A 57,252-nucleotide genomic window follows, 5' to 3' on the forward strand; every position below is an offset into this window, starting at 1 on the left:
ACCAATGCCTATTGTACTCCAAACCGATGAAGTTACCCAAGGTGACGTTACTACCGAAGTAACCGCTACGGGTAGTGTACAACCGGTAGACGAGGTGGAAGTAGGTACCCAAGTATCGGGTTTGGTGAGCAAAATATATGTAGATTACAATAGCCAAGTAAAAAAAGGACAGCTCTTGGCAGAGCTCGATAAAACAAATCTACAAGAGAACGTTATCAATGCTACTGCCAACTACAATTCGGCACTTAACGAACTGAACTACTATCAGCAAAACTACGACCGCCAAAAGAAAATGTACGATGCCCAAGTAATTAGCAAATCCGATTACGAGCAGGCTACTTACCAGCTCACCAATGCCAAAGCAATGGTTACCCAACGCCTTACGACCCTCAATCAGGCGAAAACGAACTTAGGTTATGCGAATATCTATTCGCCTATCGATGGGATTATCCTTAGCAAAGAGGTAGAAGAAGGGCAAACAGTGGCTGCTTCTATAAGTGCGCCTACACTCTTCAAAATAGCTAAGAACATCAAGCGTATGCAGGTAGAGGTAAATGTAGACGAAGCCGATATAGGACAAGTGAAAGTAGGACAACGCGTGAGCTTTACCGTTGATGCTTACCCTCAAGAGGAATTTTCAGGACGCGTTACCCAAGTGCGCCTATCGCCCACCACCTCGTCCAACGTAGTAACTTACAAGGTGATAGTAGAGGCAGAAAACCCCGATGAAAAGCTAAAACCTGGGCTTACTGCTACCATTGCTATTTATACCAATGAACTAAAAGGCGTAACCATAGTGCCCGCTAAGGCTATCAACTTTACGCCCGATACCGATGTGCTAATGCAATATTACGCCCAAAAAGATATTACAGCCGAAGCTCCTAAAGTACAGCATGGCAAGGGTAAAAACAAATACGTGTGGGTAGTGAATGCCGATGGCAGTCTTGCTCAAAAAGCCGTAACCATAGGCAGCAATGATGGTATCAACGTGCAAGTAGTAAGCGGACTAACGGTTGGCGAAAAAGTAGCTACCAGCTTGCAGGGTAGCGCTCCGCAAATAGCAGGAGGCGATAAGAAAAGTGGAGAGAGCAGCAGTCCGTTTATGCCAAAACGCCCTAGTAGAAACAATTCAAAAGCTAAATAAATGAAAAAAGCCATTATAGACATACGCGATATGAAGCGCAACTTCCAGATGGGCAACGAAACGGTACACGCCCTGAAAGGCATCAACCTCACCATCCGCGAAGGCGAGTTTGTAACTATTATGGGACCGAGTGGGTCGGGCAAATCAACTTTGCTCAACATATTAGGCTGCTTAGACCGTCCCTCTTCTGGCGATTACATTTTGGACGGCATCTCGGTAAAAAATATGAGCAAGAATGATTTGGCGCATATACGCAACACCAAAATAGGTTTTATCTTTCAGTCGTACAACCTATTAGCCCGTACCTCAGCCATTGAGAATGTAGAGCTCCCACTGATGTATAACCCAAAAGTATCAGCCAAAGAACGCCGCGAGCGCGCTATCGAAGCTCTCATCAGTGTAGGCTTAGAAAGCCGACTGAACCACTTGCCTAGTGAGCTATCGGGGGGACAGCAACAACGGGTAGCGATTGCACGCTCGTTAGTAAATAACCCTGTTATCCTCCTTGCCGATGAGGCTACCGGTAACCTCGATACCAAAACCTCGTACGAGGTAATGGAGCTTTTCCAACGCCTCAACGACCAAGGTAGCACCATAGGTTTCGTAACCCACGAAGACGATATTGCCCAATTTAGCAAACGCACGGTAGTGCTGAAAGACGGACATATCATCAGCGATAAAGAAGTAACCGATAGGCTAAATGCGAAGGAACAGCTGGCACAATTACGAAATACAAATGACGAATGACGGTGCGAGCCTTTGGCATAATAGAAAAGAAATTAGTATCTTTGCCCAAAAAATTACTTTACAATGAAACACTTATACTTCTTATCAATAGTGTTATTCTCACTAAACGCTACGGCACAGCTAAAAGATTGCACCACTTGTGCCTCCCAAGTGATTAAGGAACAACAAATCAGCAAATTGAGCATAGATGAATTGCGCTTCCTCACTAACGACCTTTACGCTCGCAAAGGTTATAAGTTTAAAGACTATGAAATAAGCAATTACTTTAATGAAAAACCGTGGTATAAGCCTGTGAGTGACAATAGTAAGGTGAAACTCAACGCAGTGGAAGAGCAGAATGTGAAGCTATTTCAAGAACGTACGGCAATACTAAAAGCTGATAGAGAAAAACTATTAGAAGCATTGCAAAGTTTAAAAGCAGAAGCTCAAAAAGGTAATAGTCCTATTCCTAAAGACAACTATAATGAGCATTTTAGTAAAACCATTGCTAAAATAGATATAGATGATATTCATTGGATTAAAAATCAAGGGTATTATAGTATAAAAGTTGATAACTTTAAGGGGACTAACAAATATTCTATATCTATAGAAGGCAATGAGGTAGAGATTGTGTGGTTTGAAGATGGCTATTCTGAAAAAGTATCTGAAGATAAAATCAAAGAAGTATACGATATTGGTGAATACGAAGTTATAGAAAGCGCTACTTATTGGAAATTCAAATGGAAAAATCAAAAATTGGTATTTATAGAGTCTGTAATGGCAGGATAAAGAGAAAAAGTGCGAACAGTGTTCGCACAATTCAATATTGCAAAACTGAGATTTGAAAATCAGTGATTTCTAAATTATAAAATATTGATAATTAGGTATGACTGAACTTGAAAAAGCATTAAAAGATATTGATACTACCCCACATCCTAACGGACTCAGAGATGGAATAATTTACTATAATGAGGAGGGTGATTTCTGTGTGTATAACCACTATTCCGCTTGTGAGTGGCTTAAGCATTTGGCAGTGCATTATGGTGGGGTGACTATGGAAGAAGCTACTCGATTGGTAGAAAACTCAGACTGGATGCGTATGCCTGAATCTATTAATGAAGTAGCATTTATCACTCATCAAGAACAATATCATTGGGCGATGTTGCTTGTAAAAGGTGATATGTATTGGTTAAAAGGGTATCCTTCTGGTATTATTGATTTTAAAGAAGAATATATTGATTGGGAAGAACAAATAGCAAAACAATATCAGCTAAATGATTAATATATATATGGTGATTTAGAGTCTGCCGACTATGAAAGTGGCATACTTGATAACGCTATAAAACTTATTAGCAACAACAATCATTCCTATGCAAGCACAAGAAGTTAAAGAGAATTTTTCTCAGTATTTCATTAAAGCCTTTACAACAGACCAGCAAGTGATAGAGGCTACTATTACTTTTTATAGAGAAGATAGAGAAAATCCCACAATGGTAGATATGTTTTCTAAAGATGAAACATTCACCTATACAGGCGGAAAAGTAAAGATTTTTGTAATGACTTATCACGATACGCAAAATCATCATTACGAAATGGTTTCAGATGAGGTAAGGTCGCTATTCTATATCCTTCGCAAGCGTTTAGAACAGCAAGGTATAAAACTATTGATACAAGGGGCAAGGCGTCATTATTATATGATTCGGCATTTCAAACAGAATTTCCGAGCGGTAAGGTTAGTTTTAGGAAAAAGGTATGATTATAATACTGCTGAAATAATAAATATCTTTGACCCTGAAAACGATTTTTCACAAATAGCTACCGTTCAGGAGCAAGAAGAATACTTTAACCAATGGATTGAAAGTATTACAGGAGTAAAATACGATGAAAATAAGAGAGATAGTGAATAATAACAATTTGATAGACCTTATTACCGATAACCACAATACTCCTTTTTGGGAAATTACCTACTATTGGTATAGAACGTATCAGGCGATAGAGTAGATTTTTGTATTGTAGAGAATAATTAGAAATTTTATGAAACACTTACTTATTTTATTCTTTTTCCTCAGCACCAACGCTTTTGCGCAAGGTCCTTTAGGAGATTATGCCGTAGTAAAAGACAAAGACGGCTATGTAAACATTCGCGCCAAAGAAAATGTAAAAAGCAAAATTGTAGGTACTTTGCCTAACAATACACTTGTGTATGGTTTCTTTGATAAAGAATTTAACCCTACTAACTGGATTGAAGTTGATAAAGGGTATGTGCATCAAAGTCGCTTGAAAAAAATATTTGACTTTCGTACTATAGAAGGAAAAGTGCAAGGCAATAGTGTTATTTTTGATGATAAGGACGTAAAAGTGACCATTACCAAACAGAAGTTCGACAAAACCAAGCACAAGATTACTAAGAAAGGCCAGGGAAGTTATGAACAATTAATCATTGATGGTAAAGAAATAATATATGGATGGGACGGTTCACTAGCTCAAGACCATTACAAAAGTATTACTGTAACTATGAAAGGCAAAAATGTACCTATCCCTAAAAGTGCTTATGATGATTTGTATGAAATTTCCTATTTTAGCAGTTCCATATACTACGATGAGGAAGCGGAGGCACTTTATATTTATGCAGTTAATGGCGAAGCTGGTTTAGCTTACCAAGTGTGCTGGCAAATAGTAAAAGGCGAGTATAAAACCCGTATTATAGGGCAACCACTTTAATGATGTAACTAAAATTTACCAAAAATATGACACCAACAAATAATAAACTTAAAGTACAAGATGTTGAAATAAATATCAGAGTGATTAATGAAGCTGATTATATAAGTTTAACTGATATGACTATAAATCAGGAAGAGGGAAGTCGTTTGATAGAGAAATGGCTTACCAATAAGAATACTATTGAGTATTTAGGTGTATGGGAAGAGTTGAACAATCCTAATTTTAATTCCCCTGAATTCGGGGGAATTAAAAATGAAGCAGGGGTTAATCGCTTCTATATGTCGGTTAAACGATGGATTGAAAGGACTAATGCTATTGGTATTGTTTCAAAGGTTGGAAAATACGGAGGTACTTATGCTCATAAAGATATTGCTTTTCATTTTGCTATGTGGATTAGCCCTATTTTTCAGTTATACATAGTAAAAGAATATCAACGTCTAAAGGAGTTAGAGAGCAATCAATACAACTTAGAATGGAATGTAAAAAGGATTTTAAGTAAAGCTAACTATTATATCCATACCGATGCTGTTAAAACTTATATACTTCCTACTCTTTCTGAGCTAAAAGAGACTTTTGTTTATGCTGATGAAGCCGATTTGCTAAATCTTGCTATGTTTGGCTGTACTGCTAAACAATGGAAAGCAGCTAATCCTGAAAGAGTATTAAAGGGGGAAAATATAAGAGACATCGCTAGCATTAACGAATTAGCTATACTCAGCAATATAGAAAGTCTTAATGCTTCTCTGATTAAAAACAATGTTGCTAAAGAAGAACGTTTTAAAATTTTAGTAGAAACCATCAAAGAACAACGTGCTGTTTTAGACAAAGTAGATTATCTGAAATCTATTAAAAAACTTTCAAATGAAACTTATACAAGTATTCAAGGAAATAAACAACTTGATAAATAGTTTATAAAATGAATATACAAAACCTTTTTAAAATAGCGTGGCGTGCCCTTTTACTCAATAAAACAAGGGCTATGCTTACGATGCTGGGCATCATCATTGGGGTGGGCTCAGTGATAACAATGCTTGCCATTGGCGAGGGCTCTAAGAAGAGCATCAAGGAAAATATCTCTAAAATGGGTACTAATATGCTCAATATCCGTCCGGGGGCAGGTATGATGGGCGGGGTGCGTATGAGTATGAGCGATATGCAATCGCTGAAGATGACCGATTACGAAGCCCTCAAAAAAGAAGGTACTCTGCTGAAATATGTGTCGCCGGTGGTAAGTGGCAACGGACAAAGTATAGCAGGGGGCAACAACTGGCCTACCTCTATCTACGGCGTAAATACGGAATACTTGCCTATACGCGAGTGGAGTGTGGCTGAAGGGAGTATGTTTGGTGAAGATGAAATTACTAACTTTGCTAAAGTAGCCGTGATAGGGCAAACAGTGGCAAAGAACCTCTTTACTAATGGCGAAAACCCTATAGGGCAAACCATACGCTTTAAGAATATCCCTTTTAAAGTGATTGGTATCCTTACCAAAAAAGGAGAAAGCAACTTTGGTCAAGACCAAGACGATGTGATTATCGCTCCTTACACTACGGTACAAAAGCGTATTTTGGCACAAACATTCTTGCAGAGTATTGTGGCTTCGGTGATAGAAGAAAGCCAGTCGGAGAATGCGGTAAACCAAGTGAAGAAGATTTTGGAGCGCACGCATAACCTTTCGGCTGCGCAAGAGAATGATTTCAATGTGTTTTCGCAACAAGAGCTCATCAGTACATTTAGCTCTACCAGCGAGATGCTTACCGTGTTATTGGTAGCTATTGCTAGCATTTCGCTCATCGTGGGGGGTATAGGCATTATGAACATTATGTACGTATCGGTAAAAGAGCGTACTAAGGAAATAGGCTTGCGTATGGCTATTGGGGCTAAGGGTAAGGACATCTTGGCGCAGTTTCTTATCGAGTCGGTGCTTATTAGTATTACGGGGGGTGTTCTGGGGGTAATTATTGGCTTATTGGCAACGATAGGTGTATCGTTGTTTATAGGCTGGCCTGTAAGTATCACCTTGTATTCTATTGTAATATCCTTTTTGGTATGTACTATTACAGGGGTATTCTTTGGTTGGTATCCTGCCCGCAAAGCAGCCGAGTTAGAGCCTATTAGTGCATTGAGATACGAGTAACAATAATATATTAAAAGATGAATCAGAAAGAAGAGTTTTTGAAATACCAAGCACCTACTTCGCCTTATCCAAGGTTGTTGGAGGTAGAGCGCGCTGAGGGTAGCTATATTTACACTACCGATGGCAAAAAGTACTTAGATTTTGTAGCAGGAGTATCGGCTTGTACTTTAGGGCATTGCCACCCCAAAGTAGTAGAAGCTATACAAAAACAGTGTGCTACTTATATGCACGTAATGGTGTATGGTGAGTATGTGCAAAAGCCAGCAGTAGATTTTTGCCAGCTTCTTGCCCAGCAACTTCCTCCTTCGCTCAATACTACTTATTTGGTTAATTCGGGTACTGAAGCTATTGAAGGTTCGCTGAAGTTGGCTAAGCGCATTACAGGCAGAACACAACTAATAGCTGCTAAGAATGCTTATCACGGCAATACGCAAGGCTCAATGAGCCTAATGGGGTATGAAGAGCGCAAACGCCCCTTCCGCCCTTTATTGCCCGATGTAGATTTTATAGAGTTTAACAACGAAGCCGATTTGGCTAAAATTACTGAGCGTACCGCAGGTGTATTATTAGAGAGTATTCAAGGAGGGGCAGGCTTTATAGAACCTGTGAATGATTATCTTATCAAGGTAAAAAAACGCTGTGAAGAAGTAGGGGCTATGCTTATTATAGATGAAATACAACCAGGTTTTGGTCGTACGGGTAAGCTCTTTGGTTTTCAAAACTATGGTATTGTACCTGATATTATTGCCATAGGGAAGGGAATGGCAAGTGGTATGCCTGTTGGGGCTTTTGTATCGTCATACGAGCGTATGCAGCTTTTGGCGCATAATCCTAAGATGGGGCATATTACTACTTTTGGCGGTAACCCTGTAATAGCAGCAGCCTCATTGGTTACATTACAAGAACTGCTCACTACCAACCTGATGGAAGATACACTTCGCAAAGAACGCCTTTTTAGGCAATACCTTCAGCACCCTCTTATTGAGAGCATCAATGGTCGCGGACTAATGCTTGCTGTGATAGTACCTTCTGCTGAAATAGCTAATTACGTGGTTGAATATTGTCAAGATAACGGACTGATAGTTTATTGGTTACTTTTTGAGCTTCGTGCTGTACGACTATCGCCACCGCTTACCCTTACCGATGAAGAAATTAAGGAGGGTTGTGATATTATTATTGAAGCTTTAGAGAGTTACACACTTCAGTGTAAAGCTATTGGTGATTAATAATACTAACTATCAGAATCATAAAAAAAGAGGCTGCTTTTTAAGGCAGCCTTTTTTTATTACATTATGTATTTCAGGTAATACTCATATACTTTTCCGCTTTCTAAAGCCTCTTCTATCAATGCTTTAGCATCAGCGGGGTGTTTTACTACTTCAGCAGTATAAAGAGCAAACATAGCATTTAGTACAATTATATCGCGTTTAGCCGATTTTTCTTCGCCTTTCAAAATACGCAATAGTATTTCGGCATTTTCATCGGGAGAACCTCCTTCAATATCGGCGTGAAAAGCCCGCTTGAAGCCAAACATTTCGGGGGCAATGGTATATTCTAAAATCTTACCATCTTTTATCTCTACTATTTTAGTTTCATCGCAGATAGAAATCTCGTCTAAGCCATCATTACCTCGCACCACTAAGGCGTGTTTTCTGCCTAAAAGTTTTAGTGTTTCGGCATAGAGGCGCATTACGGGTTCGTGGTATAAGCCTACTAACTGGTATTTTAGTTTTGTATTGGGGTGCAATAAAGGTCCTAATACATTGAACACTGTGCGTATTCCTAATCGCTGGCGTACCTCTTTCACTTCGCCTACTAAAGGGTGGAAGAAAGGAGCGTGAAAGAAAGCTAATCCTTTGCTGTCTAACAGGTTTAGTTGCTTCATTAGCGAGGTTACTACCTCTACTCCCAACGAATCTAACACATCGGTACTACCACTTTTGCTTGTAACTGAGCGATTGCCGTGTTTAGCTACCTTTACGCCCAAAGCCCCCACAATAAAGGCTACAGAAGTAGAGATATTAATCGTTTTAAGTCCATCGCCACCTGTACCACAAAGGTCTATCATAGGGCGTTCATCGGCGAAAGTAGTACTATAAGCCAAAATGTTCTTTACAAAAGCGGTAAGCGACTCGGGGTATAGGCTTTTTTCAGAAATCAATACTAAAAGGGCTCCTAATTGCACTATATCGTAGTGTTTTTTGTTGATAACGGCGCATATTTCCTTAAAGTCGGTGTCTGAAAGGGGTAGGTTATCTTGCAGTTTTTTCAAGTACTTGCTACATACGGCATTAGCTATAAGGCGTTCGCGCTCGTTATTGGCATCTACGTTTTCATCGGGCAGTGTGCCCACCAAGAAGTTTTTGATGATATTTTTGCCGTATTGTGTAAAGAACGATTCGGGGTGAAACTGTATGCTGTAAATGGGTTTCCAACGGTGTTCCATCGCCATAATTACCCCATCGGTAGAAAGGGCAGTAACTTTGAGGGTATCGGGTAACCCACGTTTGCTCACGTAGAGTGAGTGATAGCGCATTACCTCGAAGTTTTTAGGCAATCCTCTAAAAAGCACTGAATTTTCATCAGTGACGGTAATTTCGGAAGTTTTGCCGTGCAAAGGTTCGCTTAGTCGTGCTACAGTAGCACCATTTACCAGTCCTAATGCTTGATGTCCTAAACAAATGCCCAAGATAGGAATATTATCTATCTGCTGTAGTATCTCTAAGCAGACCTTGCTGTTTTTAGGGTGTTTAGGTCCTGGAGAGAGGACTATATGCGAGGGGTTCATCTTTCTGATGTCGGTAAGGGTAATTTGGTCGTTGCGCACTGTTTTGACCTCCTCTACAGTAAGTTCTTGCAAGTATTGCGCTACGTTATATACAAAAGAGTCGTAATTATCTATTAGTAAAATCATTGTTCTATACAGTTTTTGGTAAAAATATTCAATATAGAGGCACGTTTGTGAGTGATTTCGGCATATTCACTATCCTGAGCTGAGTCATATACTATTCCTGCGCCTGCTTGGATGTATATTTTATGTTTTTCGTCCTCTTCTTCGTATCTATTTGCTTCAAAAAAGGCACTACGTATTACAATTGCGAGCTGTACATTGCCATTGAAGTGCAAAAATCCTATGCCTCCCCCATAAGCATTGCGTTTGTAGCTTTCGAGTTCAGCAATGATTTCCATAGCTCGTATTTTGGGTGCCCCGCTAAGCGTACCGGCAGGGAATACGGAAGCAATGACTTCAAATACTGAAACATCTTTTCGCATTTGCCCATATACATCTGAAACGATATGAATTACGTGCTCGAACTGCTTGATGTACATCATATTTCTTACTTGTACGCTTCCTGTTTCGGCAAACTTGCCAATATCGTTGCGTGCCAAATCTACCAGCATACGGTGTTCGGCACATTCTTTAGGGTTATTTAAAAGTTCTTCGGCAATAAGTACATCTTCATTGGCATCTTTACCACGAGGGCGAGTTCCTGCAATAGGGGCTATATATATGGTATCGGATTTTATATCTACCAACACTTCGGGGCTTGAACCTACCACATCGCCATAAGGGGTAGGGAAGTGAAACATATAGGGTGAAGGATTTGCTTCTGACAGCAAAGTGTAAAAATCTAACGAACTCATATCACTTTCTAAACAAAGTTGTTCGCTGAGCACCACCTGAAACACATCGCCTGCCCCAATATACTCTTTTGCTCGTTGTACAGCCCTATAAAAGTGATTGCGCTCTTGGTTTAAATCGGTATGGATATGATAAAAAGGAGTTTTTTTATCTGTTGAGGTAATTGGGGTATTACTCTTGAGAAGTGGCTGGTAATAAGTAGCTTCATTGCCGTAGAACGAATATACTTTGCTCATCTTGGAATAGTGCAAGTAAGCCTTTGCATTGGCAAAGATAAAGGCAGGAAATTCATACTGTTGTTCTTCTTTTACGGGGAGTGTTTCGAAGAAATGAATACACTCATAAGCAAATACGCCGAAGAGTCCTGCAAAGGGAGCGATGGAGTTTTGTTGCTGGTAATAATGTTCTAAGGCGCTGTAAGAATAGTCGTTGGCGGTGATATAGTTGCAATCGATACCGATAATAATCTGGTTGATATCCTCAGCTAAATAGGAGTTGGGGAACTGTTCTCTAATAATGTTGTAATAATAAAGGGGTTTCTCTGTAAGCATAAATATAATTGTTAGATGCGAGCCGTAGGGGCTGTTTTTTATTAACTGCAAAGGTAGTAATAACTTTTCAATTGGCAATTACTATATCAAAAACAATTGGCTTTGGAGGGGGAGAATTTTGAATTCTGAATTTTGAATTTTGAATTTTGAATTGGGGGTGTCCGAAAAGTTTTGTTTTGTGAGGGCGATTGGCTGCAAGCTCGCACCAGCGGTGAATTTTGAATTTTGAATTGGGGGTAGAAAAACTTTGGCAAACTCTGAAAGTTTGCCAAAGTGTGTGGCGCAATCGTGCTTTTAAAACTTTTCGGACACCCTCTGTGTGGCGCAATCTCTTCAAAAAAGGAGGTATGTCGCAATTGTACTATTAATTCGCTTATCCTTCGCTAAACCTTCGCTAAACCTTCGCTCAAGGTTCGCTGGGGAATAATTTTGAATTTTGAATTCTGAATTTTGAATTGGGGGTAGAAAAACTTTGGCAAACTCTGAAAGTTTGCCAAAGTGTGTGGCGCAATCTCTTCAAAAAAGGAGGTATGTCGCAATTGTACTATTAATTCGCTTATCCTTCGTCACATACTCGGCTGTGCCAGCTCGCCGACTTTCCTTCGCTTATCCTTCGCTCGCGAATAATTATGAATTATGAATTATGAATTTTGAATTGGGGGGTAGAAAAACTTTGGCAAACTCTGAAAGTTTGCCAAAGTGTGTGGCGCACGGGTAGCGCACGGGGTGGCGGAGGGAGAGAAAATAATTTTGTGCAGAGCTATATATTCAATAAAAACGGGTATCTTTGCACCATAAACCAATAAGGCAATAAAAATAACCAACAATGAAAAAACAATTATTTCTTCTTTTTCTGTTATTAAGCTTTATAGGCTGTGCGCAGAAAAAAACTATCAAAGTAGCTTGTGTGGGCAATAGCATTACTTATGGCTATTTGCTTGAAAACCGCGAACGCGATGCTTATCCGGCGGTACTGCAACGCGCATTGGGAAAGCCGTATTTGGTGGGGAATTTTGGAAAATCGGGGGCTACCTTGCTAAGCAAAGGTCATCGCCCTTATATAGAACAAGAGGAATACAAGCAAGCGCTTGCTTTTGGGGCTGATATAGTGGTGATTCACTTGGGTATCAACGATACTGACCCGCGCAACTGGCCTAATTATCGCGATGATTTTATTACTGATTATCTCACTCTTATCAATAGTTTTAAGAAGGTAAACCCGAAGGTGCGCATTCTTATTGCCCTGATGACTCCTATAGGGCATACGCATCCGCGCTTTGAGTCGGGGACTCGTGATTGGCACGAAGAAATACAGGGGGCTATACAGCGCATTGCCGAAGAGGCGAAGGTGCAACTGATAGACTTCCACAGTCCTTTGTATGCTTACCCACAGCTTTTGCCCGATGCGGTGCACCCTAATGCTGAAGGGGCTGCAAGGATAGCGGAAGTGGTATACAAGGCTATCACGGGTAATTATGGGGGGCTGCAACTGCCTGCTTTCTATAGTGATAATATGGTGCTTCAGCACGGCAGACCGCTGGTAATTGAGGGGATTGCTAATGCAAAGGCACGGGTAGCTATCAGCATAGGAGAACAACAGCTGAGCACTACGGCTACAGACAATGGGCAATGGCAGCTGATATTAGCTCCTTTGAAAGCTAAAGAAACTTATACGCTAAGCGTTGAGTCGGGGAAGGAGAAGAAGGTGTTTAAGAATATCATAGCGGGCGATGTATGGCTTTGCTCGGGGCAATCGAATATGGAATTTACTCTTAGTCAGGCTTCTACAGGGGGTACTGACATTCCGCAAGCTACGTATCCTACTATTCGCTTTTGTGATATGAAAGCGCGCTGGCGTACTGATGCTGTGGCGTGGGAGCCTTCAGCTCTTGATAGTATCAATCACTTGCAGTATTTCACTCCTGCCCAGTGGCAGGTGTGCAGCCCTGAGACGGCGGCTCAGTTTTCGGCAGTAGGCTACTATTTTGGCAAAAAACTTCAAGAAACAACTGATATGCCAATAGGGCTTATCTGTAATGCGGTAGGGGGGTCGCCTACGGAAGCGTGGGTGGATAGGCATACTCTTGAAAAGCATTTTCCTCGTATTCTCAACGATTGGCGCAACAACGATTTTATAATGGACTGGGTGCGCAAGCGCGCTGGTGAGAACATTGCTAAAGCAAGCGATAAGAGTCAGCGACATCCTTATGAGCCTTGTTATCTTTACGAGGCGGGGATAGCTCCGTTGAAATCATTGGCTATCAAGGGGGTAATATGGTATCAAGGGGAATCGAACGCTCATAATAAAGAGGCTTATAGCAAACTGTTTACCTTGCTTGTAGAGAGCTGGCGTGAAACTTGGCATCAGCCTGATATGCCTTTTTATTACGTTCAATTATCGAGTATCAACAGACCTTCGTGGGGGTGGTTTAGAGAGGCACAGCGGCGTTTGCTTTACTCGGCTTCTCATCTGGGAATGGCGGTGTCTTACGACTATGGACACCCTACCGATGTGCACCCTCAAAACAAGCGCCCTATAGGGGAACGGCTGGCTTATTGGGCTCTTTACGATAGCTACGGGCGCAAAGATATAGTGCCTTCGGGTCCTTTGTGCAAGTCGGTTTCATTCAGAGGTAGTGTGGCTACTCTCTTTTTTGATTACGATAAGGGAATGCATAGTGCTGATGGGAAGGCTTTGCGTAGTTTTGAAGTGGCGGGGCGCAATGGTATTTTCTATCCTGCTACAGCAAAAGTGGTGGGTGAAGCTATAGAGGTGAGCAGCCCTGAGGTTGCGTATCCGCAGCAGGTGCGTTATGGCTTTGCTCCGTTCACCGATGGCAATTTGGTGAATGGTGCGGGACTGCCTGCCAGCACGTTTGTAAAGGGAAATTAGCAAATTGGGGAATTAGCAAATTAGGGAATTAGCAAATTAGATGTTTTGGTGTTATTCCTAAAAACCAAATATTAGAAACACGAGAAGAGCTAGAAAAATGGAGAAAAAGAGAAAAATGTTAAAAAAGATGAGACAATTACTAAAAATTAAAGGAATTATAATCATAATTCTTTTTCTTTTTTCTTGCCAATATAACAAGAACCAAGAAAGTTTTTACATCCAAAGTAGAATAGAAATACGTAATTCTACAGGTTTTTCAGAGTATGAAATGTATTGTTTTAGGAATAAAGCATATGCTGTAAGAGAGAAAATATATTTTAATTCTTTGGGGAAAGTAGATTCAGTAATGATAAGTTCAGGAATATGCTTTTATAGAACTCCTAAAGAAAAACAACTTTCTTTCTCCTTTAGTAATAACGAGGATAAATATCGGAAATATAGTATAAAATTAAATACTTTAAACCATTCTATTATAGATGGAATGGATACAATATATAACTTTCAGCAAAAAGAAGGAAAACTATACTATGAGGACAAAAATAGAGGGTCTTTCTATATTTATGAGATAGGATTTCTCTTTGGCAAAGAAATATGACACCGACAATCTCACTTAGGGGTGGAATTGGCAGTTTGGCAGGAATTTAAAATTAATTATTGGCAATTAAACATTATTTTGTACCTTTGCCCGCAATAACTAAAAAAACATAGAAGCGTATGGCTAAAAATGTAGTGATTGTTGAGTCGCCAGCAAAAGCAAAAACTATTGAAAAATTTCTTGGTAAAGACTATAAAGTAGTATCGAGTTATGGGCATATTGCTGACTTGCCTTCCAATGAATTGGGAGTAGATGTGCAAAACGGATTCAAACCACAGTATTTGATTTCGAACGATAAAAAGAACTTGGTAAAAGAGCTCAAAGCACTTACATCTAAAGCCGAAATGGTATGGCTTGCATCGGATGAAGACCGCGAAGGAGAGGCTATTGCTTGGCATTTAGCGGAAACGCTTCATCTAAATGAAGCTAATACAAAACGTATTGTTTTCAACTCAATCACCAAAGCTGCTATTGAAAAAGCTATCAAGAACCCGCGAGGTATTGATTACAATTTAGTTAATGCACAACAAGCACGCCGCGTGCTTGACCGCTTGGTGGGGTACGAGCTTTCGCCTGTGCTATGGAAGAAAATTAAAAGTGGACTCTCGGCAGGGCGTGTGCAATCGGTAGCTGTGCGACTGATTGTTGAACGCGAGCGCGAAATACAAGACTTCAAAACTCAATCGTCATACAAAATTACGGCTGAATTTACTACTTCGGAAGGGAAAATAGTAAAAGCTTCGCTATCAAAAAGTTTTAATACACAGGCAGAAGCAGAGGCTTTTCTACAAAAAAATATAGGGGCGAACTTCAAAGTACAATCATTAGAGAAAAAACCGACCAAAAAATCGCCAGCACCTCCTTTTACGACTTCTACACTACAACAAGAGGCAGCACGCAAGCTTCATTTTTCAGTAAGCAAAACGATGTCGGTAGCACAACGCTTATACGAGTCTGGTTTTATAACTTATATGCGTACTGATAGCGTAAATTTGTCGCAAGAGGCTTTGAATAGTGCTAAAAATGCTGTTGTACAGCTTTTTGGCGATAAATATAGTCAGGTAAGGAATTTTGCTACCAAGAGCAAAGGGGCTCAAGAAGCTCACGAGGCAATACGCCCTACAGATATGAGCAAACCTACCATAGCTGCTGAACCAGACCAAAATAAGCTATACGAACTTATTTGGAAACGTACTCTTGCCTCTCAAATGGCTGATGCTCAGTTAGAACGTACTATTGCAAAAATAGAAAACGACAAGCATCACGAGCTTTTTACGGCTACGGGCGAAATGATTCAGTTTGATGGATTTTTGAAAGTTTATTTGGAAAGTACGGACGATGAAGACGAAGAGCAAGAGGGGATGTTGCCTACCCTAAAAGAAGGCGAACCACTTACTAATAAAAATATTACTGCTACTGAGCGATTTACGCGTCCTCAGCCTCGTTATACTGAGGCTTCGCTGGTGAAAAAACTTGAAGAATTGGGTATTGGGCGTCCTTCAACTTATGCACCTACTATTTCTACGATTCAAAATAGGGGTTATGTGGAACGTTCTACCTTAGAAGGTGAATTGCGTAACTATCAGCTGCTTAGGCTTGTAAATAACACTATAGAGAAAAAAACACTTACCGAAAGGGTGGGTGCCGACAAAGGGAAACTTATTCCTACGGATATAGGTAGTGTTGTAAATGACTTTTTAGTAGCTCATTTTGATACTATTATGGACTATAATTTTACAGCAAATGTAGAAAATAGTTTTGATCTTATAGCTGAAGGGAATGAAAATTGGACGGAAATGCTTGGTAAGTTTTACACTCATTTTCACCCTATAGTGGAGAATGTAGAAAAGAATTCGGGGCGGGAAACGGGTGAACGCTTATTGGGTACAGATCCTAAAACGGGTCGCCCGCTAAGTGTTCGTTTAGGGCGCTACGGAGCAATGGCACAAATAGGTAACCCTGAAGATGCTGAAAAGCCTATTTATGCAAGTTTGTTGGCAGGGATGTCAATAGAAACGATTACTTTTGAAGAGGCACTAAAACTCTTTGAGTTACCACGCCACTTAGGAATTGTTGATGGTAAAAACGTAGAAGTAAACGTTGGTAAATTTGGGCCTTATGTACATTACGGCGATGCGTATATTTCATTGGTTAAAGGTGAAGATGTTTTTTCGGTAACTTTAGAGCGCGCTAAAGAATTGATAAGCGAAAAGAAGAAAGCAGATGCTCCTATAGCTATCTATGAGGGTGCTGAGGTTACAAAAGGGGTAGGACGATTTGGGCCTTTTATAAAATGGAATAATATTTACATCAATGTAACTAAAAAATATAATTTTGATAGACTGAGCCCTAAAGATGTAGAGGAATTGATAGAAAGCAAGCTACAGAAAGAGCAAGAAAAAGTTGTAAAACAATGGGATGAGGGTGAAATACGCTTAGAGAAAGCGCGCTGGGGTCGTTATACACTCATCAAAGGGAAAACAAAGATAGAACTTCCTAAAGAAACTGATGTAGAGACTTTTAGCAAAGAACAAGCTTTGGCATTATTAAACGAAAAAGCTCCTAAAACGAAAACTACTAAAAAGAAGAAATAATATTTTGGCACGGTATTGGCTACTCTATTCTTATAAAATACAAAGAGAAATGAAAAAAATAGGTTTGCTTATTATAGCTTTCGTGATGGCTGTTGCTGTAAGAGCGCAACAAGTGGGTAGTGCAGGGCGTTTATTGCAAAATGAATATCAGCCTAACAAGCAGTCTCGTGCTGTAATAGGGCGCGGTGGGGTAACTATCAATATTGATTATCGTTGGGAAGCTGATTATAATAGAGGCTATTCGGAGGTATTTATACGTATTCCAGAACAAGGACGCTTTACGGTAAGCATTGGCGACCAAGAAATAACAAATGCCAATGGTATGTTTCGCTTTTTTGACTTAGCCTCAGTATCGCAACCGCTTTCTATATGGGCAGGACGCCAGCTTATTTATAGAGTAACTATCAGCCCGCGTGATAATACACGTATGGTAATGGACTTTTTCACGCAAGGTGGATTGTATTTATTAGACGAGATAACATTGAATAACAATGAGCCTTCATATCACGGAAGGCAGTGGAATGATGTTTGGAATAGGTCATACTCAGGAGGTGATTTTGCAATGCAAATAGGTAGACCAATGCCTCCAGAAGAATATCAAAAGTTTATAACAATGTACAAAAAGCAAACTTTTGATGATGAAAAGCTATCTTTCTTCAATATGCAGAAGAATTTAGTAGTTCTTACTACTGCGCAGGTGGGTGAGCTTATATCATCGCTTTCTTTTGGCAATAGCAAGCTTTCGCTGGCAAAGTCAGCCTACGATCGTGTAATAGACCCTCAAAATTACTATTTGCTACTTGATAAGTTTACTTTTCAAGATGAAAAAGAAAGTTTCAAAAACTTTCTACAATCAGTACAACGCTGATAATGGTATAACAAAAAAGTATAATTTTCTATATAACATAACGGAAAAAATTAGTACCTTTGCACTATAAAATTAAAAACAACTAAAAAATATATAAAGATGGCATTAGAAATAACAGACGGAAATTTTGAAGAGTTGGTACTGAAGAGTGCACAACCTGTATTGGTAGATTTTTGGGCAACTTGGTGTGGACCTTGCCGTATGCTTGCTCCTGTAATTGAAGAAGTAGCTAAAGAATACGAAGGAAGAGTAGTAGTAGGTAAAGTGGATGTAGATAACAACCAAGAGTTTGCTGGTAAATATGGTATTCGCAACATTCCTACAGTTTTAATCTTCAATAATGGTGAAGTAGTAGGTAGACAGGTAGGGGTAGCTCCTAAAAAAGCTTATACTGACGCTTTAGATGAAGTACTTAACGCTAAATAACGAGTAACTTTTTGAAACAAAAAAGCTATCAATAGTCATATGATTATTGATAGCTTTTTTGTTTTGCCAATATAGTATTACAACTAAAGGGCTGCACTGACCTTGTTGGCTAAGTCTTTGAAGGTTTCATCGGTAGGGTGTACTTTTTCTAAGAAAGTCATTTCACTCATTTTGCTGATTGGGATAAGATGCACGTGCACGTGAGGTACTTCAAGCCCTACTACAGCTACTCCTATACGCTCGCAAGGCACTACTTTTTTTAGTGCAGTAGCTACTTTTTTAGAGAAAGCCATTAGCTTTAGATAAAGCTCATCTTCCATATCAAAAATGTAGTTAATTTCCTTTTTAGGTACACAAAGTGTATGCCCTAAGGCATTGGGGTTGATATCAAAAAACGCAATGAAATTATCGTCTTCAGCTACCTTATAACAAGGTATTTCCCCATTGATAATTTTTGTAAAAACACTCATAGTTTTATTGTATTTTAAACGATTAATATTGTAGTTTATTTTAAACCATTAAGCATATCAGCTATTTTCATTCGCTTTTTAGCGGGTAATTGCACTTCTAATAGCTGTATATAACCATCTTTTACGGTTACCTTCATTGTTTTCTTTTCTATGATGAACTTACCTACTTCTTCGCTATGTTCTGCAGGTTCAAATATAGCATCATATACTTTTAGCTGCAATAGTTCCCCGTTCAGAGGCATTTCCGTCCACGCAGTAGGGTAGGGACTCATTCCTCTGATAAGCTGTTCAATAGCCGTGCCATTAGCCTCCCAATTTATCTTGCAAGTCTCTTTGTATATTTTAGGAGCTTCAGCATATGTAATCTCTTTGTTTTGAGGCTGTGTTTGGCAAGTGCCGTTAGCTATGCTATCAACAGTTTGTAGCACGAGTTGTGCGCCTTGCGTCATTAGTTTATCGTGAAGTGTTCCTGCGGTTTCGTGAGGTGCTATAGGAGTAACGGCTTGCTGTATGATAGCGCCAGTATCTATTTTCTCATCTATAAAAAAAGTAGTAACACCCGTTTCTTTTTCCCCGTTGATAATAGCCCAATTGATAGGCGCAGCACCGCGATAGTTAGGTAATAATGAAGCGTGAAGATTGAAAGTACCCAAGCGAGGCAGTCGCCAAACTACTTCGGGAAGCATACGGAAAGCCACTACTATTTGCACATCAGGGGCAAGTGCTTTGAGCGCCTCTACGAAAGCCTCATCTTTTAGTTTTACAGGTTGTAGTACAGGTATCCCCATTTGTTCTGCATACACTTTCACTGGCGATTGATATAACTTCTGTCCTCTTCCAGCAGGTTTATCGGCAACAGTTACTACCCCCACCACATTATAATGGTTTTCTACTAATGCTTTTAGGCTTCCCAATGCAAAATCGGGAGTACCCATAAATACAATTCTCATAACTTTATTTTTATTCACCCAGAAGATTATTTAGGCTTGCAAGGTCAGGAATAAGCACCTGTCTTGCTTTGCTACCCTCAAAAGGACCTACTATTCCAGCGTATTCCAGCTGGTCTATAATCCTACCCGCACGATTGTAACCCAATTTCAGCTTTCGTTGTAAGAACGAAGCCGACCCTTGTTGAGAGTTAACCACTATTTCAGCAGCTTCACGAAACATCGAATCTCGTTCTGAAGGGTCAAAATCACTATTATCAGTAGGATCACTATCAGGCCCCACATATTCAGGCAGTAAGTACGGAGTAGGGTAAGCACGCTGAGCCCCTATATAGTCATTTATTCGTTGCACTTCGGGCGTATCTACAAAAGCACATTGTATACGTATGGGCTCATTGCCCTTAGAGAACAACATATCTCCACGACCTATAAGCTGTTCAGCCCCTGAGCCATCTAATATCGTTTTAGAATCTACTTTTGCAGTTACTTTGAAGGCAATACGCGCAGGGAAGTTCGCCTTGATGATTCCCGTGATAACGTTCACTGTAGGACGCTGTGTAGCAATAATTAGGTGAATACCGATAGCGCGTGCCAGCTGTGCCAAACGTGCTATAGGCATTTCCACCTCTTTACCCGCAGTCATTATCAGGTCGGCAAACTCATCAACCACCAATACGATATAAGGCAAAAACCGATGTCCCTCTTCAGGGTTTAGCATACGTTTTTTAAACTTAGTATTGTATTCTTTGATGTTTCGCACCCCAGCATTCTTCAGCAACTCATAGCGGTTTTCCATTTCTATACACAACGAATTTAGCGTATTTACCACCTTTCGGTAATCAGTGATAATAGCATCTTCATTGTTAGGCAATTTTGCAAGAAAATGCCGCTCTATATGTTCAAAGATAGAAAGCTCTACTTTTTTAGGGTCTACTAGTACAAATTTAACTTCCGAAGGGTGTTTTTTGTAAAGCAAAGAAGTAAGTACCACATTAATACCCACCGATTTCCCTTGTCCTGTAGCACCAGCCATTAGCAAGTGAGGCATCTTAGTAAGGTCTTCTACAAAAGTTTCATTGCTTATTGTTTTCCCAAAGGCTATCGGAAGTTCCATATCAGTGTTCTGAAAGCGCGATGAGTTTATCATCGTACGCATAAACACCGTTGTAGGTTTCTTGTTAGGCACCTCAATACCAATAGTTCCTTTACCAGGGATAGGAGCAATAATACGAATACCCAAAGCCTCTAGTGACAGAGCAATATCATCTTCCAAGCTTTTTATTTTTGAAATTCGCACCCCATCGGCAGGCACTATTTCATAAAGAGTAACAGTAGGTCCCACAGTAGCCTTTATCCGCTGTATCTCAATTTTAAACTTAGATAGCGTCTTGATAATTTTATCATTATTCTCTTTTAGTTCCTCCTCGTTGATGACGATACCCTTGTCTTTAGGCTCATTTAGCAAGTCTATAGTAGGAAAACGATAATCACTCAGTTCTAAGCGTGGGTCGTATTCACCATAGTTATCCACCAATTGTTGCGCTAATTCCTCAGGCGAAAGCATTGCAGGAGGTACGGCAGGCGTAATGGCAGGAGTTACTTCCTCTTCATCTATAGGCTGTGTAATTTCCAGCTCGCCTCCCCCTATTGTAGGGATAAGATTTTTGTGAGTATAAGGGTCTATAGGTGGTTCTTGGTCATTTACAATTTCCTGTTGGGGGAGGGCTTGAGTCTCATCCTCATCTTCTTCATCGTCCTCTTCCTCTTCCTCCTCTTCATCTTCTTTCGCCGTTTCAGCAGAAGTTTCACTATTACTATGAGTTTTTTGGCTGAGGGTTGTTATAAGATTTTTGGTGTTAGCTACTATTTTTTGCAAGTTTAGTTTCATCTTGATTGTAATAATTACAAAACCGATGAAAAGCAATACCAATGCCGTACCCATCGCCCCTATATAGTCTTGTATCCAATGGTTTAGCTCATAGCCAGCAGTTCCTGCCCATACAGTAGCCTCTCCTTGACAAAAGCCCAATACGGCAGATATATATATCATTATCAGCACCCCCCAATAACAGAGATTTACAAGGCGTTTTACATTTCTAAACACCAAATTAATCCCTATGAGGAACAGTAAGCCTACCCCTATGAAAGTAGCAAAACCAAAGCCTTTGAATACAAAAGTATCAGTAAAGAAGCTACCCCCTTTATTTCCGCCATTTTCGGGTAATAGGCTGCGGTCGCTTAGGTTAGCAGCGATGCTTTGGTCATCTTTCCAGTAGATAAAGAAGGTAAAAAATACATAAGCCAAGTACAACGAAAATAGTATAAAGGCAATCCCAAGGATAATCCGCGAATTACCATTGCCTGCCTTCTTCTTTTTAGATGGTTTTGCTGGCTGATTGTCAGCCTGTTGTTTTTTCTTAGCCATTAGTTTCTAACTCGTTTTTATGGGGCAAAGATACAAAACAAATCACAATTAACAACAAAAAAATAGAGAGTATTCAAAAAGAATTTACCACTCTTTTTTGAATACTCTCTATTTTTAGACAATAGCCTTGCCTATTTGCCAAGAGCTGCTAAAGCCTTTTCGTAGTTAGGCTCATTGGTGGTTTCAGCCACTTGCTCAGTATATACTACCTTTCCTTGCTCATCTACTACTATTACACAACGTGATAGCAATCCTTTTAGCGGACTATCAGTAAATGTTACGGGATAATGAGCCGAAAAATCACCGCGAAAATCTGATGCCATTACAAGATTGTCAATGCCTTCAGCAGCACAAAAGCGTCCTAAAGCAAAAGGCAGGTCTTTTGATATACACACAATCGCTACATTAGCCACTTTGGCAGCTTCAGTATGGAATTTACGTACCGAAGTAGCACATACACCTGTATCTACACTTGGGAAGATATTTAGGAGCACTTTTTTGCCTTTAAAATCAGCCAAAGCTACTTCTTTTAACTCATTGGTTACACAAGTGAAGTTGGCTGCTGTAGAACCTACTTCAGGAAGATTACCTGCAGTGTGTGCAGGCTGTTCGTGAAATGTAATATTTGCCATTTGATTACGTTTTTTAGTTATTATTTATGTATTACAATTTGCAAAAATAATGCCAAAATATCTTTTATTATTACCATTCGCCTTTTTCTAGCGATTTGCTACTGAATATAGTTCTCCAAGTATTTTCTTGGCACGCAATAGAGTAACCTTCACGTTGCTCATTGTAATATGCATAGTTTCAGCAATTTCCTTGTAACTTTTTTCTTGCAGATAACGCAACTCTATAACCGTTTTGTAGGGTTCTTTAAGTTGCCCAATCATTTTTAGTAAAGTGTCAGATTGTTGTTGCATAATGAGGTGGTCTTCCCCAGTAGGCGATTGGTCGGCTATCCATCCAGATTCCCGCTCTTCGGTACCTAAGTGCAATAACATTTCATCTTGCTGGCGTAGCATATCTATGTGAATGCGCTTTGAAATGGTTATCAGCCACGTCCTGAAAGAGTATTGTGCGTCATATAGTTCTATTTTGCTAAACGCACGAGCAAAAGTTTGCACAGTAATATCCTCAGCCTCTTGTTCATCACCCACCCTTTTCAGTTGAAAATTATATACATCGCTCCAATAAGCATCCAGCAAAGCACTAAATGCGCGCTGGTTGCCTTCTTTGGCAGCAGTTATATGATTTTCTAAGCTATCAGTCATTATTTTTTACGGCATTCTTGTTCATCAGGCATACGACCACAAAAGCTACAAGGTTCCCCTTCAGGATTCAAAAAAGGACTTTGGCTAGCGCAAGATCCAGAGAACTTACCTCCTTTTTTACCCCATATTTTTATTGCCATACCTCCTACACAAAGAAGCAAAATTCCTATGGTTAATAATGCTAATTTCATAATTGTTTTTTATTAATGTCAGTTCTATAATTCTAATTTAATGTGTTTCTATTATATCAAATCAAAAACACTTTTCACGGCAGGCACTCGCTCGCACGTAAATCCTTCCGCAAAATCTGTACCAATTAGCCTTCCAAGGTCTCGAGCGCGATAGGTTACACTGTCTAAGAAGTTACGATCAGAGATAGGCGTAGTAGGCTCGTTGCTATTGCTATCGTAAAACTGCGAACTATAAGCTAACACAGCATTTACTTTAGCTTCCATAAATCCTGTAATATCCACTACAAAGTCAGGTGTTATATTTTTCCATTGTATATAGTGATACACCACCTTAGGTCGCCAAGCACTTTGCGCTTTGCCATCAAGGGTAGTCTCAATACGGCGAAGCCCACTGAGGAAGCAAGCATCACTAACCAATTTGCTGCCCTTACCATGGTCAATATGGCGATCATCTACAGCATTGCAAAGTACTATATCTGGCTGGTACTGACGTATCTTTTTGATAATTTCTAACTGATGCGCCTCATCATTCACAAAAAAACCATCTCTAAACTTCAAGTTCTCGCGCACCGTTACTCCTAATAGTTCTTTCGCTTTAGTAGCTTCCTGATGGCGTATTTCAGCACTTCCACGCGTACCAAGTTCGCCTTGTGTCAGGTCTATGATACCCACAGTTTTGCCTAAGCTAATTTCCTTAACAATAGTGCCTGCCGCCCCCAATTCTACATCATCAGGATGCGCCCCAAAAGCTAATATATCTAATTTCATTTTTAATGTTTAAATTTTTAATTATTAATCTATTCTATCTACACCCCAACTGCTTGTGTGGCTCGCACTAAATCTTTATATAAGCCCGTTTTCCACCCTTGTTGTCCTATAAAGCTCAACAGCTTATCAAAACGTGCTATCATATCCTCACCCGTATTGCACATCACATAGGCAGGAAAATTAAATTCCTTTTGGTGCAAATCTGTAAATTCCCAAGGGTGAAAGTAAAGCGCCGCATATCCTACCGATTTTACACTCCTTTTTAATAAAAAGCGGTATAACCATAAAGGAAAATTGTGAAAAGAAAGCCAAAATAGCGGTATTCTAAAACAGCTCACCGCTGTAGGTATCTGCCAAAGTCCATTTTCGTTAAAATAATGTCTCGGAACGCTCAGTTTATTGTACCTACCAGGTAAAAATGTAGGATTGATAGATGAATTATACCTATAGCCAGCCTCTTTTACAGCTTTAGCAGTTACTTCCAGCATTCTAGGCATACGCAAGCCCTCTATTGTTACCCCAAATTCTCCTTCAAGAGCCTCTTTTGATAATTTCAAATGAGCTTCCTCAAAATCAGAATGAAAGTAAGTATGCGATGCCAACTCGTGCCCTTCACCTATAAGCCGCTCTATCAGGTCAGGTACTTGCTGTGCAAATACCACAGTCGAGAAAAACGTAGCACGCATTTGGTGTTTTTTGAGCAAGTCTAATATTGCGATAAGTCCTGCCCGCGAAATAGCTATTTGTCGCTCAAAAGCAATGTCGTAGCCGTATTCTTTGGGCATATCAAACTCTTCTATGTCAAAACTCAAATAAATCATTGTTGTTATTTATGAAAAACTACTTTCTTGAATGATGTAGTTAGGTCTATCCTTTGTTTGTTTAAATATTTTTCCTATATAAATACCTATAATACCCAGTATAATAAGCTGTAATCCACCAAAAAATACAATGGTCATAATCAGTGATGCCCAGCCCGATATTTCAGTGCCACTCACAAAAGCGTAAATTACATAAGGAATATACAACAGCGACAAAAGCGAAAATCCAAAGCCCAAAAGCACTGCTATATAAAGAGGTTTTACACTAAAAGCTGTTACCCCCGAAAGGGCTAAGTTCATCATTTTCTTCACTGTATATTTGCTTTCTCCAGCAAACCGCGCTTGTGCGGTATAAGGCACATAGCACTGCTTAAAGCCTACCCAAGGCACAATGCCTCGCAAAAAAGGCTCATTCTCCTTCATCGACCTAATTACCTTCACCACAGCACGATCCAACAAACGAAAATCTGCCGAACCTTCCTTAATTTCTATATCCGAAAGCATATTCAGCAGCTTGTAAAACTGTTGTGATGTTTTTTGTTTCTTTTTAGGCGTATCAGCAGGATAAGTGCGCAAGGTAGCCACCACTTGGTTGCCTGCCTCCCATTGTTTTACCAATTCAGGTATAAGCGAAGGTGGATGTTGCAAATCAGCGTCAAGTGAGATAACAGCATCGCCAAAAGCAATGTCAAGCCCTGCTTTTACAGCCAATTGGTGCCCAAAATTGCGAGAAAAAGATAGGTATTTTACCCTTTCGTCTTCGGCAGCTAATTGTTTTAGTATGTTTAGGCTATTATCGCTACTTCCGTCATTCACGAAAATAAATAAATAGTCATAATTAGATAACTTTTCAGTAAAAACCTTTCTTACTTGCCTATAAAACGCTATAATATTTTCACTTTCATTATAGCAAGGCACTACTATATCTATTATTTTCATCTCTACTAACTAATTTTTATGAACTACCAACTTACCACTAACCATCTCCCATACTATCGCAAGCCATACCAGTGTTACAGGCACTGCCCTTAATGAATATCTGATAATATAAGGCTCTTTCAGCGGCTTAAAAATATCAGTAGGCGACAGCGAACCCAGCATAGCCAGTACAAGCAACGTTATTTTCACCTTCATAGGCAGTTCACTCACCATAAACCATACCCCCACACCCATATAAGCTATTATATAAGTACTATTTTCAGTCCCCGTACTGAATAAACATAAAAATATACTTGTAGAAGCCAATAACAACAATCTGAAATTTAAATCCTTATAGCGGTCAATACGCAAATAAGGCAAGGCAAATAATAGTAAGCCTACTAATATTACTATTCCGTTGTTGTTGTAAATGCCCGTGCGTTGCAAAAAGCCTAATAAAGACAAATTTTGCAAGTTATACACTGTTACCCCAGTGTTCGAATTGTTTTTTTCAGAAAGAGATACCCACCAATCATAGTATTGCGAAAGCACATAGTCAGGCGAAGTAAAAAGCATCGGCAGGCACCCCAATACTACCAACCACAGCACCCCACTCCATACAAAACGCCATTTATCCTTTGCAAAGAAAAAGAAAGCAAGCCCTACAATGCCATAGAGCTTTGTCAGAGTGCCTATTACTATAAAAAGCGTAGCCCAATGGCTCTTTCCACGCTGTATAAATACAAAACTCCCTGCCAAAAGGGCTATAACGCCTATATTGAATTGTTGCATAGCCGCAGCTGTATACATATCGTGAGCAGCGATAAGCAATACCCCTATAATACCCATTTTAGGCAAAGGCAATTGCCTGATAGCCCAATACAGAAACCCCGCATTGGCTATAATCCACAAAGTGCACCCCAGCCACTTAGGCAATATAGCAAAAGGAGCAATTACAATACTAAACAATATCCCATAATGATTCGTATCAAAATACTCTTCAGGATAAGCAACATACAGAGGCAATTGCTTAAGAGTGTGCCAAAAAACACCATCAAAAATAAGATAATTGTTAAACTGACCCCTTATAAAAACATTCTGCACTATGGTCGCCAAAGCCAAGCCAAACCATAGTATCGTTATAAAGCGATAATCTGTAAAAAATTTTGCACGCATTATTGTTCAATCCATTGGGTTACCTCATCACTTGTAGGCAAAGTGCGCGGAGCAATCACCTTTTCAAGTCGCCCATCCCTACCTATTAGGTACTTTTGGAAATTCCATTGCACTTTGCTATCTTCTACGCCGTTTTTTGCCTTCTGAGTCAAAAACTGATACAAAGGATGCATCTCTTTCCCTTTTACAGATATTTTTGCCATCATCGGAAAACTCACCCCGTAATTGATACTGCAAAAAGAAGCAATTTCCTCATTACTACCAGGCTCCTGACCCAAAAAGTTGTTAGCAGGAAAACCTATAATGATAAAATCCTTATCTTTATATTGTTGATAAAGCCCCTCTAATTCTTTGTATTGAGGGGTAAGCCCACATTTAGAAGCCGTATTTACAATCATTATTTTCTTGCCTTTAAGCCCCGATAAAGCATAGGCATTGCCGTTAATATCTTCTACGGTAAATTGGTAAATAGTTTGATTATCAGCCGATTGTTGTGCTTGTGAAAGTTCCATAGCCATTACAAATAAAATTAAAGTATAAAAAAGTTGTTTCATAGGTAGAAAATTAAATTTGCAGCAAAGTTACGCAAAATGATTGAACTTTCAATAAAAAAGATTATATTTGCGCAAAAAAATAATCATTATGTTTTCAGAAAAAGCCTTTAAAATATTTGAAGAAAGCATCGCGCACTACCACATTGCCGATGATGTATATCAACCCTTCACCAATCCATATCCTACTTCCGATTTGCTCAACCACTTGTTATATCGCAAAAATTGGATTGATACCGTGCAATGGCATTATGAAGATATTATCCGCGACCCACACATCGACCCCGTAGCAGCCCTTGACCTCAAACGCAAAATCGATGCGTCCAACCAAGACCGCACCGATATGGTAGAGTATATAGATAGTTATTTTTTAGATTTTTACAAAGGAGTACAGCCACTCCCTACCGCTACTATCAATACCGAAAGTCCCGCTTGGGCAGTAGATAGACTTTCTATTTTAGCGCTCAAAATCTATCATATGCAACAAGAAGCAACCCGCCCCGATGCCACTTCCGAGCATCGCGCTAAATGCCAAGAAAAACTCAATACACTCCTCGAACAGAAAAAAGACCTCTCAACAGCCCTCAACCAGCTTTTAGACGATATCGCTGCAGGCAGAAAGTATATGAAGGTCTATAAACAAATGAAAATGTATAACGATGAGGAGTTAAACCCCGTACTTAGAGGAAGTAAATAAGAGATAAAAAACTGCCCAACTATTCTGGAGCAGTTTTTTTATTTATTCTTTACCTTATAAACTAATTCTTTTATCATATCTTCATCGTATTCTTCAAAAGATATTTCTCCAAAATCTTTTTTAGTAAGTTGGGTGTTAGTAGGTTTACTTTCCCACCAATTGATAATCTCTCCATATCTATGAAGAAAAATATCCTTCTTCTGTTCGTCATATTTGAAAGTGATGTACTTTTCAGAATCATATTTCTCAAGTACTTGATTAAATAATTCAATAGTAAAAAAATTGTTCTTTATAGAGATGTTGCCAAAGTTATCTCCAAAAGAATTAGGGTAAATTGTTGAATTATAGGACATTTTATATAGATTATCCCCTTTGTTGAGTAGCACTATAACGGGAGCAACAGTCCAATCAATATCTCCAGTAGCTGAAAAATGAGTATACTTATTATCAAAAGCTAAGATCATATCTTCTAAATTATCTTGATTGAGGTTGCATTTATAACTTTTCTTTAATATAAATATCTTCGTGTTCTCTATACGTTTTATAAGTTCAGAAATCTTTTCGATGTAAATGAGTCGGTGATGATCATAAAAAATAGTACCATCTTCATTTACCTGTACATCTTTAGGAGTAATAATAGTATCATTACTTTGTTTAGGCATTTCCTCTTCGCCGAAATCTTCTTTAGGATTTTCTTTTACATCATTTGCTTGAGAGACTTCATTATTCTCCTTTTTATCAGAAGGTTGCCAGCAATTAGCCACAAGTAGAGAAACGATTAATAGATAGAGTATTCTTTTCATAAAAAATGTATTTTAGGAAGACGTATTAATATATGGTATTTTAATTCTGTTTTCTATTCCCCGCTGGCGCAAGCTTGCAGCTTGTGCCCAATTCAAAATTCTCTTTACACCGCACTACTGCGCACTGCGAGGGTGTCCGAAAAGTTTTAAAAGCACGATTACGCCACACACTTTGGCAAACTTTCAAAGTTTGCCAAAGTTTTTCTACCCCCCCAATTCATAATTCATAATTCAAAATTCATAATTCAAAATTCCCCCTCCCCCCTGTCTATAAATATCCTCAGCATCACTTGCTCGGTTATTTTGCAGAGCAGTAAGAAGTTGTGGGGTAGGGGTAACAAGTTCGGCAAAAACCTCCAAAGCAATAGGCTGGTAGCTACTATTAGGTTGCAGCTTACTTACTAAGGCAGTCAGTTCTACCTTAGCGTCAAGCATATTAGCAAGCACTATGTTTTCGTAAGCAGGCAAATAGCCCAATTTACACTCTTCGTAATATACCGCCACTGCAAACGAATCATATATATTCTCACTTTCGTGTTTTAACAACAAAGGGTCACCCTCTTTTAATAGTTCTTTTACAGAACTATAGCTATAGTATTGCACACCGCGAATATAGTTATCATAAATCTTCACAAGGCTCTTTCCCAACAAGTTCGTAGGCAAAATAAGCCCCGAAGAAGCCAAACCTAAGGTTTTTAAAAATTCTAATCGGTTCATAACAAAGTTTTAAGAATTAGTCATTGAAAAATATCTTTCAAGCACCATCAAATGGCATAATTCTTCTGTTTTTTTATTCCAGAAGCCAGCCGTATGCTGTTGCGCATTTTTTATAATCGCTTCACAAGCCTCAGGATGTGCAATATAGTACTCCAATTGAGCTTCCAAGTCAGAGTAATCAGCAGCTATTTCTATATAATGCACTCCGCCCACCAAAGTACCCTCCATAAACCACGTTTCAATAGTAGGCTTAGGCATCACAGCCACCGAGTTAGACGACATTATCCATTTCAGGTTAGTAGCCACATCATTACCTTGCAAGCTCAGTACAAATTTATAGTCCAAATGCTCTTTGAGTCCCATTTTAGGTTTTTCCCATTCAGCTTTGCCTATCCCTTTTTTACCAACACTTCCCAAATCACACAATTTATGTCCAAAATATTTATCGTAGAAATCAAATCTATGTTGTTGATAAATAGCGCCTCTTCCTATTAATAAGTTCTTTTTATGCCGAAAAGGTTGGTCGCCAACAATGCGTATATAGTGGCGAGGTTCATCAAGTTTTAGCAATACCGAATTTTCATTGCCATCACCTATCGGTCTACTCTTTACGAGGCTTGCCGTTTTTGGGATATGAATCACATCACCAAATACAAAGTCAATAGCATTATTTTCATCAAAATAACGAGCATAACGGTAGGTATCAAAATAGTAAGCCTTCGGACTTTTAGGCGATCTCAAATCCCTAATATACTTTTCTCCAGATAATACAACAGGAGCCGAGAGCTTGCAGTAGTAAGTTACACGCGCTTCTAAGGCAGCTAATTGCTCTTCACTCATTTCAGCTTTTAGCGTAGCCATTCTTTGCTGGTAGCCGCCCCGTTTTCCTAAGAATACAATAGCATAATTACGAAGATAGTACCAAAGTTTATTCTGTTTTATAATTTTCATTCACTCTAAAATTTAGGGCAAATATACAACAAAAAAACTGCCCCAAACTATTCTGGGGCAGCTTTTTTATATGCAAGTAGCACATAGCATCATTACATTAGTAACTAATTTTCATAACCACAAAGTTTTCTGCCCTTTTTTTTAGCATCTTCCAGAGTCACTTTTTCAGGCTCTTTACTACATCTTTGCAATCCTTTACAATTAGGAGAGTAATGATATGCCTTGCTATTAGCTCCATTGCAAATATATACATATTTAGGAGCCACATTTCCTGAATAAGTCAATGCACTTACTAACAGGATAGTAAAAAATAATTTCATAAGGTATTATTTAATTAACTGAGTTTATAAACTATAAAAATCAATAGTATTAGTATAATGGGTAATGATATATACAACAATAATTTTATAGATTGTTGTGATTTTTCTATTTTCTGATACTCTTCTTTAATAACAATTTTAATGCTGTCTGCTTGTTTTTCTGAAATTTTCTCAAAAAGTTCTTTTATTTGTAATCTTTCATTTTCAATAACTCTCTTGATTTCAGAATAGCTATTTTCTAATTTTATTTTGAGGATATCAGCTAAATCTTTATAAGAATCTTTATTATCTTTGGTTATAGTTTCAAAGTTTTTGTCTAATGTTTTAGCTAATTCTTCTTTATGTTCTTTGCTTTGTTCTTCTATTTTTGCAAGTAAGGTATGTACTTCTGCATAACTTTTTTGTTGCTGAGTTTCTATTTCTTGTAAAAACTTAAGAATACTTTTTTGTTCCTGAATTTGAGAATCAGAAATTTGTTTTAAATAGTTCGTATTCTCTTTAAAAAAATCAATAATTTGTAAATTTTGACTATACAACTCATTAATTTTTTGATATACTTTTGAAGTGTTTTGCAACTTATCAAGCTCTTGTTCAAAACCATTAATAATCTTATCGAATTGTTCTAATTTGCTCATATAATTTAGTATTTAAGTCTTTTATTTGTTGTAATTTTTGTCGATAATTATCATATAACAGATAGGGTAAATCAAATTTTTCAGCAAAAAATTCTAATTTCTCAGGATAGTATTCTTTAATAACATCACAAAGTATTTCTTTTTGTTCAGTTTTAAAATAACTTCCTAATTCTACCAACTTTTCTAAAATAAAGTTTTGATGCTCTGCAGAAAAGCTTTTTTTATCATTTTTTATTGACTTAAAAGCTTCTTTAAAGCGAGGTTCTCCATCTGAGTTATTAAAATCATCCAAGACGAGTCGTATAAGACCACTGACAAAATTCAAACCTACATTATTTTGATAGCTTTCCAAAAAACGACTGACAGCATCTTGCAGATTTCTATATTTTTCATTTTTTAGTCTATTATCTTTTATTGCTGGGATAAAAATACTGTTAGAAACATAGTTACCTTCTTTTATTTCATTAGTAGATTCTTGGTAATAAAACACTTTAAACCATTGTTCGTACTCAAAAGGTTTTTCACCTATAGTTTGTAAAATCGCAGTTACATCATTAAAAACAAAGTAACTATCCAAACGAGCTTTAAAGTCATCACTTCCCTTAAAATCAAGACACCAATCATAAAGCGTCTTTAAGGATTGTTTCCTATTATAGACAATATGATCAAAAATCCATTGTAGTAGGTATTTTGTTGCTTTTTTTAAGAATGTTTCTTCATTTACATTTTCTATCTCAGATTTAATATCTTTAGTAGGTTCATATTTTCCTATATAATTTTCAAGGCTTTTAAGAATATGGTTTTCTTCTTCTGAATCAAAAGTTACTTCAAAAAATTGTGTAAAATCATTAGTCCAATCCTTTACAAGTCCTAACAGAGAAAGTCGATAGATGAATTTTTCTTTTTCCTCTCTATCTTTAGTTCCTCTAAACTCAACAAATTTGGTAACTCCCTCTTGAAAATACTCGTTTTTAAAAGCTATAACCTCATTCAAATCCTCCTCTACATCCCTAAGACCTTGTAAGAAGAGATATATTTGTGCAAAGACATCTTTCCCATCTTTATATACTTGATTTTGTAAGTTCCTAATTTCTTGAATAGTAGTTTGCTGGTCAAAGATTTTCATTACATCAAAAGGTGTAATCATATCTTCTTTTTTAGGGTAATAAGTCTCAGGAGAGAATAATACATAACATTTTCCTTTTTTATTCATATTCTCTTCTTTATTCTTATCCCAACGAGCTGCACGTCCAGCTTCCTGATAGAGAGATTCTACTGAAGCAGGAATTCCATAGTGAATAGTATAGAAAATATTATCCTTGTCAATACCCATTCCAAAAGATTTAGTAGCTACCATTAAAGGAAATTTATTTTCCTTAAAACCTTTTTGAACTCTATTTTTATGTGTTGTAAAAGCTTCTTTACTAATCTTAGGTATTTCTTTAATTATTAATAAGTATGTACTATTATTAGGTTTAGTAGCCTCCTTAAGTCTATTTGTTATAAGATTTTTATTATCTTGAATGATTTTGTTCAATTCTTCTTGTGATAAACTCTCGTCAGATTTTTTTACTTGTCGTTTGATCTCATCAATTACAGCTGATAAATTATGAATAATAAATTCAGGTATTGAAACTTGTAAATATGTTTTTTCAGAAGGAATACTACCTGAATACCACTCTACTTTACCTTGATAAGAATTGTTTAAATTATTGCAAAGAGTATAACAGCCTTTCTTTCCATTTACATTAGGAGTGAAAATAAGTCCTGCCTTTTCATCATTTTCTAAGAAGTGTTCTTCTTTTTTGAATTTATCAATCAGTTTTGAAAGTTCTATTCGTTTTTCTCCTTTATCTTTAATAACCTCAAAAATAAGCTCTTTACGACTGTAGTCAGTAAGAGTTTTGATATTACTATCTTCTAAACTTGCTTTTTGACGAGAAAACTCTACTTTTATATCTTTCAGGACATTCACTGAAGCAGTAGCTGTAAGTCCTAAAAACTTTATAGTTCCTTCCCCATTTTCATCCTTAGGGCTCAATTTATCAATTGTTTTAGCTAAATTGAGGTAAGAAAGTCTAAAGCTATGCCCCCATTCTGAAAGACAATGTACCTCATCAATTACTGCATAAGCAATAGCAAATTTTTTATTGATAGCGCTTATTGTATCTCTAAAAGATTGTATTTGAAAACGTTCAGGAGAAATCCAAATAAATAGATATTTACCTTTAGCAAATTCTGAAAGAACGTTGTCTTTTTGATCAGACTCCAAATCGCTAGTAATCCAGTTAGTTTGTGAAATGAACACCCTTTCTAAGTTGTCTTTTTGGTCGTACATTAATGATTTGATAGGGCAAACTACAAAGCTAATAGCAGGCTGTAACAGACAAGGCAACTGATAACAAAGAGACTTCCCTCCTCCTGTTGGTAGTAACCCTATAGTGTCACGTCTATTAAGGGCATTTTGGAGGATTGGAAATTGCCCATCTCGAAAAAAAGGTTTATTAAAAATATTCTGTAAGAAAAATTTTAAAGTTTTTTTATCTTTTTCAGTAATATTATAGCTAATAGGTTGGCTTGTACTTACAATAAAATGATTCACATTATTCCAGCTAAACCATTTTTCAATATAATTAGGTGAAGTGGAAATAGGGAAACAATCAAAATAATCTGTACGCACAAAAATAGTTTTAAAGTAACGTTTATTTTCATCAGTATAACGTTTGTGCAAAGAAAAGTTTACATTGATAGCATTAGGAGTAAAAGCATACTCATTTCCTGTTATCTCAATATGTACTTGTGGTTTCTGAATAGCAGTTTTATTTTTAAGCAAATATAGATGATCTAACCATATAAGCAGATCATCTATTGCTAATTGAGCAAAGTTAGGAAGAGAAGTGTCAGTAAAAATAGAAAAGTGCCAATAGTCTTGAAGTTTGAGTTGCCCACTCATCAAAAGTTCTAAAACTAATAGCTGAAAACGAATAATAGCTGTCGGCAGATATTTAGTTTTTAAAAGTAACTCTTTACTTTCTTCATCTGTATTTTTAGGGCTATAGCAATCTAATAAGGCTTTACATCTATTTAACCTATTAATTATTTTCTCTATTTTATGAGTATAAACTTTATTAGAAAGTTCTTGGGTACTTATCCTAACTACTTCTATTCCTTTATTTCTAAGATAAGAATCACGTTTATCATCTAATTGTTTCTGAGTAACTTCTAAATGCTGGTTACCATCTATTTCAATTACTAATTTAGCTTGGGGGAGGTAGAAATCCACTTGTTGCTCTATAAATTCAGCATTATAACCACAAATATCATTAATCTCTATCTCAGGAATGATAAGAGATTGTACAAAAGCATATTCACCAAACTCATTAGGAATAATACGCTCAAAAAAGTCACGAGCAGGATTGGTATTTCCTCCCTTGATAGTGTAATACCATTGTTGCTGTTGCTTAGCTGGATATATTAGTATCTCCTTAAAATTAGCTTCTTCGTGAATTTTTCCTAACTTCTCTTGCAAAAATTGAGACATAGTGGTAGGAACTCCACGCCGTAAGATATTTTTCAAAATACAGCAAAAAGCGTAGAGCTCTATATCTTCAGCCTTTCCTTCTCTAAGGTTTTGAATTACAAAGTTAGAGCTTGTATAAGCATAGTTAGCGGTAAACTTCTTCATAAAGAGGAATTTATGGTTATAGGGAAAGTAATATTTTTTTACAGATAACCAAGTTTTTTAAGGGTATTTATAGCATATTGATTGCCTAAACTCGCTGCTATTTTAAGAAACTCAATTGCTCTAGTTTCTTGACCTGCCTTTGAGAATATCTGCGAAAGCATTGAATAAGGATTAGAGTAGTTAGAGTCATATGATAAAGCTTTTTTACAATCTTCAATGGCTTCCTGTAGTTTATTGAGATTTTTTAAAGCATTAGCCCGATTGTTATACATACGCTTAAACTCAACGCCTAACATCACTCCCATATCCATTCCTTCTAAATCCTCATTAAAAGAGCTATTAGGATGTTGTTTTTTGAGCTCTATTGCATAGGTGTAAAACTCAAGTGCTTTTTGATCATTTCCTAAATTCAAATAACAAAAACCTATTTGGTGATATTGAGCATATACATGCACATCATTACCAGCAAAGTCTATTGCTTTTTCATAGTTTTTAATAGCATCAACATAACTGCCCAAGTCTTCTAAGACATTAGCTTTGAAAGCAAAATGTTTCCAATCATCAATATCCGATTTTTCTATCGTTCTATTGATGTTGAGCAGTGCATTATTAAGATTCTGTTGATTGTAATCATCTATAGCTTGTTGGTAATAGATGATATATTCAGGGAGAGCTCCAAAATTCAGATTTTCTCTCTTTCTTAAAAAGGTAGTTCTATTTCTACCAAAAGCTTTAGCAAAAACATTCATATTCCTTGTAAAATAAAATTAGACCAATATCTTAGATTTCCTTTACAATTAGGATCTCCTAAATCGGCACCCATTTCCAAATATTTTAATCCTTTTTGGTATTCTCCAAGTGAACAATAAGCTATGCCTAATCGATTCAAATTATCAGTAGCTTGAGGAACGTATCTATAAGCTTTAAGACAATTCTCCTTGGCTAATTCCCAGTTTTCTTGTAAAGCGTATGCAAGTCCCAATGTATAATACCCTAATGGTGACTGATATATATCAACTAATTCTTTACCTAAAGCTACTGCCGACTGATAATTTCCATTATCACAACATTGTAGACTTCTATTAAAAAGCTCGTTAACTATTGTATTCATAAAATCTATTTAAAAATTTCTTCATACCAAGCAGAAACATCTTCACGAATATCACTATATTGACTACCACAGCTACCATATTTATTTCATATAGAGCCTAAGTTATATTTATTACTAGTTAAACACCTTGTAACATATCTGAACAACCCATACAAGCAGTTTGCTTTAGTTGTTCATATTGATGCTGCATATATGCACAACTCATACAAGCAGTAAAGTTATGTTGTTCTAAAAAAATGGGATCAAATTCTTTTGTTTGAAAATTATATCTATGTTTTATATACCCAGACAGAATCTTTATAGCTTCATTTATTAATTGATGACATCTTTCCAAAAAACGGCGAATGGCATTTATACCTAACTGATTTAGTTTTTCTTCCATTCCTAGTTCATTTATTTTTTGTATAATTTCATTATCAGGTTTATTGTACAAAAAATTGTACTTAAACAAAAGGTAAGACTTATTGAAATTGCATATAAAGTATCTCTCAGCAAAAATATCACCTAATTTTTTTAAAGTATTTCCATAATTAAATTCAGAAACTTTACCTTCTTCATTTCCTACTATTATGCTTTTTTTTTCTTCTAATAGCTTATAATTTTCATTTAGAGGTTGGCAGATTCCCTCATACTTGATAGGAAAAAGGTCATTGTAGCTCTCTACGAATTGATCTATAGTAAATTCCCCTTTTTTATATCTATCTATTGTGAAATTAAGATGCTTAAACCATTCTCGTAATTCTAATATAATTTTTTTGATTTCAGGATCGTCTTTCTTTTCACTAAGTTCAAGAGGAGTATTGAAATTTATAAATCCTTTATTAAGCCTTGAACAATTTCTATCAATATGATAACACAATCGTCCTTTTATTTCAAAAATATAAGCAAGATTATCTTTTCGCTCTTCAACTATGTTATAATTTTTTTTTATGAATTTAAAATAATTTCTCTCTCCTTCATCTAATAAAATGATAGTTTGGGTTAGTAAATTTCTGATTTCAGATTTGTTGAATATTCTAAATATATCTTCTCTATCTAAGATATATTTTCTAAATAGTTTTGGTAGATCATTATCATCAACTTCTATTTGATTTTCTCTACAAAATTGTGCATAAGCTGTTTGGGTAATAAAAGCCATATTTTTATATTGAGTTAGTACTACTCTTAAAAGGATTTTTGGTTACTCCTATTATTTATTTTTTAACTTTTCATATATAACATTATCGCCCTGCAAAATTAATACTTTTTTTGACCTAAAAAATGCACTTGTGGGTGGAATGGGCGGTATAGTTTTTAATTACCAATTTATAATATCTTTTCTTGCTTCTCTTAATAGGGAACGAGGCACATTGTTTGTCGATTTATAAATTTTTTGAGTTGTCATAAACATATATTCCATATAGGTATAGGTTATAATATCTCTGTTATAAGGTTTATTTATTTTATTATGAACAACAAAAACCTCGTTATCTGAAGTATTAATGTTGTAAATATCTTTTATAGTTTGCAATAGCCTAGATAGATAGGCTATGCCAGAATCATATTCGCTTTCATAATTCTCAATTATATCAGATAACAAAGAAAAAGCTACTATTTTTTCTTTAAGAATTTGACTATTATTTATTTGGTAAAGTTTTGCCCATAACAAAGGTATTGTATCGTAATTCTCATTACGTTTGTAGCAAATAACTAAATTAGAAAGAGCATCATCATTGATAGGCATTATTGTAAGAGCTTTTTCAAAGTATTCTATTGCTTTTTGTATATTTCCAGAATTATAAGCTAACACACCTTGATTATTGTAGCTATCCGTTTGCATTGCTATTCTCATTTTTTCTTCCATCGTGATTAGCTGCCACTTACTTTGAAATTCTAAAAATTCATTCATATTTTTTATATTTTAATTAACCCTACTTAAAAGGATTTTTGGTTACTCCTATTATTTATTTCTTAACTTGTCATATATGACATTATCACCCTGCAAAATTAATACTTTTTTTGACCTAAAAAAATATATCGTATGGAAAATTTAGATATTTTTAAACAGGTTGGTAAAAAAGTACAGAAAATCAGGACTTTAAAAGGTCTTTCACAAGTTGATTTAGTAGGTAAAATGGAAGGTAATATCGATACTACCAATATTTCACGTATTGAATCGGGACGTACAAACCCCACCCTACTCACACTCTACCGCCTCGCTCAGGCTTTAGAAGTACCCATTAGCGAACTCGTTTCTTTTGACGATGCAAAGGTAGAACAAAACAAAATATCCTCGTGAGAGTTGCAAATTTGCAAGTTATTAAAACATAAACCCTATCTCTTCATCTAGCCTTTTAGCTTCTTCTTTACACCAAGGAATATACTTATAATTTTTATTCTCAGGATCTGAAATAATGCAATAGTTCTCTGCAATTTCAGGGTACATTAAGCTGTAAAATTTAGCTTTAATACGTGAAAGATGTGGGTAGATAGCCTTGCTATCTATATCTATTAAATCATCAATAGTTTTCATCATTTTGTCATAGTTATTTTGGTTAGAAATCTCCAAATAGAGGTTTTTAATGTTTTCTTTATAAAGGTATAGATCATTAAGATTTATTCCATAAGAATTTTGACAAAAAAGAATGTAAATCACTTTCGTGAGATGGCTAAATTGTACCTCTATATTGTATTTTGGCAATAGAATGCGATAATCGGTTGTAACAACAACAGAGCTTAGCTCTTTTTGGTCTGTAATAGCTTGTTTTTTTAAAATCTGGTCTAATATAGGGAGTACTAAAAAAAGTTGCCCAGAAGCTTTTAGCTGTTCGAGGTTCTCAAGAATAATTTGTAAATGTTCTTTAGTAGATTCATCAAGTGTGTCTATATGTTTCTCAATATCGTCAGCAGAAGGATTTTTGTGAATTTCAAACCCTATAGGTGAAAAAGAAATTTCATTAGTATAATTGTCATAATTCTGTTTATTTGTTATTGCTTCATCTATTTTTTCAAGTAATTCAGAATGAATAGAAGTATATTCAATAATATACTTAGGTTCTCCTCTTTCAACAAACACAAAACCAGTTCTGATATTCCCTTTATAATTAAGCATTTTAAGAAATACAGGAATGATATTTTGGTAGTTTAGTGGATACTTGGTATGAAATAACTGATTGGTTTCATTAAATTTTTCTAAGTTCAGAGTAGCTAACCAATCGGTAGGAGTACCAAAAGATAAAGGTTGATGAGTAATTATAGGGTAGAAATAAGAAAGCACCTCACTCAGCAGATCTGTAGAAAGGTATTCTGTTGTATCTAAAGTTACAAAAGTAAAGTTTTGGTATATTCTTTTGAGTTTTACTAACTTTTGTAATCGTTTTTGGTTGTTTTCTAAATCAAAATACACCAGATAGTTTCCTCCCAATAAAAAAGCTATCATATCCTTTAGAGGGGTATCTTCATAGTTAGTAGTTTCTATTTCTTCACAACACATATCTATGTTACGAAAAAAGTGAGGAAGTTTAAGTTTTTTAGTTGTTTCCATAGGTACTAAGGTTTATTTCATTTGACAATGCAAAGGTAGAACAAAAAGGAATATCTTCGTGAGAATTGCAAATTTGCAACTCTAACAAGTGCTGCAAAGATAACCTTTTTTCTCTAATAAACAAAAAAACTGCCCCAAACTATTCTGGGGCAGCTTTTTTTATTTGTTAATTTTTAAATTTGCTAATTAACGAATACTCGCTTTGAGGTATTCTCTATTGAGGCGTGCTATATTTTCAAGCGAAATACCTTTAGGGCATTCTACTTCGCAGGCACCAGTGTTGGTACAGTTACCGAAACCTTCGTGTTCCATTTGGTTCACCATATTCAGTACGCGCTCAGTAGCCTCTACACGACCTTGAGGAAGGAGGGCAAATTGCGATACTTTAGCAGCTACAAACAGCATAGCCGAAGAGTTTTTACAAGTAGCCACACAAGCCCCACAACCTATACAAGCCGCAGCGTCCATAGAGCGGTCGGCATCGCGTTTAGGAATAGGAATAGCATTGGCATCTTGTGTATTACCCGAAGTGTTTACCGAGATATATCCCCCAGCTTGTTGTATGCGTTCAAAGGCACTTCTATCCACCATCAAGTCTTTGATTACAGGGAAAGCTGTTGCACGCCAAGGCTCGATAGTAATAGTATCACCATCTTTAAACATACGCATATGCAACTGACAAGTAGTTACCCCACGGTCAGGACCGTGAGCTTCACCATTGATGAAGAGCGAACACATACCACAGATACCTTCGCGGCAATCGTGGTCAAAAGCCACAGGTTCTTCACCTTGTTCGATGAGTTGTTCATTGAGTACATCCAACATTTCCAAAAAAGACATATGGTCTGAAATGTTGGTTACTTTATAATCTACCATACGACCTTTCTCCTTAGAGTTTTTTTGTCGCCACACTCTTAGTGTTAGGTTCATTGTTGCCATATCTTTCTATTTATAACTACGTTGTTTTAGTTCAATATCTTTAAATACAAGAGGTTCTTTATGCATCACCTCCTCACTTGGGTTGTAAGTATTTACTACCTCTTTAGGGTTACCAGTATATTGCCAAGCTGCTACATAAGCATAGTTTTTGTCATCACGAAGCGCTTCGCCATCAGGAGTTTGGTATTCTTCACGGAAGTGTCCACCACACGATTCGTTGCGTTCCAAAGCATCCTTAGCAAATAGCTCACCAAGTTCAAGGAAGTCAGCCACACGTCCCGCTTTTTCAAGCTCTACGTTCATACCAGTAAGCTCACCAGGTACTTTTACGTTCTTCCAGAAGTCCTCACGTATTTCGCGTATTTCTTTGATAGCCTCTTTCAAGCCCTCAGCATTACGCGCCATACCCACTTTATCCCACATCACCTTACCAAGTTTCTTATGGTAATAATCTACCGAGTGCGTACCCTTGTTATTGATAAAGTAAGCCAAGCGCTCCTTCACGATGCGTTCAGCCTCATCAAATTCAGGCGTATCAGTAGGTATTTTGCCAGTACGAATATCAGCAGCTAAGTAGTCACCAATAGTATAAGGCAATACAAAGTAACCATCAGCCAAACCTTGCATTAGTGCAGAAGCACCCAAGCGGTTCGCACCGTGGTCAGAGAAGTTAGCCTCACCAATAGCATAGCAACCAGGGATAGTAGTCATCAAGTTGTAATCTACCCAAATACCCCCCATAGTATAGTGGGTTGCAGGATAAATCATCATTGGCGTTTTATATGGGTTTTCAGCTACAATCTTTTCATACATTTGGAAAAGGTTACCATATTTAGCCTCAACAATCTTTTCACCGCGTTTAGTAACCTCTTCTTTAGTAGGTTCTACCCCGTGTATTTTACATTGTTCCTTACCATAACGCTCAATAGCCGAAGCAAAATCAAGGTACACAGCTTCACCTGTTTCATTTACACCATAACCAGCATCGCAACGCTCTTTAGCAGCACGTGAAGCCACATCACGAGGCACAAGGTTACCAAAAGCAGGGTAGCGGCGTTCCAAGTAGTAATCGCGGTCTTCTTCAGGTATTTCAGTAGGTTTTTTGCGTTTTTCGCGTATTGCTATAGCATCCTCCATTTTCTTAGGAACCCAAATACGACCATCGTTACGTAGTGATTCCGACATCAAAGTCAGTTTAGATTGGTAGTCGCCTGAACGAGGAATACAAGTAGGGTGAATTTGAGTAAAGCAAGGGTTTGCAAAGTAAGCCCCTTTCTTGTGTATTTTCCAAGCTGCTGTAGCGTTAGAGCCCATCGCATTGGTTGAAAGGAAGTACACATTACCATAACCACCCGAAGCAATAACTACAGCGTGAGCCGAGTGGCGTTCAATTTCACCTGTTACCAAGTTACGAGCAATGATACCACGCGCTTTACCGTCTACAATTACCACATCCAGCATTTCGTGACGATTGTACATATCAATCTTACCACGAGCTATTTGGCGGTTCATCGCTGCATAAGCCCCTAAAAGAAGCTGTTGCCCCGTTTGCCCTTTAGCGTAAAAAGTACGTGAAACTAGCACCCCACCAAAAGAACGGTTATCAAGTAGCCCACCATAATCACGCGCAAAAGGAACCCCTTGAGCCACACATTGGTCAATGATGTTACCCGATACTTCAGCAAGGCGATACACATTAGCCTCACGAGCACGATAGTCGCCCCCTTTTACAGTATCGTAAAATAAGCGATAGTTAGAGTCACCATCACCCATATAGTTCTTAGCAGCGTTGATACCCCCTTGTGCAGCAATTGAGTGCGCACGGCGTGGAGAATCCTGATAAGCAAAAGCCTTTACATTATAGCCCAATTCAGCAAGGGTAGCCGCAGCCGAACCACCAGCCAAACCAGTACCCACCACAATCACATCAATATTACGCTTGTTAGCAGGGTTCACAAGGTTGATATGGTCTTTATATTTTGTCCATTTGTCCGCTATAGGACCTTCAGGAATTTTAGAATCTAATGTACTCATAAATATTAAGCATTTAATAAGTGTTTAAAATAATGGAAGAGAGCTACGAAAATAAAGCCCCCACAGATAATGTAAGAATACCAATTACCCACTTGGCTAATAAGTTTCTTGCGAGCATCGTCTTTCCACCCCATTGATTGAAAAGCCGACTGAAAGCCGTGTAGCAAGTGCAAGCACAAAAACACAAAGCAAAGCACATACAAGCCTACACGAATAGGGTTCTCAAATTTCTCTACCAACTCGCCATAGTAGCGCTCTGGGTTCGGAGCCAATTGCTCAATGTATTTATAGTTCATTTCGCCTACCCAAAAATCCCACAAGTGAAGTGCTAAAAAGAGGAGTACCAGCATTCCTGTGATAATCATATTGCGCGACATCCAAGAAGAGTTCGCCGCTCCGTTATAACTATAATAAGGCTCACTGCCTCGTGCTCTTTTGTTTTGAAGTTCCAAAACAAACCCCATCACAAAGTGAAAAATTACCCCAGCAAGCAATACAGGCTGCATAGCAAACTGTATGAGTGGGTTTGTACCCATAAAATGCGAGAGCACATTAAAGGTACTCGGACTTAGTACCGACATAAAATTGACGGCTAAGTGTATCACCAAAAAGATGATAAGAAAGAGTGCCGAGAGCGCCATCGTCATCTTTCGTGCTACAGATGTTTTAAATAATCCTGCCATTCGTTCTATAGTTTTATATAATAGTATATTACGTTAAATTTTCGTTACAAATGTACGACAATATTTTTATTTGTACAATAAAAAAAGTGTATAAAACCTTAATTTATATTCGGTTTAAAAAAGAACACATAAGATTACGAACTGATATTGAGTATATAAAGGTTAAGAAAAACTTAACAGTTGTAGCCTTTTATTTTAGTCTTTTACAATCATTTTAGGATTAGTTATACCCCCCAATTCAAAATTCAGAATTCAAAATTCATAATTGTTTCCCACCGAACCTTGAGCGATAGATAAGCGATAGGTAAGGGATAGGTAAGGGATAGGTAAGGGATATGTAAGGGATAGGTAAGGGATAGGTAAGGGATATGTAAGGGATAGGTAAGGGATATGTAAGGGATATGTAAGGGATAGGTAAGGGATAGGTAAGGGATAGATAAGCGAAGGAAAGTCGGCGAGCTGGCACAGCCGAGTATGTGACGAAGGATAAGCGAAAGATAAGCGAAGAATAAACGAAAGATAAGCGAAGAATAAAGCTTTTTTACACATATAGCACGTTTTTCAAATTTAAACAACAATAAATTAAGAAGAAAATCTAAAAAAATCATACTGTTAAAATAAACGTAAAAGGCTGTATTATAAGATGTTAATACAATTTATGCAAAAAATTCAATCTTAAAATAATGTTAATTTTTTAGGATATATTACTTTTTTTAAAATATTTTATATTAACTTTGCCGTGTGAATAAACGATTATACATAGTAGTCATTGTACTTACCACCCTTTCACTGATAGGTATCGTAGTAATACAAGGTTATTGGATAAAATCGGCAATAGATAATAAAGAAGATACTTTTACATATTCTATTCAGCAGGTACTCAGTGTAGCAGCTAAAGAAATTGAGCAAAATGAAATAGATAAATATGTAACTAAAATTATGAACTTGCGCGAAAACGCCCTTCCTGCCACGAAGGAAAACCATTTGCGTGAGTTTATTTACGTTCAAGAAAATAAAGATAATAAAGAAACTTTTATCTATAAGCACGGCGTTCTCGAGGAAGATTATTACTTCCCACCCAACAATCAAACAGCAGCTCATCTTGGAGTACATTCCCTTTCCGACACCATAGCTATAAAAAGGTATACACGCCAAGAAAACCTGCAACGACTTAAAGATAAAACCGCTGATAACCAATCTCATAGCAATTTAGTAACCGACTATGAGAAACTCAGCAAACTATCCGATATAGAACGCTTAATGATAGAAGAATCATTCAAAAGTATTATTCGCAAAAAATCTATTAACGACCGCGTAAATACCGATGATATAACACGATTACTGAAAAATTTGTTGAATAAAAGGGGGCTAAACCTGCACTTTGAGTGTGCCATTTATAACAAAAATGTACTCTCAAAAGTGCACAGCCGTTATTTTGAACCCAACGAAACAAAAGAATACCGAACAGTACTATTCGGTGGCAATAGCTCAGACGACTCACTATACGAGCTGGCTGTGATATTCCCCGAACGAGAACGTTTCGTCCTCTCATCAGTAATCAGTATAGCCACACTATCAATGGTTTTTACACTAATGGTGATAGGCGTTTTTATTGTTACAATACACCAACTCATAACCCAAAGGCGTATTTCCGAAATAAAAACCGACTTTATAAATAATATGACACACGAGTTCAAAACTCCCATTGCAACAATGAGCTTAGTACTCGATAGTCTTAAAACAATCGGAAGCAACAATAATAACCCCGAAAAAATACTGCACTACGTAGAAATTCTCAAACAAGAAAACAAACGTATGCTAGCTCAAGTAGAAAATATATTGCAAATCTCAAAACTTGAAAAAGGAAGTATGCAATTAGAACGCGAACCTATGGATGTGCACGAAGTCATTATCACAGCCATAAGTCACGTACAAACAATACTCAACGAACGACAAGGACAAATACACGTACACTTTCTAGCAAGCAATGGCGATATTTCAGCCAACGAATCACACTTAGTGAACGTATTTGTGAATATTATTGAAAATGCAATTAAATACTCCCCCGAGCAGCCCGAAATAGATATTTATACCGAAAATATCAAAAATAAAGTACTCATCCGAGTTAAAGATAAAGGACAAGGAATGAGCAAACAGGCAGCAAAACATATCTTTGATAAATTCTATCGCGAGCATACCGGCGATTTACACAACGTCAAAGGACACGGGCTTGGGCTTGCCTATGTCAAAACAATAGTTGAGTACCATCAAGGTACTATAACTGTAGAAAGTGAGAAAGATAAGGGTAGCACATTTTTTATTAAGCTACCCACCATATAAGAACCTAAATATTAATTGTTAATTCTTAATTCATTTGTAACTATGAATGGAAACTATTATGCTCCAAAAACACCAGCTGAAAGCAAACGCATTCTATTGGTAGAAGACGATCCTAATTTTGGTACAGTACTAAAAGACTACTTGCTGATGAGTGGTTTTGATGTAGCACTGGCAAAAAATGGAATGGAAGGATACGAAAAATTCAAAAAAGAAACCTTCGACCTATGCATTTTAGACGTAATGATGCCTTATAAAGACGGCTTTACGTTAGCCCGAGAAATACGCGAAAAAAATGAGAAAATACCTATTATTTTTCTCACAGCCCGCACTATGCGCGAAGATGTGATAAAAGGATATCGTTCTGGTGGAGACGACTACCTGAACAAACCCTTCGACTCCGAAATCTTGTTGATGAAAATACGCTCGATGCTACAACGAAAAACCATCGAAACAATGATTGACAACAACAAATTTGAGTTTGAAATAGGTAAATTCTTCTTGAATACTAAACTGCGTATTCTCAAATACAAAGACGAAGAACCCGTAAAGCTATCTCCTAAGGAAAACGAATTATTACGACTTTTAGCACTACACACCGATGACTTTATGTCACGCGAGTTAGCACTTTCTAAAATCTGGAAAGATGATAACTATTTTACTTCGCGCAGTATGGACGTGTATATTGCTAAATTGAGAAAACTACTCAAAAAAGATAGTAAAGTAGAGATTTTAAACATTCACGGCGAAGGATTTAGATTGGTAGCCAACAAAGATACAGATAGCTTTGTATAGCTTTTTTTGTAAAAAAACTTTGGTAGGTAAAAAAAAAGTATTAATTTTGCCGCTTGAAAACAATTCAGGTTGTTCAGAGAAGAGAGTTTAAAGCTCCTTCTCACATCATAAGCTATGAAAAAATTAAAAGAATACGATATTTCTTTTGTTGGCTTAAAGCAAGGTGAGCACCAATTTGAGTACAACATCAACAAAGATTTTTTACAACTCTTTAGTTTTGATGAAGTGAATGATATCAACCAAAAGGTTACCATTCTTTTAAGTAAAAAGAGTACCTTTATGGAGTTGCACTTCAAAAATGAAGGCACTGTAAATGTAAATTGTGATGTATCAAGCGAGCCCTTCAACCTTGCAGTGCAGGGAGAATTATTATTGGTAGTAAAATTTGGCGATGCCTATAACGATGACGATGGTGAATTACTAATACTGCCTCACGGGGAGCATTTGCTAAATGTAGCACAATATATTTACGAGCTTATAGTCTTATCAATACCAGCTAAAAGAGTACACCCCGATGTACTTAATGGCACGATGCAATCGGAGGTATTAGAACGACTTAAAGCACTCGCCCCTTATGCTGAAGCTGAAGAAGAAAATAATGCAATAGATCCGCGCTGGGAAAGTTTAAAGAATTTAATAACAGATAAATAAAATTAAGTAATGGCACATCCTAAACGAAGACAGTCAAAAACAAGAAGAGATAAAAGAAGAACACACGATGTAGCGGTAGTTCCTCAAATAGCAAAAGACCCTGTAACAGGTGAAAATCACTTGTACCACCGAGCACATTGGTATGAAGGTAAGTTATATTACCGAGGTCAAGTACTTATTGATAACACAGCTGAAGCTGCTGAATAGTTTTTCAAGATTTTAATTTGGTTAAACAACAAAAAAGGACAATCACCCCGATTGTCCTTTTTTGTTGTTATTGAGTATTTGTTTATTCTGTAGCACTAGTAGTATCAGGAGTTGCCTCAGCTTCTTCTTCCAGCAAACCCTTTTTCAATAAAAGGTTATACCACTGTATTACTTTCTTGATGTCGCTGGCATATACACGGTCGCGGTCGTAAGTAGGAAGTACTTCAGCAAAATAGCTTTCTAAAGTAGCTCCATCAGCTTTAGCTGATACTCGTGCTTCATTACCTTGCTCAAGAGCCTTCATACTATTAAAAATTTCTGCTAAAGGCACCTCTTTGTCGATAGTATAGATTGCAATCTCAGACAATAGACTCACATTGTTTCGTATCCCCACAGTGATGCGTTTATCGTCTGCTAATGAGGTAGCCAAAAAGCCACCGCGTGTTTGTACTTCTAAGCGATATAAGCCAGGTTTGCCCGATATGGCAAGTATTTTTGTTAAATTCATTATTAAGTTATTAATGTTATTAAGTTTAAACTATTATCTTTTACCTTTGAGTTCAGGAAACTTCATACGGTAATCTACATTTACTTTTCCTTTACTGATGTTAGCAAGTTTGCCTTTAATAAGCTGTTTTTTCAGAGAAGAAATTTTATCAGTGAATAAAATCCCTTCTATATGGTCGTATTCGTGTTGTACTACGCGAGCTGCCAATCCATTGAGAGTAAGCTTTTGAGGTTTGAAATCCTCATCAAGAAACTCAATAGTAATTTGCTCGTTTCTACTTACATCTTCACGCACACCAGGAATGCTTAAACAACCCTCGTTGAATAGCCATTTTTTACCTGTTTCCTCTGTGATTTTAGCATTGATAAATACTTTTTTGAATCCTAATAGGAATTTTTGTTCCTCAGCAGTAAGGTCTTCATCATCAGCAAAGGGCGCAGTATCCACTACAAATAGGCGTATAGCCAAACCAACTTGAGGAGCTGCCAAACCTACTCCATTGGCGTTATTCATAGTGTCGTACATATTAGCAATCAACGATTTAAGGTCGGGGTAGGCTGGGGTAATATCTGCGCTTACTTTTCTAAGCACAGGGTCTCCGTAAGCAATAATGGGTAGAATCATTGTATTATTTTTTTTCATTGAGGGTGCAAAGGTACAAATAATTGGTCAATTAGCAAAGAGCTTACTAATTTGCAGCCCGTGTAACGCGCTCTTGTCTGTTGATAGACTCTTGGTGTATCGCTTTAAATATTTGTATTACAAACTCTTCGCTCAGGTTGTGTTGTTGCCCTTCTAATACTACTTTGCCTAATATTTCGTGCCAACGTTGATTTTGCAAAATAGCTACGTTATTAGCTTTTTTAAGTTTACCTATTTCTTCAGCTATTTCCATACGTTTTTTGAGTGTATCCAGAAGCTGGTCGTCTAAAATATCAATATGAGAGCGTAGTGTGCCAAGCTGACTTAGGTAATCTTCTTCGGCAACTGAAGTTTTTCGTATGCGTAGGTCTTTCATTATCTGCACCAATTGTGCTGGTGTAACTTGCTGAGCAGCATCGCTCCAAGCCTCATCGGGGGTGCAGTGTGTTTCAATCATCAAACCATCAAAATTGAGGTCAAGAGCAGTTTGCGATACATCGAAGATAAGGTCACGCTTGCCTGTAATATGCGAGGGGTCGCAGATGAGTGGCAAGAGAGGGAATTTGTTTTGCAACTCAATTACCAACTGCCATTCAGGGATATTGCGGTATTTCGTTTTTTCGTAGGTAGAGAAACCGCGGTGTATTACGCCTAAGTTTTTAATATTAGCGCGTTGCAGGCGTTCTATAGCACCTATCCAAAGAGCTAAATCGGGGTTTACAGGGTTCTTTACCAATACAATTTTATCAGTACCTTCCAATTCATCAGCTATTTCTTGGATAATAAAAGGGCTAACGGTAGAACGGGCTCCAATCCAAAGCATATCAATATCGTGCTCTAAGGCAAGTTTTACGTGGTCTTTATTAGCTACTTCGGTAGCTGTTTTAAGTCCTGTTTCTTCTTTTACACGCTGCAACCATTTCAGTCCAAGAGCACCAACACCTTCAAACATACCTGGGCGCGTGCGTGGTTTCCAAATACCTGCTCTGTAGAAAGATACATCTGTGTTTTTTAAACTATGAGCTATATTGAGTACTTGCGATTCTGTTTCCGCACTACAAGGTCCTGCTATTACCACAGGATGATTTAGCTGCAAATCATCCAACCATTGTCGGTTTTCTTGTGTAATTTCCATTTTGTTATTTATTAGTTGTTAGTAATTATTGTTGGGTAATGGTGGTTAGATAGGGGCAAAGATAAGAAATAATGTTTAATTTTCCGTTAAAAATAAACTTTGCTTATAATTTTAGGCGTCTTAGTCGTAAAGCATTGCTTATCACGCTTACCGAGCTGAAACTCATAGCCAATGCACCCAACATTGGTGATAGAAGAATGCCAAAGAACGGATAGAGAACACCTGCAGCTACAGGAATGCCTACTGTGTTGTATATTAGCGCAAAAAATAGGTTTTCGCGTATGTTTTTCACTACAGCTTTGCTCAATTTTTTAGCTTTTAGTATACCGCTAAGGTCGCCTTTTACTAAGGTAATTTGAGCACTTTCTATAGCCACATCAGTGCCCGTACCCATCGCAATACCCACATTAGCTTGTGCTAAAGCAGGAGCATCGTTGATGCCATCGCCTGCCATTGCTACTTTTTTGCCTTCAGCCTGCAAGCGTACTATCTCGTTGCGCTTGTCGTGAGGCAACATTTCGGCTTTGTAGTGCGCAAGCTGCATAGTTTGGGCTACTGCTTTGGCAGTGAGTGGGTTATCGCCGGTGAGCATTATCACTTCTACGCCTAAGTTTTGTAATTCTTGCAAGGCAGTAATCGCCGAAGGCTTTATAGGGTCAGTAATGGCTACTGCTCCCAAAAGGCTATGGCTATTGGCAATGAGCGAAATTGTTTTCCCTTGCTCTTGCTGTGCTGCAATAGTGCTTTGCTGTGCTTCGGTGAGGCTTATCCCTGCGGAAGCGAGCAGCTTTTGGTTGCCAAAATAGTAGTTATCTTGCTGAATAACAGCACTAACGCCTTGCCCTGTAATAGCTTTAAAGTTAGTAAAGGGTAGGGGGGTAATGCCTTTTGATTGGCAATAAGCATTAGTAGCTTTAGCAAGAGGGTGCTCAGAATGCTGATTCAAGGCGTATAATATAGGCAGCAGCTCGCTTTCAGCGGTATTGTTGAAGCTAATAACTTCACTTACTATAGGCTTGCCCTCAGTCAAGGTGCCTGTTTTATCTACTACCAAAGTATCTATTTTATTGAACTCCTCAATCGCTTCGGCTTCTTTGATGAGAATACCATTTTGCGCACCTTTACCTACCCCCACCATTACCGACATTGGGGTCGCTAAACCTAAAGCGCAAGGACAAGCGATAATGAGTACAGCTATGGCGTTCAGCAAGGCGTAGGTATAGTTGTTTTCAGTAGCAAAAATAGCCCACAATACAAAGGTGAGTAGTGAAATACCTATTACAATAGGTACAAAATAGGCAGATATCCTGTCAGCCAATTTTTGTAACGGAGCGCGGCTTTGGCTCGCTTGCTGTACCATTGTGATAATCTGTGCCAAAAGGGTTTCAGAACCTACTTTTTTGGCTTGCATTACAAAAGATTGGTTGCCGTTGAGTGTCCCTGCCGATACGCTATCACCTTCCTTTTTTTCTACGGCTATAGGCTCTCCCGTTAGCATACTCTCGTCTATAGTGGCATTGCCTTGTGTGATAATGCCGTCTACAGGTATTTTTTCACCTGGTTTTACCCGCAAAAGGTCGCCTATAAGTACCTCATCAATAGCTACTTCGGTCTCGTTATTACCTATAACTTTGGTTGCTTTGTTGGGGGTGAGTTTTAGCAATAATTTTATGGCTTGTTGGGTACGGCTGTGGGCATTAGCTTCTAAGAGTTGTCCCAAGAGTACCAAAGTGAGTATAACGGTTGCTGCTTCAAAATAGAGATGTACACGACCGTGCTCTTTGAATTGTTCAGGGAAGAATTGAGGAAAGCACAATGCGAGAATACTGAGCCCCCAAGCCACACCCGCTCCTATGCCTATAAGGGTAAACATATTGAAGTTTTTGGTTTTCAGGCTTTTCCAAGCTCTGCCAAAAAACATAGCTCCGCTGTAGAACACTACGGGCAGCGATAGCACTGCCTGCACCCAGTCCCAATAGGCAGGGGGCATTATGGCATAAAGAGGACTCTCGTGCGACATTCCCACCATTGAAATTATAAAAATAGGAAGCGTACAAATAATCGCAATGAGCAACTTTTGCTGTAGTGAGCGGCGTTGCTTGTCTTCGTGCCCCTCTTGATGGGCAAGGCTTGCCTGCGGTACTAAGTCCATACCGCACACGGGGCAATTGCCTGGGTGGTCGTAGGTCTTGTCGCCCTCGCAGTGCATAGGGCAATAAAATACCGTCCCTTGGGGTGGTTTGTGTGTAGATTTTGTTGCTGTAGTGCTTGTTGTAGGCGCATCAGCGGTAAGTGATAAACTATAATGAGTGCCGGCTAAGGCTTGCTGTAGGGTATCTAAAGATACGTTATTATGGGTTTTTACGCTCGCTTTTTTGCTACTAAAATCAACAGTAGCTTCAATTACTTCAGGGAGTTCATTCAGTTTTTTTTCAATAGTACGAGCACACCCTGCACAGCCCATACCTTTTACAAAATATTCCATTTTTATAATGATTGATGGTTGAAAATTAATAGGGATAATAAAGTTTATCTAAAAAGTTCTAAGTGGGCATCAGCCAAACGTGGCATCGCACCGTGTTGCTGACATACATAGGCAGATACCTCAACAGCCAATTGGTGCGATTGCGCTATGCTGCGCCCGTTCAGGTACGAAGCCACAAAGGCTGCCGTAAATGAATCGCCTGCACCCACAGTATCGGCTATCGTAACTTTTGGAGTTGCCAAAAACGACTTTTCGTAAGGTGTAAGTACATAACTACCTCGTGTGCCTTTGGTGAGTATCAAGAATTTCAACTTGTATTTATCCAATAGCTGCTGGCATAGCTCTTCATCAGTACCTTGTAGCTCAAATATTTCAGCAATTTTTACTATTTCTTCATCGTTTATTTTCAGTGCCGAAGCTTTATTGAGTGATGTTGTTATAATATCTTTGCTGAAGTATTTCAGCCGCAGATTAATGTCAAATACTTTTAGGCTATCGGCGGGCATCAGGTCTAAAAACTTGTGAATAGTAGCCCGTGATACCTCGTTGCGCTGTGCAAGTGAACCGAAACAAACGGTAGTTGTGTTTTTGGCTAAATTTTCCAGTCGTGTGGTAAACGGAATATTATCCCAAGCAACGTTTTCGGTAATTTCATAGGTGGGGATACCTCTGCCGTCCAACTGCACTTTTACGATGCCTGTCGGGAAGTCGGTTTGCTCAATAAGGTAGTTGAGCTCTTTTTCTTCAAGGCTTTTCAGAATTTCTTTACCCAGCAGGTCATTGCCAATAGCGCTTACAGCATAACCATTGAATCCAAATTGCGAAGCGTGATAGGCAAAATTAGCTGGTGCTCCGCCTAATACTTTCCTTTCGGGGAATATATCCCAAAGAATTTCTCCTAATCCTACTACTGTATTTTTCATTCTTTTATTTTTTTAAGTAATTTTCAATTAATAAGATATCGCCGTTTCACTTGCACTGAGTTTGTAAATAGTTACATTCTTGATGCTAAGCGTGCCTTTATCAGTTTTAAAACGGAGGGCATTATAGGCTTCAGTAGGGAATATAGTGTTGGTTTGCACCACTTCTCCGTCATTTACAAATAGCTCGGTAGAGGCTTTATCTACTAAAAGGCGTATCGTATAACTCTTTTTCGCTGTAAGAGGAGCTTTGATGAGCATTGCTGCAAAATTAGCATTGAAAGCCACACTACTTTTGGCGCGGTTGGTCACTAACGTTTTATTAGCGATGTCAAAAATGTAGGTAAGTTCTTCCCCCTTGTCATTTAGGAGCGAAAAGCTAAAGTTATCACTGCCGTTGGGGATAATACTAAAAGTGAGCTCGTAAGCACCATCGTTATTATTGAGTAACTGCTCAAAAGTAGTGGTAGTAGCCGTTTTATTAGGCAAGCTAATAGTTTCATTGCGAAGTCGTTCCATCTCTTTTACAGGCTTGCTGGCTACTACTAAATGTTCGCCATTGTGGGCTAAATTCAGCGTGCGAGCTAGGGTCATTGCGTTGCGGAAGTTTGTAGTGGGCACTTCATTAGCATAGTCCCAATTGCTCATCCAGCCTATAAATAAGCGGCGTCCGTCTTCGGCAGGCACGTTGTTCCAAGTTACGCCAGCGTAGTTATCACGCCCATAGTCTATCCAAAGAGGGTAGGGCAGAGGGTCAGGGGTGAAAGTCTTGCCGTCAAAATTCCCAATGAAGTATTGTGTAGCACTACCACCATTGGGGCTACCTGGGTTGATACTCACAAAAAGTACCCATTTGGTTTGTCCCTCATAAGTAAGCGGAAAGAGGTCAGGGCACTCCCATACCCCATCGTGGTTGCCTATCCCTTCACCAAATTCGCTTAGCTGTGTCCATTCTTTCAAGTTTTTAGAACCGTAAAAAGTAATAGTTTGGCTCGTAGCAAGGCTCATTATCCATTGTTGGGTAGGAGCATACCAAAACACTTTCGGGTCTCGGAAATCTACAATAGTAGGGTGAGTGAGCACAGGGTTACCTTCGTATTTGGTAAAAGTACGCCCGTTATCAAGGCTATAGGCTAATGATTGTACTTGTTGCTCACCTGCCGAGGTAAAGATAGCTACCATAGCATCTTTGCCAAAGCCTGCCGTATTATCTTTGTCAATCACTACACAACCCGAATAGATAGCCCCCAATTTATCAGGAGCCAACGCATAAGGAAGCTCTTCCCATTGCACTAAATCTTTGCTAACAGCGTGCCCCCAGTGCATATTTCCCCATTTGCAGCCGTAAGGATTGTATTGAAAGAAAAGATGGTATTCACCCTTGTAGTATACCATTCCGTTAGGGTCGTTAGTCCAGCCATATTGCGGACTGAAATGATATAGCGGACGGTATTTTTCCTGATAAACAAAATTGTAGTTTGCCGATTGCTTAATTTTGCTGAATCCCATACGAGCGTTTTGAGCTTCGTTGAAAGAGAGGGTCAACTTTTTGCCCTTGTAAGCCTCTATTTCTATGGGTATCCAGTAGTCAATTTGGTTTTGGGCAATCCTGATGTTGATAGGCTCGCCTATAGGCGTATTTTCCACCAATAGTTGCATTTTCACTTCAGTAGCTTCGTTCTCTATAGGCAGCAATAAGTATTTTTGTTGTACCTCAATAGTATACATATACAAGTTATCAGCAAGTTTGTTTTGAGCAGGTTGCTCACAAGCAACTGCAAGAGCAAGAAGCCCTGCGGCAGTAAGTGTTTTTAGAGTGTTGTCGTTTTTCATAGTTTTCAATAATGAACGTTAATTTATCGTACAAAGGTAGTAAAAAATAGCATAACCAACAAACAAAATAAAAACTTTTTTAATTATGATTTATCAGCGGCGAATTGTCAAACCTAAGATAAGGCAGCCTACGCCGTAGCATAGTATATCGCCCCACGAAAAGTGGTTACCTAAGATGATGTAGCCCAAACTCCCTTTTGCAAAGCCCAAATAAGTAGCCACCCCAAAGTACTGCAACACCTCTACCAATACAGCAAAAAGGAAGATACCCACTATCAGTTTACGTTTGTTTTTTACTTTCACTACCGAAAGAACCAAGTAGTATAGCAGTATCACCACCAATACATCGCCTATATACCCCCTAATGAAGCCTATACCGCTAAACACCGTAGCGATAAGAAACTCCACCCCCAGCAAAGCTAATGCCCATAAGGCATATTTTCTATTAAATTTTATTTCCATTTTATGATTCTTATTCCGCGACATAGTCAAAAATATGATTTTTTTATTATTCTGAAAAAGCACGCACAAATATACATTTTTTTTGCAAATTAAATAATAATTTATTATTTTTGCGCTTTAATTTAAAATTTTAACTTATGGGAATTATTGCTACACTTATCATTGGAGCCATCGCTGGATGGTTAGGAGGAACTATCTACAAAGGTAGTGGATTAGGACTTATAGGAAATATCATTATAGGTATTCTTGGAAGTAGCGTTGGGTACTGGCTTTTAGAAAACGTACTTCACATCTCACTTGGAGAAGGATGGATTGGTGCTATCTTAACAGGTGCTATTGGAGCTATTGTCATTTTATTTTTGATAAATTTGATATTTAAAAAGAAATAACAAGGCAAGAAGCGCAAATGTTAAAAATAGAAAAAGACCGAAAATATCTAATATTTTCGGTCTTTTTCATACTCATTTTCTTGGAACTACCTTTTTGCTTTAGCAAACCAAGTTTTTCCATCTGTAGTATACAGAATGTTCAATGAAGAGGCATTGATTCTAATTATTTTTAAACCATCTTCCAAGTCAATGTTTACTAAAGTATTAGCTCCCTCTTTTTTGAAGCTAACACCTTTTAGGTCTTCAATACCATCTGAAAAACGGAAATAATAATCATTCCCTGCTTTAACAACTGTTACTGAACCATTCTCAACAATTTTTTTCTCTTCTCCTTTTGCAAAAGAAATTTCACCTTTGTAGGTTCCTACAAAAAGGTCATTGTCAGCAGGGTCATCTTTCTTGCTGCAAGATGCACAAGAAAAAGCTACTAGTGATAAACAAATCACTGTTACTAAGGCAATAAATTTTTTCATGCTTGGTTAAATTTAAAAAGTTAATGTAAAATTTTGAGGCAATAAAGCCTTGGTAAAGATTTATTCAAATTGAATAGTTTTAAAATAAGTTTTTTGGCTAGTTATCGAAAAATAAATCTTATTACAGATTTTTGTTTAAATATCGTTTTGCTAAAAATTGCACACCATAGCCTAAAGCTATATTTATCCATCTTTTTTTATTAAATAAAAGAGAGATCCAAGTATTAGCTAATAAATTTTTTGGACTCAAACTTTCTGCTGAAGCCGATACCTGTTGCGATAGAGATAGTCTGTCAATCTCTTTTTCTAATCGAAGTAGTCTAATTTCATTATCAATTTCTTCAAATGATGAATAAGTCTTATTGTTCATTTTCTTCGTCTTCTGGGTCAGATTTAAAATAGATTTCTGATAGTTTTTGCAATAGCGACCTCTCAATTAGTTTCTTTCGAAACAATAAAACTACTAACGATAACAATA

Annotated in this window: 59 protein-coding genes (2 of these 59 cut by a window edge); 21 read left to right on the forward strand and 38 right to left on the reverse strand. The window is 37.7% G+C overall.

Annotation, left to right across the window (positions count from 1 at the left end):
* From J4N46_RS06840 to J4N46_RS06880, 9 genes are all read left to right on the forward strand, one after another.
* On the forward strand, nucleotides 1–1,144 hold the 3' portion of the coding sequence (locus J4N46_RS06840; RefSeq protein WP_208058680.1) for an efflux RND transporter periplasmic adaptor subunit. Its footprint begins 86 nt before the window's first position; the window shows 1,144 of its 1,230 coding nt (coding positions 87–1,230); its start codon lies off the left edge, out of view; the stop codon is at nucleotides 1,142–1,144.
* A complete protein-coding gene (locus J4N46_RS06845; RefSeq protein ID WP_208058681.1) occupies nucleotides 1,145–1,891 on the forward strand; it encodes an ABC transporter ATP-binding protein in 747 nt (248 codons plus the stop codon).
* 63 nt (nucleotides 1,892–1,954) lie between these two features.
* Nucleotides 1,955–2,659 carry a YARHG domain-containing protein gene (locus J4N46_RS06850; protein ID WP_009416613.1) on the forward strand — a complete coding sequence of 235 codons (705 nt, stop codon included), beginning with the start codon at nucleotides 1,955–1,957 and terminating at the stop codon, nucleotides 2,657–2,659.
* A 97-nt stretch (nucleotides 2,660–2,756) separates the two neighbouring features.
* Nucleotides 2,757–3,152 carry a hypothetical protein gene (locus J4N46_RS06855; protein ID WP_208058682.1) on the forward strand — a complete coding sequence of 132 codons (396 nt, stop codon included), beginning with the start codon at nucleotides 2,757–2,759 and terminating at the stop codon, nucleotides 3,150–3,152.
* Nucleotides 3,153–3,240: 88 nt separating this feature from the next.
* Nucleotides 3,241–3,777 (forward strand): hypothetical protein, encoded by a 537-nt coding sequence (locus J4N46_RS06860; protein WP_208058683.1) that lies wholly within the window; start codon nucleotides 3,241–3,243, stop codon nucleotides 3,775–3,777.
* 127 nt (nucleotides 3,778–3,904) lie between these two features.
* The gene (locus tag J4N46_RS06865) at nucleotides 3,905–4,591 is read left to right on the forward strand and encodes an SH3 domain-containing protein (RefSeq protein WP_208058684.1); all 687 of its coding nucleotides are present in this window, start codon (nucleotides 3,905–3,907) and stop codon (nucleotides 4,589–4,591) included.
* Between the two features lie 26 nt (nucleotides 4,592–4,617).
* Nucleotides 4,618–5,499 carry a KilA-N domain-containing protein gene (locus J4N46_RS06870; RefSeq protein WP_208058685.1) on the forward strand — a complete coding sequence of 294 codons (882 nt, stop codon included), beginning with the start codon at nucleotides 4,618–4,620 and terminating at the stop codon, nucleotides 5,497–5,499.
* A gap of 8 nt (nucleotides 5,500–5,507) precedes the next feature.
* Complete coding sequence (locus J4N46_RS06875) at nucleotides 5,508–6,728, forward strand: ABC transporter permease (RefSeq protein ID WP_208058686.1); 1,221 nt, start codon at nucleotides 5,508–5,510, stop codon at nucleotides 6,726–6,728.
* Between the two features lie 17 nt (nucleotides 6,729–6,745).
* The gene (locus J4N46_RS06880) at nucleotides 6,746–7,954 is read left to right on the forward strand and encodes an aspartate aminotransferase family protein (protein WP_009416619.1); all 1,209 of its coding nucleotides are present in this window, start codon (nucleotides 6,746–6,748) and stop codon (nucleotides 7,952–7,954) included.
* A 59-nt stretch (nucleotides 7,955–8,013) separates the two neighbouring features.
* On the opposite strand, the gene trpD is transcribed toward J4N46_RS06880, so the two are convergent.
* A complete protein-coding gene (trpD, locus tag J4N46_RS06885) occupies nucleotides 8,014–9,642 on the reverse strand; it encodes an anthranilate phosphoribosyltransferase (protein WP_208058687.1) in 1,629 nt (542 codons plus the stop codon).
* A complete protein-coding gene (locus tag J4N46_RS06890) occupies nucleotides 9,639–10,922 on the reverse strand; it encodes an anthranilate synthase component I family protein (protein WP_208058688.1) in 1,284 nt (427 codons plus the stop codon). Before J4N46_RS06890 ends, trpD begins: the two co-directional genes overlap by 4 nt.
* A gap of 826 nt (nucleotides 10,923–11,748) precedes the next feature.
* Here J4N46_RS06890 and J4N46_RS06895 point away from each other — a divergent pair.
* The 5 genes from J4N46_RS06895 (at nucleotide 11,749) to trxA (ending at nucleotide 18,298) form a co-directional block, all read left to right on the forward strand.
* Nucleotides 11,749–13,815, forward strand: coding sequence for a GDSL-type esterase/lipase family protein (locus J4N46_RS06895; protein WP_208058689.1), 2,067 nt, complete (start codon nucleotides 11,749–11,751; stop codon nucleotides 13,813–13,815).
* Nucleotides 13,816–13,912: 97 nt separating this feature from the next.
* A complete protein-coding gene (locus J4N46_RS06900; protein ID WP_208058690.1) occupies nucleotides 13,913–14,410 on the forward strand; it encodes a hypothetical protein in 498 nt (165 codons plus the stop codon).
* Between the two features lie 119 nt (nucleotides 14,411–14,529).
* A complete protein-coding gene (topA, locus tag J4N46_RS06905; protein ID WP_208058691.1) occupies nucleotides 14,530–17,004 on the forward strand; it encodes a type I DNA topoisomerase in 2,475 nt (824 codons plus the stop codon).
* 49 nt (nucleotides 17,005–17,053) lie between these two features.
* Nucleotides 17,054–17,872, forward strand: coding sequence for a DUF4476 domain-containing protein (locus J4N46_RS06910; RefSeq protein ID WP_208058692.1), 819 nt, complete (start codon nucleotides 17,054–17,056; stop codon nucleotides 17,870–17,872).
* A 99-nt stretch (nucleotides 17,873–17,971) separates the two neighbouring features.
* A complete protein-coding gene (gene trxA / locus J4N46_RS06915) occupies nucleotides 17,972–18,298 on the forward strand; it encodes a thioredoxin (RefSeq protein ID WP_208058693.1) in 327 nt (108 codons plus the stop codon).
* An 83-nt stretch (nucleotides 18,299–18,381) separates the two neighbouring features.
* On the opposite strand, the gene J4N46_RS06920 is transcribed toward trxA, so the two are convergent.
* The 11 genes from J4N46_RS06920 to J4N46_RS06970 all read right to left on the reverse strand — a co-directional run bounded on the left by J4N46_RS06920 (nucleotide 18,382) and on the right by J4N46_RS06970 (nucleotide 27,800).
* Entirely contained in the window at nucleotides 18,382–18,768 is a 387-nt protein-coding gene (locus J4N46_RS06920) for an HIT family protein (protein WP_009416630.1), read from the reverse strand.
* 35 nt (nucleotides 18,769–18,803) lie between these two features.
* Nucleotides 18,804–19,718 carry a methionyl-tRNA formyltransferase gene (gene fmt / locus J4N46_RS06925; RefSeq protein ID WP_236013872.1) on the reverse strand — a complete coding sequence of 305 codons (915 nt, stop codon included), beginning with the start codon at nucleotides 19,716–19,718 and terminating at the stop codon, nucleotides 18,804–18,806.
* Between the two features lie 10 nt (nucleotides 19,719–19,728).
* The gene (locus J4N46_RS06930; protein ID WP_208058695.1) at nucleotides 19,729–22,140 is read right to left on the reverse strand and encodes an FtsK/SpoIIIE family DNA translocase; all 2,412 of its coding nucleotides are present in this window, start codon (nucleotides 22,138–22,140) and stop codon (nucleotides 19,729–19,731) included.
* Nucleotides 22,141–22,271: 131 nt separating this feature from the next.
* A complete protein-coding gene (tpx, locus tag J4N46_RS06935) occupies nucleotides 22,272–22,772 on the reverse strand; it encodes a thiol peroxidase (RefSeq protein WP_208058696.1) in 501 nt (166 codons plus the stop codon).
* Between the two features lie 87 nt (nucleotides 22,773–22,859).
* Entirely contained in the window at nucleotides 22,860–23,414 is a 555-nt protein-coding gene (locus tag J4N46_RS06940; protein ID WP_009416634.1) for an RNA polymerase sigma factor, read from the reverse strand.
* The gene (locus J4N46_RS06945) at nucleotides 23,414–23,605 is read right to left on the reverse strand and encodes a hypothetical protein (RefSeq protein WP_009416635.1); all 192 of its coding nucleotides are present in this window, start codon (nucleotides 23,603–23,605) and stop codon (nucleotides 23,414–23,416) included. The genes J4N46_RS06940 and J4N46_RS06945 overlap by 1 nt, the downstream gene beginning before the upstream one ends.
* A gap of 51 nt (nucleotides 23,606–23,656) precedes the next feature.
* Complete coding sequence (bshB1, locus tag J4N46_RS06950) at nucleotides 23,657–24,373, reverse strand: bacillithiol biosynthesis deacetylase BshB1 (RefSeq protein ID WP_208058697.1); 717 nt, start codon at nucleotides 24,371–24,373, stop codon at nucleotides 23,657–23,659.
* A gap of 38 nt (nucleotides 24,374–24,411) precedes the next feature.
* A complete protein-coding gene (locus tag J4N46_RS06955; protein ID WP_208058698.1) occupies nucleotides 24,412–25,194 on the reverse strand; it encodes a polysaccharide deacetylase family protein in 783 nt (260 codons plus the stop codon).
* Nucleotides 25,195–25,203: 9 nt separating this feature from the next.
* Nucleotides 25,204–26,133, reverse strand: coding sequence for a glycosyltransferase family 2 protein (locus tag J4N46_RS06960; RefSeq protein WP_208058699.1), 930 nt, complete (start codon nucleotides 26,131–26,133; stop codon nucleotides 25,204–25,206).
* A gap of 9 nt (nucleotides 26,134–26,142) precedes the next feature.
* Entirely contained in the window at nucleotides 26,143–27,288 is a 1,146-nt protein-coding gene (locus J4N46_RS06965) for a glycosyltransferase family 87 protein (RefSeq protein ID WP_208058700.1), read from the reverse strand.
* Nucleotides 27,288–27,800, reverse strand: a complete 513-nt coding sequence (locus J4N46_RS06970; RefSeq protein ID WP_394369231.1) for a glutathione peroxidase — start codon at nucleotides 27,798–27,800, stop codon at nucleotides 27,288–27,290. The genes J4N46_RS06965 and J4N46_RS06970 overlap by 1 nt, the downstream gene beginning before the upstream one ends.
* A 130-nt stretch (nucleotides 27,801–27,930) precedes the next feature.
* Here J4N46_RS06970 and J4N46_RS06975 point away from each other — a divergent pair, with 130 nt between their 5' ends.
* Nucleotides 27,931–28,536: a DUF4254 domain-containing protein gene (locus J4N46_RS06975; RefSeq protein ID WP_208058702.1), complete on the forward strand. Its 606-nt coding sequence runs from the start codon at nucleotides 27,931–27,933 to the stop codon at nucleotides 28,534–28,536.
* Nucleotides 28,537–28,574: 38 nt separating this feature from the next.
* On the opposite strand, the gene J4N46_RS06980 is transcribed toward J4N46_RS06975, so the two are convergent.
* From J4N46_RS06980 to J4N46_RS07025, 10 genes are all read right to left on the reverse strand, one after another.
* Nucleotides 28,575–29,339: a hypothetical protein gene (locus J4N46_RS06980; RefSeq protein WP_208058703.1), complete on the reverse strand. Its 765-nt coding sequence runs from the start codon at nucleotides 29,337–29,339 to the stop codon at nucleotides 28,575–28,577.
* Between the two features lie 231 nt (nucleotides 29,340–29,570).
* On the reverse strand, nucleotides 29,571–30,056 hold the full coding sequence (locus tag J4N46_RS06985) for an HIRAN domain-containing protein (RefSeq protein WP_208058704.1): 486 nt from the start codon (nucleotides 30,054–30,056) through the stop codon (nucleotides 29,571–29,573).
* Nucleotides 30,057–30,065: 9 nt separating this feature from the next.
* Nucleotides 30,066–31,007 (reverse strand): glycosyl transferase family 90, encoded by a 942-nt coding sequence (locus J4N46_RS06990; RefSeq protein ID WP_208058705.1) that lies wholly within the window; start codon nucleotides 31,005–31,007, stop codon nucleotides 30,066–30,068.
* Between the two features lie 104 nt (nucleotides 31,008–31,111).
* Nucleotides 31,112–31,327 (reverse strand): hypothetical protein, encoded by a 216-nt coding sequence (locus tag J4N46_RS06995; protein WP_236013873.1) that lies wholly within the window; start codon nucleotides 31,325–31,327, stop codon nucleotides 31,112–31,114.
* A 14-nt stretch (nucleotides 31,328–31,341) separates the two neighbouring features.
* On the reverse strand, nucleotides 31,342–31,962 hold the full coding sequence (locus J4N46_RS07000; protein WP_208058706.1) for a hypothetical protein: 621 nt from the start codon (nucleotides 31,960–31,962) through the stop codon (nucleotides 31,342–31,344).
* Nucleotides 31,937–35,647: a DEAD/DEAH box helicase gene (locus J4N46_RS07005; protein WP_208058707.1), complete on the reverse strand. Its 3,711-nt coding sequence runs from the start codon at nucleotides 35,645–35,647 to the stop codon at nucleotides 31,937–31,939. The genes J4N46_RS07000 and J4N46_RS07005 overlap by 26 nt, the downstream gene beginning before the upstream one ends.
* Nucleotides 35,648–35,685: 38 nt before the next feature.
* On the reverse strand, nucleotides 35,686–36,396 hold the full coding sequence (locus tag J4N46_RS07010; RefSeq protein WP_208058708.1) for a tetratricopeptide repeat protein: 711 nt from the start codon (nucleotides 36,394–36,396) through the stop codon (nucleotides 35,686–35,688).
* The gene (locus tag J4N46_RS07015; RefSeq protein WP_208058709.1) at nucleotides 36,393–36,758 is read right to left on the reverse strand and encodes a hypothetical protein; all 366 of its coding nucleotides are present in this window, start codon (nucleotides 36,756–36,758) and stop codon (nucleotides 36,393–36,395) included. Before J4N46_RS07015 ends, J4N46_RS07010 begins: the two co-directional genes overlap by 4 nt.
* 118 nt (nucleotides 36,759–36,876) lie before the next feature.
* Nucleotides 36,877–37,896 carry a hypothetical protein gene (locus tag J4N46_RS07020; protein ID WP_208058710.1) on the reverse strand — a complete coding sequence of 340 codons (1,020 nt, stop codon included), beginning with the start codon at nucleotides 37,894–37,896 and terminating at the stop codon, nucleotides 36,877–36,879.
* A gap of 159 nt (nucleotides 37,897–38,055) precedes the next feature.
* Nucleotides 38,056–38,646 (reverse strand): tetratricopeptide repeat protein, encoded by a 591-nt coding sequence (locus tag J4N46_RS07025; protein ID WP_208058711.1) that lies wholly within the window; start codon nucleotides 38,644–38,646, stop codon nucleotides 38,056–38,058.
* A gap of 132 nt (nucleotides 38,647–38,778) precedes the next feature.
* Between J4N46_RS07025 and J4N46_RS07030 the strand changes: the two genes are divergently transcribed.
* On the forward strand, nucleotides 38,779–39,036 hold the full coding sequence (locus J4N46_RS07030) for a helix-turn-helix domain-containing protein (protein ID WP_208058712.1): 258 nt from the start codon (nucleotides 38,779–38,781) through the stop codon (nucleotides 39,034–39,036).
* A gap of 21 nt (nucleotides 39,037–39,057) precedes the next feature.
* On the opposite strand, the gene J4N46_RS07035 is transcribed toward J4N46_RS07030, so the two are convergent.
* The 5 genes from J4N46_RS07035 to J4N46_RS07055 form a co-directional block, all read right to left on the reverse strand.
* Entirely contained in the window at nucleotides 39,058–40,281 is a 1,224-nt protein-coding gene (locus J4N46_RS07035) for a hypothetical protein (RefSeq protein ID WP_208058713.1), read from the reverse strand.
* 186 nt (nucleotides 40,282–40,467) lie between these two features.
* Nucleotides 40,468–41,220 carry a succinate dehydrogenase/fumarate reductase iron-sulfur subunit gene (locus J4N46_RS07040; protein WP_009416646.1) on the reverse strand — a complete coding sequence of 251 codons (753 nt, stop codon included), beginning with the start codon at nucleotides 41,218–41,220 and terminating at the stop codon, nucleotides 40,468–40,470.
* 6 nt (nucleotides 41,221–41,226) lie between these two features.
* Nucleotides 41,227–43,254 (reverse strand): fumarate reductase/succinate dehydrogenase flavoprotein subunit, encoded by a 2,028-nt coding sequence (locus J4N46_RS07045; RefSeq protein WP_208058714.1) that lies wholly within the window; start codon nucleotides 43,252–43,254, stop codon nucleotides 41,227–41,229.
* A 5-nt stretch (nucleotides 43,255–43,259) separates the two neighbouring features.
* Nucleotides 43,260–43,937: a succinate dehydrogenase cytochrome b subunit gene (locus tag J4N46_RS07050; RefSeq protein ID WP_208058715.1), complete on the reverse strand. Its 678-nt coding sequence runs from the start codon at nucleotides 43,935–43,937 to the stop codon at nucleotides 43,260–43,262.
* Between the two features lie 252 nt (nucleotides 43,938–44,189).
* Entirely contained in the window at nucleotides 44,190–44,486 is a 297-nt protein-coding gene (locus J4N46_RS07055; RefSeq protein ID WP_208058716.1) for a hypothetical protein, read from the reverse strand.
* 192 nt (nucleotides 44,487–44,678) lie between these two features.
* On the opposite strand from J4N46_RS07055, the gene J4N46_RS07060 reads away from it, so the two are divergent.
* The 4 genes from J4N46_RS07060 to rpmF all read left to right on the forward strand — a co-directional run bounded on the left by J4N46_RS07060 (nucleotide 44,679) and on the right by rpmF (nucleotide 47,927).
* Nucleotides 44,679–46,277 (forward strand): sensor histidine kinase, encoded by a 1,599-nt coding sequence (locus J4N46_RS07060; protein WP_208058717.1) that lies wholly within the window; start codon nucleotides 44,679–44,681, stop codon nucleotides 46,275–46,277.
* Between the two features lie 42 nt (nucleotides 46,278–46,319).
* Nucleotides 46,320–47,069 carry a response regulator transcription factor gene (locus tag J4N46_RS07065; protein ID WP_009416650.1) on the forward strand — a complete coding sequence of 250 codons (750 nt, stop codon included), beginning with the start codon at nucleotides 46,320–46,322 and terminating at the stop codon, nucleotides 47,067–47,069.
* A 114-nt stretch (nucleotides 47,070–47,183) separates the two neighbouring features.
* Nucleotides 47,184–47,720, forward strand: coding sequence for a YceD family protein (locus J4N46_RS07070; protein ID WP_208058718.1), 537 nt, complete (start codon nucleotides 47,184–47,186; stop codon nucleotides 47,718–47,720).
* Between the two features lie 9 nt (nucleotides 47,721–47,729).
* Nucleotides 47,730–47,927, forward strand: a complete 198-nt coding sequence (rpmF, locus tag J4N46_RS07075) for a 50S ribosomal protein L32 (protein ID WP_009416652.1) — start codon at nucleotides 47,730–47,732, stop codon at nucleotides 47,925–47,927.
* Nucleotides 47,928–48,009: 82 nt separating this feature from the next.
* Here rpmF and J4N46_RS07080 read toward each other — a convergent pair whose 3' ends face one another.
* From J4N46_RS07080 to J4N46_RS07110, 7 genes are all read right to left on the reverse strand, one after another.
* The gene (locus tag J4N46_RS07080) at nucleotides 48,010–48,435 is read right to left on the reverse strand and encodes a DUF5606 family protein (RefSeq protein ID WP_208058719.1); all 426 of its coding nucleotides are present in this window, start codon (nucleotides 48,433–48,435) and stop codon (nucleotides 48,010–48,012) included.
* 33 nt (nucleotides 48,436–48,468) lie between these two features.
* Complete coding sequence (gene def / locus J4N46_RS07085; protein WP_208058720.1) at nucleotides 48,469–49,059, reverse strand: peptide deformylase; 591 nt, start codon at nucleotides 49,057–49,059, stop codon at nucleotides 48,469–48,471.
* 64 nt (nucleotides 49,060–49,123) lie between these two features.
* Nucleotides 49,124–50,212: a bifunctional 3-deoxy-7-phosphoheptulonate synthase/chorismate mutase type II gene (locus J4N46_RS07090; RefSeq protein WP_208058721.1), complete on the reverse strand. Its 1,089-nt coding sequence runs from the start codon at nucleotides 50,210–50,212 to the stop codon at nucleotides 49,124–49,126.
* A gap of 103 nt (nucleotides 50,213–50,315) precedes the next feature.
* Entirely contained in the window at nucleotides 50,316–52,697 is a 2,382-nt protein-coding gene (locus J4N46_RS07095; RefSeq protein WP_208058722.1) for a heavy metal translocating P-type ATPase, read from the reverse strand.
* Nucleotides 52,698–52,741: 44 nt separating this feature from the next.
* Complete coding sequence (locus J4N46_RS07100; RefSeq protein WP_208058723.1) at nucleotides 52,742–53,620, reverse strand: carbohydrate kinase family protein; 879 nt, start codon at nucleotides 53,618–53,620, stop codon at nucleotides 52,742–52,744.
* Nucleotides 53,621–53,647: 27 nt separating this feature from the next.
* Nucleotides 53,648–55,450, reverse strand: a complete 1,803-nt coding sequence (locus tag J4N46_RS07105) for a GH32 C-terminal domain-containing protein (protein WP_208058724.1) — start codon at nucleotides 55,448–55,450, stop codon at nucleotides 53,648–53,650.
* A 93-nt stretch (nucleotides 55,451–55,543) separates the two neighbouring features.
* A complete protein-coding gene (locus J4N46_RS07110; protein ID WP_208058725.1) occupies nucleotides 55,544–55,912 on the reverse strand; it encodes a ribosomal maturation YjgA family protein in 369 nt (122 codons plus the stop codon).
* 137 nt (nucleotides 55,913–56,049) lie between these two features.
* On the opposite strand from J4N46_RS07110, the gene J4N46_RS07115 reads away from it, so the two are divergent.
* The gene (locus tag J4N46_RS07115) at nucleotides 56,050–56,301 is read left to right on the forward strand and encodes a GlsB/YeaQ/YmgE family stress response membrane protein (RefSeq protein ID WP_208058726.1); all 252 of its coding nucleotides are present in this window, start codon (nucleotides 56,050–56,052) and stop codon (nucleotides 56,299–56,301) included.
* A gap of 86 nt (nucleotides 56,302–56,387) precedes the next feature.
* Here the strand turns inward: J4N46_RS07115 and J4N46_RS07120 are convergent, their stop codons facing one another.
* The 3 genes from J4N46_RS07120 to J4N46_RS07130 form a co-directional block, all read right to left on the reverse strand.
* Nucleotides 56,388–56,774 (reverse strand): hypothetical protein, encoded by a 387-nt coding sequence (locus J4N46_RS07120; protein ID WP_208058727.1) that lies wholly within the window; start codon nucleotides 56,772–56,774, stop codon nucleotides 56,388–56,390.
* Nucleotides 56,775–56,895: 121 nt separating this feature from the next.
* On the reverse strand, nucleotides 56,896–57,144 hold the full coding sequence (locus J4N46_RS07125) for a DUF6327 family protein (protein ID WP_208058728.1): 249 nt from the start codon (nucleotides 57,142–57,144) through the stop codon (nucleotides 56,896–56,898).
* A protein-coding gene (locus J4N46_RS07130) for a hypothetical protein (RefSeq protein WP_208058729.1) crosses the window boundary here: on the reverse strand, nucleotides 57,134–57,252 show its 3' end. Its footprint extends 259 nt past the window's final position; only the last 119 of its 378 coding nucleotides appear in the window; the start codon falls outside the window, past its right edge; the stop codon is at nucleotides 57,134–57,136. The genes J4N46_RS07125 and J4N46_RS07130 overlap by 11 nt, the downstream gene beginning before the upstream one ends.

Origin of the sequence: Capnocytophaga bilenii, assembly GCF_017565765.1 — a bacterium.
In the GTDB taxonomy this organism is placed as follows: Bacteria; Bacteroidota; Bacteroidia; order Flavobacteriales; family Flavobacteriaceae; genus Capnocytophaga; species Capnocytophaga bilenii.

Bases quoted from the DNA above. Each gene is read 5' to 3' on its own strand.
- J4N46_RS06870 (WP_208058685.1), top strand. From the start codon at position 4,618: ATGACACCAACAAATAATAAACTTAAAGTACAAGATGTTGAAATAAAT.
- J4N46_RS07065 (WP_009416650.1), top strand. From the start codon at position 46,320: ATGAATGGAAACTATTATGCTCCAAAAACACCAGCTGAAAGCAAACGC.
- J4N46_RS06860 (WP_208058683.1), top strand. From the start codon at position 3,241: ATGCAAGCACAAGAAGTTAAAGAGAATTTTTCTCAGTATTTCATTAAA.
- J4N46_RS07000 (WP_208058706.1), bottom strand. From the start codon at position 31,962: ATGAGCAAATTAGAACAATTCGATAAGATTATTAATGGTTTTGAACAA.
- J4N46_RS07040 (WP_009416646.1), bottom strand. From the start codon at position 41,220: ATGGCAACAATGAACCTAACACTAAGAGTGTGGCGACAAAAAAACTCT.
- J4N46_RS07055 (WP_208058716.1), bottom strand. From the start codon at position 44,486: ATGTGTAAAAAAGCTTTATTCTTCGCTTATCTTTCGTTTATTCTTCGC.
- J4N46_RS06895 (WP_208058689.1), top strand. From the start codon at position 11,749: ATGAAAAAACAATTATTTCTTCTTTTTCTGTTATTAAGCTTTATAGGC.
- topA (WP_208058691.1), top strand. From the start codon at position 14,530: ATGGCTAAAAATGTAGTGATTGTTGAGTCGCCAGCAAAAGCAAAAACT.
- J4N46_RS07025 (WP_208058711.1), bottom strand. From the start codon at position 38,646: ATGAATGAATTTTTAGAATTTCAAAGTAAGTGGCAGCTAATCACGATG.
- J4N46_RS06845 (WP_208058681.1), top strand. From the start codon at position 1,145: ATGAAAAAAGCCATTATAGACATACGCGATATGAAGCGCAACTTCCAG.
- J4N46_RS07100 (WP_208058723.1), bottom strand. From the start codon at position 53,620: ATGAAAAATACAGTAGTAGGATTAGGAGAAATTCTTTGGGATATATTC.
- J4N46_RS06965 (WP_208058700.1), bottom strand. From the start codon at position 27,288: ATGCGTGCAAAATTTTTTACAGATTATCGCTTTATAACGATACTATGG.
- J4N46_RS07125 (WP_208058728.1), bottom strand. From the start codon at position 57,144: ATGAACAATAAGACTTATTCATCATTTGAAGAAATTGATAATGAAATT.
- J4N46_RS06995 (WP_236013873.1), bottom strand. From the start codon at position 31,327: ATGAAATTATTTTTTACTATCCTGTTAGTAAGTGCATTGACTTATTCA.
- J4N46_RS07115 (WP_208058726.1), top strand. From the start codon at position 56,050: ATGGGAATTATTGCTACACTTATCATTGGAGCCATCGCTGGATGGTTA.
- J4N46_RS06855 (WP_208058682.1), top strand. From the start codon at position 2,757: ATGACTGAACTTGAAAAAGCATTAAAAGATATTGATACTACCCCACAT.
- J4N46_RS07045 (WP_208058714.1), bottom strand. From the start codon at position 43,254: ATGAGTACATTAGATTCTAAAATTCCTGAAGGTCCTATAGCGGACAAA.
- tpx (WP_208058696.1), bottom strand. From the start codon at position 22,772: ATGGCAAATATTACATTTCACGAACAGCCTGCACACACTGCAGGTAAT.
- J4N46_RS07110 (WP_208058725.1), bottom strand. From the start codon at position 55,912: ATGGAAATAAAATTTAATAGAAAATATGCCTTATGGGCATTAGCTTTG.
- J4N46_RS06955 (WP_208058698.1), bottom strand. From the start codon at position 25,194: ATGATTTATTTGAGTTTTGACATAGAAGAGTTTGATATGCCCAAAGAA.
- rpmF (WP_009416652.1), top strand. From the start codon at position 47,730: ATGGCACATCCTAAACGAAGACAGTCAAAAACAAGAAGAGATAAAAGA.
- J4N46_RS06850 (WP_009416613.1), top strand. From the start codon at position 1,955: ATGAAACACTTATACTTCTTATCAATAGTGTTATTCTCACTAAACGCT.
- J4N46_RS06930 (WP_208058695.1), bottom strand. From the start codon at position 22,140: ATGGCTAAGAAAAAACAACAGGCTGACAATCAGCCAGCAAAACCATCT.
- J4N46_RS06985 (WP_208058704.1), bottom strand. From the start codon at position 30,056: ATGAACCGATTAGAATTTTTAAAAACCTTAGGTTTGGCTTCTTCGGGG.
- J4N46_RS06945 (WP_009416635.1), bottom strand. From the start codon at position 23,605: ATGAAATTAGCATTATTAACCATAGGAATTTTGCTTCTTTGTGTAGGA.
- J4N46_RS07080 (WP_208058719.1), bottom strand. From the start codon at position 48,435: ATGAATTTAACAAAAATACTTGCCATATCGGGCAAACCTGGCTTATAT.
- J4N46_RS06990 (WP_208058705.1), bottom strand. From the start codon at position 31,007: ATGAAAATTATAAAACAGAATAAACTTTGGTACTATCTTCGTAATTAT.
- bshB1 (WP_208058697.1), bottom strand. From the start codon at position 24,373: ATGAAATTAGATATATTAGCTTTTGGGGCGCATCCTGATGATGTAGAA.
- J4N46_RS07020 (WP_208058710.1), bottom strand. From the start codon at position 37,896: ATGGCTTTTATTACCCAAACAGCTTATGCACAATTTTGTAGAGAAAAT.
- J4N46_RS07030 (WP_208058712.1), top strand. From the start codon at position 38,779: ATGGAAAATTTAGATATTTTTAAACAGGTTGGTAAAAAAGTACAGAAA.
- J4N46_RS06970 (WP_394369231.1), bottom strand. From the start codon at position 27,800: ATGGAACTTTCACAAGCACAACAATCGGCTGATAATCAAACTATTTAC.
- J4N46_RS07050 (WP_208058715.1), bottom strand. From the start codon at position 43,937: ATGGCAGGATTATTTAAAACATCTGTAGCACGAAAGATGACGATGGCG.
- trpD (WP_208058687.1), bottom strand. From the start codon at position 9,642: ATGATTTTACTAATAGATAATTACGACTCTTTTGTATATAACGTAGCG.
- J4N46_RS06940 (WP_009416634.1), bottom strand. From the start codon at position 23,414: ATGACTGATAGCTTAGAAAATCATATAACTGCTGCCAAAGAAGGCAAC.
- J4N46_RS06980 (WP_208058703.1), bottom strand. From the start codon at position 29,339: ATGAAAAGAATACTCTATCTATTAATCGTTTCTCTACTTGTGGCTAAT.
- J4N46_RS06920 (WP_009416630.1), bottom strand. From the start codon at position 18,768: ATGAGTGTTTTTACAAAAATTATCAATGGGGAAATACCTTGTTATAAG.
- J4N46_RS07010 (WP_208058708.1), bottom strand. From the start codon at position 36,396: ATGAATGTTTTTGCTAAAGCTTTTGGTAGAAATAGAACTACCTTTTTA.
- J4N46_RS07095 (WP_208058722.1), bottom strand. From the start codon at position 52,697: ATGGAATATTTTGTAAAAGGTATGGGCTGTGCAGGGTGTGCTCGTACT.
- J4N46_RS06960 (WP_208058699.1), bottom strand. From the start codon at position 26,133: ATGAAAATAATAGATATAGTAGTGCCTTGCTATAATGAAAGTGAAAAT.
- J4N46_RS07035 (WP_208058713.1), bottom strand. From the start codon at position 40,281: ATGGAAACAACTAAAAAACTTAAACTTCCTCACTTTTTTCGTAACATA.
- J4N46_RS07105 (WP_208058724.1), bottom strand. From the start codon at position 55,450: ATGAAAAACGACAACACTCTAAAAACACTTACTGCCGCAGGGCTTCTT.
- J4N46_RS06910 (WP_208058692.1), top strand. From the start codon at position 17,054: ATGAAAAAAATAGGTTTGCTTATTATAGCTTTCGTGATGGCTGTTGCT.
- J4N46_RS07090 (WP_208058721.1), bottom strand. From the start codon at position 50,212: ATGGAAATTACACAAGAAAACCGACAATGGTTGGATGATTTGCAGCTA.
- fmt (WP_236013872.1), bottom strand. From the start codon at position 19,718: ATGAGAATTGTATTTATGGGTACTCCCGATTTTGCATTGGGAAGCCTA.
- J4N46_RS07015 (WP_208058709.1), bottom strand. From the start codon at position 36,758: ATGAATACAATAGTTAACGAGCTTTTTAATAGAAGTCTACAATGTTGT.
- trxA (WP_208058693.1), top strand. From the start codon at position 17,972: ATGGCATTAGAAATAACAGACGGAAATTTTGAAGAGTTGGTACTGAAG.
- J4N46_RS06875 (WP_208058686.1), top strand. From the start codon at position 5,508: ATGAATATACAAAACCTTTTTAAAATAGCGTGGCGTGCCCTTTTACTC.
- J4N46_RS07005 (WP_208058707.1), bottom strand. From the start codon at position 35,647: ATGAAGAAGTTTACCGCTAACTATGCTTATACAAGCTCTAACTTTGTA.
- J4N46_RS06865 (WP_208058684.1), top strand. From the start codon at position 3,905: ATGAAACACTTACTTATTTTATTCTTTTTCCTCAGCACCAACGCTTTT.
- J4N46_RS06975 (WP_208058702.1), top strand. From the start codon at position 27,931: ATGTTTTCAGAAAAAGCCTTTAAAATATTTGAAGAAAGCATCGCGCAC.
- J4N46_RS06890 (WP_208058688.1), bottom strand. From the start codon at position 10,922: ATGCTTACAGAGAAACCCCTTTATTATTACAACATTATTAGAGAACAG.
- def (WP_208058720.1), bottom strand. From the start codon at position 49,059: ATGATTCTACCCATTATTGCTTACGGAGACCCTGTGCTTAGAAAAGTA.
- J4N46_RS06880 (WP_009416619.1), top strand. From the start codon at position 6,746: ATGAATCAGAAAGAAGAGTTTTTGAAATACCAAGCACCTACTTCGCCT.
- J4N46_RS07120 (WP_208058727.1), bottom strand. From the start codon at position 56,774: ATGAAAAAATTTATTGCCTTAGTAACAGTGATTTGTTTATCACTAGTA.
- J4N46_RS07070 (WP_208058718.1), top strand. From the start codon at position 47,184: ATGAAAAAATTAAAAGAATACGATATTTCTTTTGTTGGCTTAAAGCAA.
- J4N46_RS06900 (WP_208058690.1), top strand. From the start codon at position 13,913: ATGGAGAAAAAGAGAAAAATGTTAAAAAAGATGAGACAATTACTAAAA.